This window comes from Chromobacterium sp. CCUG 76385, from assembly GCF_059916625.1.
In genome coordinates, this window is the sequence record NZ_JAUCGU010000001.1 from 339772 (window position 1) to 396883 (window position 57112).

The 57112-nt window shown below is 62.2% G+C and carries 52 protein-coding genes and 1 riboswitch (2 of these 53 running past the window's edge); of the genes, 34 read left to right on the top strand and 18 right to left on the bottom strand.

The genetic code is table 11. From position 1 onward, the window contains the following. The 5 genes from QUG01_RS01550 to QUG01_RS01570 form a co-directional block, all read right to left on the bottom strand. Positions 1-1000: the 5' portion of a ribonucleotide-diphosphate reductase subunit beta gene (locus QUG01_RS01550; RefSeq protein WP_500828581.1), read on the bottom strand. The gene continues 83 nt to the left of window position 1, outside the view; the window shows 1000 of its 1083 coding nt (coding positions 1-1000); its start codon is at positions 998-1000; the stop codon falls past the left edge of the window. A 50-nt stretch (positions 1001-1050) separates the two neighbouring features. Then, positions 1051-1263, bottom strand: coding sequence for a hypothetical protein (locus tag QUG01_RS01555; protein WP_103321666.1), 213 nt, complete (start codon positions 1261-1263; stop codon positions 1051-1053). A 13-nt stretch (positions 1264-1276) separates the two neighbouring features. Next, the gene (locus QUG01_RS01560; protein WP_500828582.1) at positions 1277-1669 is read right to left on the bottom strand and encodes a hypothetical protein; all 393 of its coding nucleotides are present in this window, start codon (positions 1667-1669) and stop codon (positions 1277-1279) included. Positions 1670-1729: 60 nt separating this feature from the next. Further along, positions 1730-2158 carry a DUF6841 family protein gene (locus QUG01_RS01565; RefSeq protein WP_500828583.1) on the bottom strand — a complete coding sequence of 143 codons (429 nt, stop codon included), beginning with the start codon at positions 2156-2158 and terminating at the stop codon, positions 1730-1732. 199 nt (positions 2159-2357) lie between these two features. Then, positions 2358-5195: a ribonucleoside-diphosphate reductase subunit alpha gene (locus tag QUG01_RS01570; protein ID WP_500828584.1), complete on the bottom strand. Its 2838-nt coding sequence runs from the start codon at positions 5193-5195 to the stop codon at positions 2358-2360. A gap of 478 nt (positions 5196-5673) precedes the next feature. Between QUG01_RS01570 and QUG01_RS01575 the strand changes: the two genes are divergently transcribed. Continuing rightward, positions 5674-6024, top strand: coding sequence for a hypothetical protein (locus tag QUG01_RS01575; RefSeq protein ID WP_199154747.1), 351 nt, complete (start codon positions 5674-5676; stop codon positions 6022-6024). Positions 6025-6180: 156 nt separating this feature from the next. Here QUG01_RS01575 and QUG01_RS01580 read toward each other — a convergent pair whose 3' ends face one another. Then, entirely contained in the window at positions 6181-8100 is a 1920-nt protein-coding gene (locus QUG01_RS01580) for an ATP-binding cassette domain-containing protein (protein ID WP_500828585.1), read from the bottom strand. Between the two features lie 133 nt (positions 8101-8233). On the opposite strand from QUG01_RS01580, the gene QUG01_RS01585 reads away from it, so the two are divergent. The 16 genes from QUG01_RS01585 (at position 8234) to QUG01_RS01660 (ending at position 23792) form a co-directional block, all read left to right on the top strand. After that, complete coding sequence (locus QUG01_RS01585) at positions 8234-8590, top strand: hypothetical protein (RefSeq protein WP_103321700.1); 357 nt, start codon at positions 8234-8236, stop codon at positions 8588-8590. Between the two features lie 26 nt (positions 8591-8616). Continuing rightward, a complete protein-coding gene (locus QUG01_RS01590) occupies positions 8617-9057 on the top strand; it encodes a protein YgfX (RefSeq protein WP_500828586.1) in 441 nt (146 codons plus the stop codon). Further along, complete coding sequence (gene folC, locus QUG01_RS01595) at positions 9054-10322, top strand: bifunctional tetrahydrofolate synthase/dihydrofolate synthase (RefSeq protein ID WP_500828587.1); 1269 nt, start codon at positions 9054-9056, stop codon at positions 10320-10322. Before QUG01_RS01590 ends, folC begins: the two co-directional genes overlap by 4 nt. Before the next feature lie 7 nt (positions 10323-10329). Then, the gene (locus tag QUG01_RS01600; protein ID WP_500828588.1) at positions 10330-11067 is read left to right on the top strand and encodes an SPOR domain-containing protein; all 738 of its coding nucleotides are present in this window, start codon (positions 10330-10332) and stop codon (positions 11065-11067) included. A gap of 5 nt (positions 11068-11072) precedes the next feature. After that, positions 11073-11588: a CvpA family protein gene (locus QUG01_RS01605; RefSeq protein ID WP_440029545.1), complete on the top strand. Its 516-nt coding sequence runs from the start codon at positions 11073-11075 to the stop codon at positions 11586-11588. Positions 11589-11685: 97 nt separating this feature from the next. Beyond that, positions 11686-13212, top strand: coding sequence for an amidophosphoribosyltransferase (gene purF / locus QUG01_RS01610; protein WP_500828589.1), 1527 nt, complete (start codon positions 11686-11688; stop codon positions 13210-13212). Positions 13213-13332: 120 nt separating this feature from the next. Then, positions 13333-14073: a substrate-binding periplasmic protein gene (locus QUG01_RS01615; RefSeq protein WP_500828590.1), complete on the top strand. Its 741-nt coding sequence runs from the start codon at positions 13333-13335 to the stop codon at positions 14071-14073. A 251-nt stretch (positions 14074-14324) separates the two neighbouring features. After that, complete coding sequence (locus QUG01_RS01620; protein WP_500828591.1) at positions 14325-15446, top strand: methyl-accepting chemotaxis protein; 1122 nt, start codon at positions 14325-14327, stop codon at positions 15444-15446. Positions 15447-15484: 38 nt separating this feature from the next. After that, positions 15485-15853, top strand: a complete 369-nt coding sequence (locus tag QUG01_RS01625; protein ID WP_500828592.1) for a response regulator — start codon at positions 15485-15487, stop codon at positions 15851-15853. Between the two features lie 10 nt (positions 15854-15863). Further along, complete coding sequence (locus QUG01_RS01630; RefSeq protein WP_500828593.1) at positions 15864-16190, top strand: STAS domain-containing protein; 327 nt, start codon at positions 15864-15866, stop codon at positions 16188-16190. Then, positions 16180-18381 carry a chemotaxis protein CheA gene (locus QUG01_RS01635; protein ID WP_500828594.1) on the top strand — a complete coding sequence of 734 codons (2202 nt, stop codon included), beginning with the start codon at positions 16180-16182 and terminating at the stop codon, positions 18379-18381. Before QUG01_RS01630 ends, QUG01_RS01635 begins: the two co-directional genes overlap by 11 nt. Positions 18382-18423: 42 nt before the next feature. Further along, positions 18424-20079: a methyl-accepting chemotaxis protein gene (locus tag QUG01_RS01640; RefSeq protein ID WP_500828595.1), complete on the top strand. Its 1656-nt coding sequence runs from the start codon at positions 18424-18426 to the stop codon at positions 20077-20079. A gap of 11 nt (positions 20080-20090) precedes the next feature. After that, positions 20091-20630: a chemotaxis protein CheW gene (locus QUG01_RS01645; RefSeq protein ID WP_043628763.1), complete on the top strand. Its 540-nt coding sequence runs from the start codon at positions 20091-20093 to the stop codon at positions 20628-20630. A 16-nt stretch (positions 20631-20646) separates the two neighbouring features. Then, on the top strand, positions 20647-21501 hold the full coding sequence (locus QUG01_RS01650) for a CheR family methyltransferase (RefSeq protein ID WP_500828596.1): 855 nt from the start codon (positions 20647-20649) through the stop codon (positions 21499-21501). After that, on the top strand, positions 21498-22583 hold the full coding sequence (locus QUG01_RS01655) for a protein-glutamate methylesterase/protein-glutamine glutaminase (RefSeq protein ID WP_500828597.1): 1086 nt from the start codon (positions 21498-21500) through the stop codon (positions 22581-22583). The genes QUG01_RS01650 and QUG01_RS01655 overlap by 4 nt, the downstream gene beginning before the upstream one ends. Positions 22584-22586: 3 nt before the next feature. Continuing rightward, a complete protein-coding gene (locus QUG01_RS01660) occupies positions 22587-23792 on the top strand; it encodes an EAL domain-containing response regulator (protein WP_500828598.1) in 1206 nt (401 codons plus the stop codon). A 59-nt stretch (positions 23793-23851) separates the two neighbouring features. On the opposite strand, the gene sodB is transcribed toward QUG01_RS01660, so the two are convergent. Beyond that, a complete protein-coding gene (sodB, locus tag QUG01_RS01665; protein WP_500828599.1) occupies positions 23852-24433 on the bottom strand; it encodes a superoxide dismutase [Fe] in 582 nt (193 codons plus the stop codon). A 110-nt stretch (positions 24434-24543) separates the two neighbouring features. Here sodB and QUG01_RS01670 point away from each other — a divergent pair, with 110 nt between their 5' ends. The 7 genes from QUG01_RS01670 (at position 24544) to QUG01_RS01700 (ending at position 33129) form a co-directional block, all read left to right on the top strand. After that, positions 24544-25719 carry a BaiN/RdsA family NAD(P)/FAD-dependent oxidoreductase gene (locus QUG01_RS01670; RefSeq protein WP_500828600.1) on the top strand — a complete coding sequence of 392 codons (1176 nt, stop codon included), beginning with the start codon at positions 24544-24546 and terminating at the stop codon, positions 25717-25719. Positions 25720-25803: 84 nt separating this feature from the next. After that, positions 25804-27210, top strand: coding sequence for a replicative DNA helicase (gene dnaB, locus QUG01_RS01675; RefSeq protein WP_103321681.1), 1407 nt, complete (start codon positions 25804-25806; stop codon positions 27208-27210). Between the two features lie 20 nt (positions 27211-27230). Next, entirely contained in the window at positions 27231-27539 is a 309-nt protein-coding gene (locus tag QUG01_RS01680; protein ID WP_500828601.1) for a (2Fe-2S) ferredoxin domain-containing protein, read from the top strand. Continuing rightward, entirely contained in the window at positions 27539-28147 is a 609-nt protein-coding gene (locus tag QUG01_RS01685; RefSeq protein ID WP_500828602.1) for an alpha/beta hydrolase, read from the top strand. The genes QUG01_RS01680 and QUG01_RS01685 overlap by 1 nt, the downstream gene beginning before the upstream one ends. A 54-nt stretch (positions 28148-28201) precedes the next feature. After that, entirely contained in the window at positions 28202-28777 is a 576-nt protein-coding gene (locus tag QUG01_RS01690) for an HD domain-containing protein (protein ID WP_500828603.1), read from the top strand. A gap of 168 nt (positions 28778-28945) precedes the next feature. Beyond that, positions 28946-32029, top strand: coding sequence for a response regulator (locus QUG01_RS01695; RefSeq protein ID WP_500828604.1), 3084 nt, complete (start codon positions 28946-28948; stop codon positions 32027-32029). Further along, complete coding sequence (locus QUG01_RS01700; RefSeq protein ID WP_500828605.1) at positions 32026-33129, top strand: HD-GYP domain-containing protein; 1104 nt, start codon at positions 32026-32028, stop codon at positions 33127-33129. The genes QUG01_RS01695 and QUG01_RS01700 overlap by 4 nt, the downstream gene beginning before the upstream one ends. A 10-nt stretch (positions 33130-33139) precedes the next feature. On the opposite strand, the gene rnk is transcribed toward QUG01_RS01700, so the two are convergent. The 3 genes from rnk to map all read right to left on the bottom strand — a co-directional run bounded on the left by rnk (position 33140) and on the right by map (position 35517). Next, positions 33140-33544 carry a nucleoside diphosphate kinase regulator gene (gene rnk / locus QUG01_RS01705; RefSeq protein WP_500828606.1) on the bottom strand — a complete coding sequence of 135 codons (405 nt, stop codon included), beginning with the start codon at positions 33542-33544 and terminating at the stop codon, positions 33140-33142. A 160-nt stretch (positions 33545-33704) separates the two neighbouring features. Continuing rightward, entirely contained in the window at positions 33705-34562 is an 858-nt protein-coding gene (locus QUG01_RS01710; protein ID WP_500828607.1) for a flagellin N-terminal helical domain-containing protein, read from the bottom strand. 157 nt (positions 34563-34719) lie between these two features. Then, on the bottom strand, positions 34720-35517 hold the full coding sequence (map, locus tag QUG01_RS01715; RefSeq protein ID WP_500828608.1) for a type I methionyl aminopeptidase: 798 nt from the start codon (positions 35515-35517) through the stop codon (positions 34720-34722). A gap of 134 nt (positions 35518-35651) precedes the next feature. Here map and QUG01_RS01720 point away from each other — a divergent pair, with 134 nt between their 5' ends. Further along, entirely contained in the window at positions 35652-36515 is an 864-nt protein-coding gene (locus QUG01_RS01720) for a transporter substrate-binding domain-containing protein (protein ID WP_500828609.1), read from the top strand. Positions 36516-36629: 114 nt separating this feature from the next. Here the strand turns inward: QUG01_RS01720 and QUG01_RS01725 are convergent, their stop codons facing one another. After that, positions 36630-37637 (bottom strand): class 1 fructose-bisphosphatase, encoded by a 1008-nt coding sequence (locus QUG01_RS01725; protein WP_103321691.1) that lies wholly within the window; start codon positions 37635-37637, stop codon positions 36630-36632. Positions 37638-37775: 138 nt separating this feature from the next. Between QUG01_RS01725 and QUG01_RS01730 the strand changes: the two genes are divergently transcribed. Then, complete coding sequence (locus tag QUG01_RS01730) at positions 37776-38555, top strand: substrate-binding periplasmic protein (RefSeq protein WP_500828610.1); 780 nt, start codon at positions 37776-37778, stop codon at positions 38553-38555. Here QUG01_RS01730 and QUG01_RS01735 read toward each other — a convergent pair. Both QUG01_RS01735 and gcvA read right to left on the bottom strand, forming a co-directional pair. Further along, positions 38552-39880 carry a voltage-gated chloride channel family protein gene (locus QUG01_RS01735; RefSeq protein ID WP_500828611.1) on the bottom strand — a complete coding sequence of 443 codons (1329 nt, stop codon included), beginning with the start codon at positions 39878-39880 and terminating at the stop codon, positions 38552-38554. The two genes, QUG01_RS01730 and QUG01_RS01735, sit on opposite strands and share 4 nt — an antisense overlap. 77 nt (positions 39881-39957) lie before the next feature. Beyond that, positions 39958-40023, bottom strand: a riboswitch (Fluoride riboswitch). Positions 40024-40068: 45 nt separating this feature from the next. Then, positions 40069-40956, bottom strand: a complete 888-nt coding sequence (gene gcvA, locus QUG01_RS01740) for a transcriptional regulator GcvA (protein ID WP_500828612.1) — start codon at positions 40954-40956, stop codon at positions 40069-40071. Positions 40957-41150: 194 nt separating this feature from the next. On the opposite strand from gcvA, the gene acnB reads away from it, so the two are divergent. Continuing rightward, complete coding sequence (gene acnB / locus QUG01_RS01745; RefSeq protein WP_500828613.1) at positions 41151-43739, top strand: bifunctional aconitate hydratase 2/2-methylisocitrate dehydratase; 2589 nt, start codon at positions 41151-41153, stop codon at positions 43737-43739. A 90-nt stretch (positions 43740-43829) separates the two neighbouring features. On the opposite strand, the gene QUG01_RS01750 is transcribed toward acnB, so the two are convergent. Further along, positions 43830-45779 carry a putative bifunctional diguanylate cyclase/phosphodiesterase gene (locus QUG01_RS01750; protein WP_500828614.1) on the bottom strand — a complete coding sequence of 650 codons (1950 nt, stop codon included), beginning with the start codon at positions 45777-45779 and terminating at the stop codon, positions 43830-43832. A gap of 781 nt (positions 45780-46560) precedes the next feature. Here QUG01_RS01750 and QUG01_RS01755 point away from each other — a divergent pair. Together QUG01_RS01755 and QUG01_RS01760 are read left to right on the top strand one after the other, a co-directional pair. Continuing rightward, positions 46561-46935 carry a hypothetical protein gene (locus QUG01_RS01755; protein WP_500828615.1) on the top strand — a complete coding sequence of 125 codons (375 nt, stop codon included), beginning with the start codon at positions 46561-46563 and terminating at the stop codon, positions 46933-46935. A 100-nt stretch (positions 46936-47035) separates the two neighbouring features. Beyond that, positions 47036-47251, top strand: coding sequence for a hypothetical protein (locus tag QUG01_RS01760; RefSeq protein ID WP_500828616.1), 216 nt, complete (start codon positions 47036-47038; stop codon positions 47249-47251). A 55-nt stretch (positions 47252-47306) separates the two neighbouring features. Here the strand turns inward: QUG01_RS01760 and QUG01_RS01765 are convergent, their stop codons facing one another. From QUG01_RS01765 to cysD, 3 genes are all read right to left on the bottom strand, one after another. Continuing rightward, on the bottom strand, positions 47307-48197 hold the full coding sequence (locus QUG01_RS01765) for a CHAD domain-containing protein (RefSeq protein ID WP_500828617.1): 891 nt from the start codon (positions 48195-48197) through the stop codon (positions 47307-47309). A 169-nt stretch (positions 48198-48366) separates the two neighbouring features. Beyond that, entirely contained in the window at positions 48367-49806 is a 1440-nt protein-coding gene (gene cysN, locus QUG01_RS01770; RefSeq protein WP_500828618.1) for a sulfate adenylyltransferase subunit CysN, read from the bottom strand. Next, entirely contained in the window at positions 49806-50732 is a 927-nt protein-coding gene (gene cysD / locus QUG01_RS01775; protein WP_500828619.1) for a sulfate adenylyltransferase subunit CysD, read from the bottom strand. Before cysD ends, cysN begins: the two co-directional genes overlap by 1 nt. Before the next feature lie 348 nt (positions 50733-51080). Between cysD and fliD the strand changes: the two genes are divergently transcribed. Continuing rightward, the gene (gene fliD, locus QUG01_RS01780; RefSeq protein ID WP_500828620.1) at positions 51081-52472 is read left to right on the top strand and encodes a flagellar filament capping protein FliD; all 1392 of its coding nucleotides are present in this window, start codon (positions 51081-51083) and stop codon (positions 52470-52472) included. Positions 52473-52558: 86 nt separating this feature from the next. Here fliD and QUG01_RS01785 read toward each other — a convergent pair whose 3' ends face one another. Beyond that, a complete protein-coding gene (locus QUG01_RS01785; RefSeq protein ID WP_500828621.1) occupies positions 52559-53395 on the bottom strand; it encodes an SDR family NAD(P)-dependent oxidoreductase in 837 nt (278 codons plus the stop codon). 151 nt (positions 53396-53546) lie between these two features. Between QUG01_RS01785 and QUG01_RS01790 the strand changes: the two genes are divergently transcribed. From QUG01_RS01790 to QUG01_RS01805, 4 genes are all read left to right on the top strand, one after another. Further along, on the top strand, positions 53547-53780 hold the full coding sequence (locus QUG01_RS01790) for an exodeoxyribonuclease VII small subunit (protein WP_043627642.1): 234 nt from the start codon (positions 53547-53549) through the stop codon (positions 53778-53780). Further along, positions 53770-54666, top strand: coding sequence for a polyprenyl synthetase family protein (locus QUG01_RS01795; protein ID WP_500828622.1), 897 nt, complete (start codon positions 53770-53772; stop codon positions 54664-54666). Before QUG01_RS01790 ends, QUG01_RS01795 begins: the two co-directional genes overlap by 11 nt. A 65-nt stretch (positions 54667-54731) precedes the next feature. After that, positions 54732-56582 carry a 1-deoxy-D-xylulose-5-phosphate synthase gene (dxs, locus tag QUG01_RS01800; protein ID WP_500828623.1) on the top strand — a complete coding sequence of 617 codons (1851 nt, stop codon included), beginning with the start codon at positions 54732-54734 and terminating at the stop codon, positions 56580-56582. 2 nt (positions 56583-56584) lie between these two features. Next, positions 56585-57112: the 5' portion of an ion channel gene (locus tag QUG01_RS01805; RefSeq protein WP_043627637.1), read on the top strand. 48 nt of this gene lie beyond the right edge of the window; the window shows 528 of its 576 coding nt (coding positions 1-528); the start codon lies at positions 56585-56587; its stop codon lies off the right edge, out of view.

The window sequence follows — 57112 nt, forward strand, 5'->3', positions numbered from 1 at the left end:
TCTCGCTCATCCACGGGAAGGGGTTGTTCACGCCCGGGAACAGCTGATCCAGGCCAATCTGCTGCATGCGGCGGTTGGCGATGAAGCGCAGGTATTCCTTGAACATGCTGGCGTTCAGGCCCAGCACGCCGCGCGGCATGGTGTCCTCGGCGTAGGCGTATTCCAGCTCCACCGCTTGCTTGAACAGCTCGGTCACTTCCGCCTTGAAGCTATCGGTCCACAGCAGCGGGTTTTCCAGCTTGATGGTGTTGATCAGGTCGATGCCGAAGTTGCAGTGCATGGACTCGTCGCGCAGGATGTACTGGTACTGCTCGGCGGCGCCGGTCATCTTGTTCTGGCGGCCCAGGGCCAGGATTTGCACGAAGCCGACGTAGAAGAACAGGCCTTCCATGATGCAGGCGAACACGATCAGAGACTTGAGCAGCTTCTGGTCGTTTTCCACGGTGCCGGTCTTGAATTCCGGATTGCACAGCACGTCGATGAACGGGATCAGGAATTCGTCCTTGTCGCGGATGGACTTGATCTCGTGATAGGCGTTGAACACTTCGCCTTCGTCCAGGCCCAGGCTTTCCACGATGTACTGGTAGGCGTGGGTGTGGATGGCTTCGTCAAAGGCCTGGCGCAGCAGGAACTGGCGGCATTCCGGGCTGGTGATCTGGCGGTAGGTGCCCAGCACGATGTTGTTGGCGGCCAGGGAGTCGGCGGTGACGAAGAAGCCAAGGTTGCGCTTGACGATGCGCATCTCGTCTTCGGTGAGCTGGCCGGTTTTCCACTGTTCGATGTCGCGCTGCATGTTCACTTCCTGCGGCATCCAGTGGTTGGCGCATTGCGCCAGGTACTTTTCCCAAGCCCATTTGTGCTTGAAAGGGACCAGCTGGTTGACGTCGGTGGTGCCGTTGATCACCTTCTTGTCCACCACATTGACGCGGCCGGTGCCATGGGCGTCCATGGAGGAGGCGGCGGCGGCCGGGGTGGGGAGGGTGTCTTCGAAATTCAACATGGGTGCTCCTGATTTCTGGTTTCTTGCCGCGCGGGGCGCGGCGCTTGGTTTTATGCGGTTTTCACTGCGTATTGGGGGCGTTGCGGCGCAGCCTGCGGCTGGCGCAGCTGGCTGACGGCGACGACGCTGGCTTGGCCCGGCTGCAGCGGGGTGTCCGGCGCGGGCTGGGCCTGGACGAAACAGGCGGCGGAGCCAACGTCTTGGACGGCGATGCGGCGGCCGCCGGCGCTTTGGCGCAGCAGGCAGTAGGCAGTGGCGCTCATGGGGTCTCCCGGTTTAGAAGCGCAGTTGTTCCGCCAGCTGGCGGATGAGGCGGCGCTCGCTGGCTTCTTCCTGCTCCATCTGTTCCTGCTGCCGGCGCAGCTCGCGCAGCTGTTGCAGCTGGCGGTATTGCCGGTTGGCGAAGGCGATGTCTTCCTTCAGCGTTTCGATTTCCTGCTGCAACTCTTCCGGCTGGCAGTACACCACCAGGCAATCGCCTTCCACCCATACCTTGCGCCAGACGGCGGCGCGCGGCAGGCGGCGGGATTCGGCGAAGTAGTCTTTCCATTCGTGCGGCGGCGTGTGGCTCAGCTGCAGGTACATGTTGAACAACAGGAACTGCTTGTCCGGGTTGTGCGATTTGTCTTCGCAAAGTCCGGTAATGCCGATGTTTTCAAATGTCTGCATCTGTCTCTCCTCAGGCGCTGCCTGTTGCTGTGCCGCTGCCACGGCTTGGGGCTGCCAGCGCTATCCGGCGCTGTGCGCGGGCGACGCTGCCTTCGTCGCTAAGGTTTGCTGCTCCGGCTCGGTGTCGTACTGCACCAGGCCGTAAATCTTCCAGACGCCGTTCACCTGCTTCAGGTGGTAGCCGGTGTGGTAGCGCCAGGGCTGGCGGCCCTGCGTGCGCTGCACGGTCCAGGCCACCAGCGCGGTGGCCACGCCGTGGCCCATGGCCATCACATTGACCAACCGGTGGCTGGCGCTTTCAAATCCCTGGCTGCGGTACCACGCCAGCAGGGCAGCGGTGGTGTCGAGCAAGGACGGCATGTCCTGCCAGCCGGTCAGCTCGCCCTGGTGGATGGCGGTGAACGGCACCGTGAAGTGGCTGGCCATGCCGGCCGCGTCCAGGCGGGAGTAGCTGTTGCGGTAGTGCTTGAAAAAGGCTTCCAGGCTCATAGGCGTTCTCGTCGCGGTTATGGGTCTGCTGCTTTTGCTGCTGCTTACCGTCTTGCTTTCACATCCAGAAACCGCCTGCTGGCAAGCGGCTTGAAGATGGGTCCGCCGGTTGGCGGAACGCCTCTTTTGGAGGCTTCAATCTGATGCTCCGACTAGGCGGAACGCCCCCCAAGGGGGCTTCCGCCCTACGAAAACAGCCTTATTGGCAGGATTCGCAATCGGGGTTGTCGATGCTGCAGAACTTGGCGTCGGTGGCCGGGGTGGTGTCCACCGGCGCGGCCGGCGCCTGGCTGGATACGGCGTTCAGCTCGCCGCCGCGGCCGGTGGATTTCTCGGCGCTGGTGGCGGCCAGGGTGCGCAGGTAGTAGGTGGTCTTCAGGCCGCGCAGCCAGGCGTGCTTGTACAGCTCGTCCAGCTTCTTGCCGGAAGCGCCGGCCAGGTACAGGTTCAGCGACTGGGCCTGGTCGATCCACTTCTGGCGGCGGGAGGCCGCTTCCACCAGCCAGCGCGGGTCCAGCTCGAAGGCGGTGGCGTAGATGGCTTTCAGCTCGGCCGGCACGCGGTCGATCTGGCCCAGGCTGCCGTCGAAGTACTTCAGGTCGGCCACCATCACTTCGTCCCACAGGCCGGCGGCCTTCAGGTCGCGCACCAGGTATTCGTTGGTGACGGTGAATTCGCCGGACAGGTTGGACTTGACGAACAGGTTCTGGTACGTCGGCTCGATGGAGGCGGACACGCCGATGATGTTGGCGATGGTCGCGGTCGGGGCGATGGCCAGGCAGTTGCTGTTGCGCATGCCGAACTGCTTGATGCGCTCGCGCAGCTTGTTCCAGTCCATGCGCTCGGTGCGGTCCACTTCCAGGTAGCCGCCGCGCTCCGCCGCCAGCAGGTTGATGCTGTCGTGCGGCAGCACGCCGCGGTCCCACAGGCTGCCGCTGTACGACGGGTAGCGGCCGCGTTCTTCCGCCAGCTCGGTGGAGGCCAAGTAGGCGTAGTAGGCCACCATTTCCATCGATTCGTCGGCAAATTCCACGGCGGCGTTGGAGCCGTACGGAATGCGCTTGATGTGCAGGCAGTCCTGGAAGCCCATCACGCCCATGCCTACCGGGCGGTGCTTCAGGTTGGAGTTGCGCGCCTTCTTCACCGGGTAGAAGTTGATGTCGATCACGTTGTCCAGCATGCGCAGGGCGATGCGGATGGTGCGCTGCAGCTTTTCGCTGTCCAGGCTGCCATCGGCTTGCAGGTGCGCGGCCAGGTTGACCGAACCCAGGTTGCAGACGGCGATTTCGTCTTCATTGGTGTTCAGCGTGATCTCGGTGCACAGGTTGGAGCTGTGCACCACGCCCAGGTGCTGCTGCGGGCTGCGGATGTTGCACGGGTCTTTGAAGGTGATCCACGGGTGGCCGGTTTCAAACAGCATGGTCAGCATCTTGCGCCACAGGCTCAGGGCCGGGATACGCTTGTAGACCTTGAGTTCGCCGCGCTCGCCCTTGGCTTCGTAGGCGGTGTAGGCTTTTTCAAAGGCTTGGCCGTACAGGTCGTGAAGGTCCGGGGTTTCCGACGGGGAGAACAGGCTCCACTCGCCGCCTTCCATCACGCGCTTCATGAACAGGTCCGGAATCCAGTTGGCGGTGTTCATGTCGTGGGTGCGGCGGCGGTCGTCGCCGGTGTTCTTGCGCAGCTCGAGGAATTCTTCGATGTCGGCGTGCCAGGTTTCCAGATAGGCGCACACCGCGCCCTTGCGCTTGCCCCCCTGGTTCACCGCCACGGCGGTGTCGTTGACCACTTTCAGGAACGGCACTACGCCTTGCGATTTGCCGTTGGTGCCCTTGATGTGGCTGCCCATGGCGCGCACCGGGGTCCAGTCGTTGCCCAGGCCGCCGGCGAACTTGGACAGCAGGGCGTTTTCCTTGATGCCTTCGTAGATGCCGTCCAGGTCATCGGCGATGGTGGTCAGGTAGCAGCTGGACAGCTGGCTGCGGCGGGTGCCGGCGTTGAACAGCGTGGGCGTGGACGACATGAAGTCGAAGCTGGACAGCACCTTGTAGAACTCGATGGCGCGGTCTTCGCGGTGCACTTCGTTCAGCGCCAGGCCCATGGCCACGCGCATGTAGAAGGCCTGCGGCATTTCGATGCGGGTGCCGTCCACGTGCAGGAAGTAGCGGTCGTACAGGGTTTGCAGGCCCAGGTAGCCGAATTGCAGGTCGCGTTCGGCGTCCAGCGCGGCGCCCAGTTTCTTCAGGTCGAACTCGGCCAGTTTTTCGTCCAGCAGTTCGGCGGCGATGCCCTTCTTGATGAAGTCGGCGAAGTAGGCCGGGTACTGCGCGCCCATTTCGTCCTGGCTGACGGCTTCGCCCAGGATTTCCAGGCGGATGTTGCCCATCAGCAGGCGGGCGGTGACGTAATCGTAGGCCGGGTCTTGCTCGATCATGGAGCGGGCGGCCAGGATGGCGGACTTGCCCACTTCTTCTTCCGGCACGCCGTCGTAGATGTTCTTCAGGGTTTCGGCCAGGATGGCGTCCACATCGATGCCGACCAGGTTCTTGCTGGCGGCTTCGATATTGGCGCGCAGGCGGGCCACGTCCAGCGGCAGCTTGCGGCCGTCCTTGCGCAGCACGTTGATCTGCACGCTGGTCAGCGCCTCGCCGCGGGCGGCGCGCTCTTGCGTGCGCTGTTCGCGGTACAGCACATAGGCGCGGGCCACGTCGTGCTCGCCAAAGCGCATCAGCGACAGTTCAACCTGGTCCTGGATGTCTTCGATATGGATGGCGCCGCCTTCCGGCTTGCGGCGCATCAGGGCGTTGACCACCTGTTCCGTCAATTGCGCCACTTTGTCGCGGATGCTGGCCGACGTGGCGCCCTGTTGGCCCATGACGGCCAGGAAGGCCTTGGTCATGGCGATGGAGATTTTGACGGGTTCGAACGGCACCACCGCGCCATTGCGACGGATGGTCTTGTACAGGCTGAAGTCGGCTTGCGGCGCGGCGGCGCGGCCGAGTTCTGCGGCGGTTTGCCCTTCAAAGGTGGTCAGTTGCATGTATCCCTCGATAAAGAGAAGTTTAAGTCCGGCCGCGCTGCTTCTTGGCGGGCAGGTCGGCTTGTGGACAAATCTGTTGAAAAGCTGTGTGCGAGCTGTGGGTAAACACAATATATACCGTCAGCAGCGCTAGGACTGCCCAAATTCTAGTGGTGGGACTGACGTAGTTCAAGTCTTGACTTTGTGCCGAAAGACGGAAAACCGCGCCGTTATTGGCTTTGCGGGCCATCGAAATTTTTCTGCAAAAAATCGGCGCTGGATGAGGGGGTCAGGAAATTGCAGAAAGATGGCGGTTAGCTAGTTGAGGGTGCCACGGATTGGGGCGGCACAAGATGTTGTGTACATGCACTGTTGCATAGCCGCTACGACTTTGGCGTAAAAATTACAGCGGATTGCGCGCCGGGCGGCGCGCCTGCGCAAACGCCGTCTTTATGGTATTCTTGCGCGCCTTGCTCAAGCCGTGACCCGTCACCCATCAATGAAAGACCCTTGCGATCATTACACTTTCGACCTGATAGGCGGCGTCCAGAAGAAACCTGGCCGCAAGCCGCTGGGCGAGCGCGCGATGACGGTTGCGGAACGCAAGCGGCGCAGCCGGGAGCTCAGGCGCAACCGGCTGCAGGAGCTGTCGGTGACGGTGGAGCTGAGCCGAGAGGCGCAGAAGTCCTTGGACAAGATGATAGAGTGGTGGGGCGTCAGCAAGAAGGAAGCGATCAACCGCGCGCTGCTGATCGCCTGCCAGTCGCAGATGGGCCGCACCGCCAGCCTGTTTGGCTTTGAGCTGCCGCCGGAAGGCAAGGCGGCCGCCCGCAAGAATAAAGACATCTGAGAACGTGTTCACGATTTTTTGGGCTTTGCATCCGCTTCGCGGATAACCGTTTTCCTTGCCGGGACTGCCCGGCGTAGGGCCGGAAAAATGACACGCCAAGCGAAACGCCCTGACGGCATGAGCCGGCAGGGCGTTTCTGTTTGGCGGCGGACCCGTTTAGCGGGCGCGTTGCTGGGCGGCCTCCAGTTCCTCCCAGCGCGCCAGTTTCTCCAGCAGCAGTTCGTCGATTTCCTCGATGCGTTGCTGCCAGGCCACCGCTTCCTTAGGCGCGTCGCGGTAGCAGTTGGGGTCCAGCAGCCGCTGGTTCAGATCGGCCTGCTCCGCTTCCAGCGCGCTGATCTGGTCCGGCAGGGCGGCCAGTTCGCGGGTTTCGTTGTACGACAGTTTGCTGCGCGCGGCCTTGGGCTTGTCCTGGCGCGCCGCCGCCGCCGGGGCCGGCTCCTTGGCTTTTTCGGCCGGCGCCAGTTCCGCCATGCGCCGTTTGGCGTCCAGCCAGTCCTGATAGCCGCCCGGATACTCTTCCAGCCGGCCGTCGCCTTCGAATGCGATGACCTGGGTGACGACATTGTCGAGGAAGGCCCGGTCGTGGCTGACCAGGAATACGGTGCCGGAATACTGGGCGATCACGTCCTCCAGCAATTCCAGCGTGTCGATGTCCAGATCGTTGGTCGGCTCGTCCAGCACCAGCACATTGGCCGGGCGGGTGAACAGGCGGGCCAGCAGCAGGCGGTTGCGCTCGCCGCCGGACAGGGACTTCACCGGGCTGCGCGCGCGTTGCGGCGAGAACAGGAAATCTTCCAGATAGCTCATCACGTGTTTCTTCACGCCGCCGATTTCGACGAAGTCGTTGCCCTGGCTGATGATGTCGGCCACGCTGGTTTCCTCGTCCAGTTGTTCGCGGAACTGGTCGAAGTAGGCGATTTCCAGCTTGGTGCCTTGCTTCACCGCGCCGGCGTCCGGCTGCAACTCGCCCAGGATCAGCTTCAGCAGGGTGGTTTTGCCGGCGCCGTTCGGCCCGATCAGGCCGATCTTGTCGCCGCGCAGGATGCGGGTGGTGAAGTCGCGGATCAGCGTGCGGCCTTCGAAACCTTTGCTGACGTGTTCCAGCTCCGCCACCAGCTTGCCGGAGCGTTCGCCGGCGTCCAGCTGGAAGTTGACCTGGCCGACGCGCTCGCGGCGGGAGTTGCGCTCGCGGCGGATGGCTTCCAGCCGGCGCACCCGGCCTTCGTTGCGGGTGCGGCGCGCCTCGATGCCCTTGCGTATCCACACTTCTTCCTGGGCGTGGAATTTGTCGAAAATGCGGTTTTGCTCTTCTTCTATGGCCAGCTCTTCCGTCTTGCGCGTCTGGTAGGCGGAGAAGCTGCCCGGATAGCTGCGCAGGATGCCGCGGTCCAGCTCCACGATGCGGCTGGCGACGTTGTCCAGGAAGCGGCGGTCGTGGGTGATCAGCAGCACGCTGCCGGGGAAGTTCTTGATCAGGCCTTCCAGCCATTCGATGGCGGAGACGTCCAGGTGGTTGGTCGGCTCGTCCAAGAGCAGCACGTCCGGCTTGGAGGCCAGGGCGCGGGCCAGCGCCACGCGCTTTTTCCAGCCGCCGGACAGCTCGCCGATACGGACGTCCGGGTTCAGCCCCAGGTGGCTCAGCGTGGACGAAATCAGCGCGTCGAACTGCCAGCCGCCGCGCGCCTCCAGTTGGTGCTGGATGGTTTCCATCCGCGCCAGCGCTTCTTCGTGGCCGGCATTGGCTTGCGTCAGGTGCTGGGTGACCTGGTGGTATTCGGTCAGCAGCGCCTTCAGATCGCCCAGGCCTTCGGCCACGGCTTCGAACACGCTGTGCTCGGGGTTGAATTCCGGCTCTTGCGGCACGTAGGCCACCTTGACGTCGCCCTTGATGTTGATGCGGCCATCGTCCAGCGCCACCGCGCCGGCAATGCCCTTGAGCAGGGAGGATTTGCCCGCGCCGTTGCGGCCGATCAGGCCGACCGCCTCGCCCGGCTCCAGAGCGAAGTCTACGTTGTCCAGCAGCGCGTGGTGTCCGAAAGCCAGGCAGGCTTTCTCGACGGTAATCAGGGCCATATTCTGTGTGTCTTGCGGAATGAGGAAAATACCGGGGAGTTTACCACGTAGCCCCTATTGGCGGATGGGTCGCCTAGCCGCGGCCGGACTGATACAATGCGCGCCGAATCATCATTGCCAGAAAGGCCGCATCATGTATTTCGTCGACCGCGCCGTTGCCGTCATCAAACCGAAGCAACCGTTTCTGGATTGGCTGAACCAGCTGCCGGACACCGATATGGTGGATCTGTCGCTGGACAGCCTGCGCAGCGACTGCACCGCCGTGCTGCTGCCGGAGTTCATTGAGCCGGAAGAAGGCGTCGCCCACATCGACGAGATCTGCGAGCAGCTGTTCAAGATGGAGCTGGCGTCCTGGGATGAGGATGAAAGCCACTGGCCGCAGGATCTGTCGCTGAAGGCATTCTGGGAATGGTTCGATGTCGAGATCCATTCCATGGTGCTGGACAGCGTCGACGCCGACATCACCAACAGCCCGGCCAGCGAGCTGTAATTTCGATGCGCCGGGACCGATCGCTGTTGCAGCCATTCGCTGTGGCGCTGCGGCCGTCCCGGTTGTGGCTGGGCCTGGTGCTTGGCGCCTTGGCCGGCTATGCCTTGCTGCTGGCTTGGTATCTGCCGGCGCGCTATTTCTTCAGTCTGCCGCTCGCGGCCTGGCTGGCCTGGCGCGCGGCGCGTGCCAATGGCTGGTGGCGGGGCGATGCGCCGCAGCGGCTGGAAATCGACCCGCGCGGCAGGCTGTTTCTGTGCCTGCCCGGCTTGCGGCAAGAGGCGGAGGTGCTGGACGACTGCTTCGTCACGCCGGTCCTGACGGTGCTGAACCTCAAGGTGGCGGGCAAGCGCCGCAGCGTGATGCTGTGGCCCGACTCGGCCGACGCGGAGGCCCGCCGCCTGCTCAGAGTGTACTTGCTGTGGTTCGAGCCGCCGCAGCCTAGCGATCAAACGGAATCCACGCCATGACCACAAAAAAGACCCTGGACGACTGGCTGCGCTGGCAGGAAAGCCTGCACCTCAGCGCGATAGACATGGGCCTGGAGCGCGTCGCGCGCGTCCGCGACGCGATGAACCTGAAGCCCGCTTGCCCGGTGATCATGGTGGCTGGCACCAATGGCAAGGGTTCCACCTGCGCCATGCTGTCCAGCATGTTCCATGCGGCAGGCTTCAAGGTGGGCGCCTACACCTCGCCGCATATCTTGCAATACAACGAACGCATCGCCATCGATCTCAAGCCGGCCAGCGACGCGCGCATCATCGCCAGCTTCGAGGCGATAGACGCCGCCCGCGGCGACACCACGCTGACGTATTTCGAATTCGGCACCCTGGCCGCGGTGCATAGCTTCGTCGCCGAAAAAGTCGATGTGATCATCCTGGAAGTGGGCCTGGGCGGCCGGCTGGACGCGGTCAATATCTTCGAGCCGGACGTGTCCATCGTGGTCAGCGTCGATCTGGACCACCAGGCCATCCTCGGCGACAACCGCGAGGACATCGGCTTCGAGAAGGCCGGCATCTACCGCGCCGGCAAGCCGGCCATCTGCGTCGATCCCGGGCCGCCGCGGCGCTTGCTCGACCACGCCGCCGCCATCGGCGCCGACTTGCGCTTGTATGGCCGCGATTTCGGCTTTACCCGCATGGACAATCAATGGTCGTTCCGCCATGGCGAGCACGCCCGCCACGCGTTGCCGATTCCGGCGCTGCGCGGCGGCTACCAGCTGGTCAACGCCTGCGGCGCGCTGGCCGTGCTGGAAGCGATCAAGGACAGGCTGCCGGTAGGCATAGGCGCGGTCAAGCAGGGCCTGGTCGAAGTGGAGTGGCCGGGGCGCTTCCAGGTGCTGCCGGGCCGCCCGGCCGTGGTGCTGGACGTGGGCCACAATCCGCACGCGGTCAAGGCGATGGCGGCGGCGCTGAAGCAGCTGCCGTATGCCGAGAACCGCTACGCCGTGTTCTCCATGCTGGCCGATAAAGACATGGCCGCCGTGATCGAGCTGGCGCGCGGCGAATTCGACCACTGGCTGGTGGCGGGGCTGGACATGCCGCGCGGCCAGAGCGGGGCAGCCATCGCCGCCGCGCTGGCGCAAGCCGGCATTGCCAACGTCAAAGCCTACGACACCGTGGCGGACGCATGGAAGGCCGCCTTATCGCAAGCCGGCGACAATGATAGAATCGTCGTTTTCGGGTCTTTCCACACCGTAGCCGAGGTGGAAGCGGCTCGGCGTCACCGGGTTTGAGGAATGCATGGCACTGTCCAGCCAAGATGAACTGATTCTATTGAGAAAGCGCGCCCGCCGGCGTCTGGTGGGCGCGGTTGTATTGGTTTCCATCGCCACCGCCGTACTGTGGAAGGTGGTGGGCCATCTGCCGGAACAGCAGATGAAGCCCGAATCGATCGAAATCATGGGCGCCGCCTCCGAGCCCGCGGCGTCCGCGCCGGCGGCAGCGGTCAAGCATGCCGCCTCGCAAGCGGCGGCGGAGGCCGCGCCGGCCGCGGCGGCAACCACCGAACTGCCGGCCAATCTGTCCACCATTACCGCGCCGACGCCGCCGGTTGAGAAGCCCGCGCCAGCCGCCGCGGCGCCAGCCCCCAAAGCCGAACCCAAGCCGCAGACGGCCAAACCGGAAGCCAAGCCCGAGCGCAAGCCGGAAGCGCCCAAAGCGGAAAGCAAACCGCGCCAGGCGGACCCAGCGGCGATTCTGGAAGGCCGTTTCGATCCCGACGTCCATGCCGCCAAGAGCGAGCCGGCGCGCGGAAAATCCGTGATCCAGCTGGCGGCCTTGTCCGACCAGGCCAAAGTCGACGCCTTGCGCGGCAAGTTGTCCGCCATCGGCGTGACCGCGCACTTTTCCAAGGTGCAGACCAGCAAGGGCGAAGTGACGCGGGTGCGCGTCGGCCCCTTCGCCAGCCAGGCCGAGGCGCAGCAGGCGCTGCAGAAGCTGGCGCACGCCGGCATCAACGGCATCATCATCAATAAGTAGCCGCCATGACCGCCTTCGACTATATCGCAATAGCCATCGTCGCCGGATCGGTGCTGATGGCGCTGATGCGCGGGCTGATCGCCGAAGTGCTGTCGCTGGGTTCCTGGCTGATCGCCTTCTGGTGCGCCAAGCAGTTCTCGCCGGTGGTGGAGGCGTTTCTGCCGGCCAGCCTGCCGGGCGAGGGCGTGCGCATGGTGGCTGGCTTTCTGCTGGTATTCTTCGTGGTATGGCTGGCCACGGCGCTGCTGCGCGTGACCCTGACCGGCCTGGTGGACAGCATAGGGCTGGGCGCGATCAACCGGCTGTTGGGCGGCATGTTCGGCCTGGCGCGCGGCGTGGCGCTGGTGACGGCGATGGTATTGCTGGGCGGGCTGAGCAGCCTGCCGCAGAAACCCATGTGGAGGAACGCCGTGCTCTCGGCGCCATTCGAATCTTTGGCCTTGTCATTAAGGCCATGGTTGCCGCCGACAATGGCGAACAACCTGCACTACGACTCACCCGGCCTGGCGCCGGACAGTTAGGTGGAAAAGGCGGAATATCTTGATATCTTCACTTCAAGAATCCGCCTTTTTCTTTGTCTTGTCTTGATTTCAGGTAGTTGGATAGAGGGCATTAAAGATGTGTGGAATTCTAGGCGTGGTCGGTCAGTCTCCGGTCAATCAGCTGCTGTACGACGGTCTGCAAGTGCTGCAACACCGCGGACAGGACGCGGCCGGTATCGTTACCGCCAATGGCAAGACCTTTCACATGCACAAGGGCAGCGGCATGGTGCGCGATGTATTCCGCACCCGCAATATGCGCTCGCTGCTGGGCAATGCCGGCATCGCCCATGTGCGTTATCCAACCGCCGGCTCGGCCTCCTGCCTGGCCGAGGCGCAGCCGTTCTACGTCAATTCGCCGTTTGGCCTGGTGCTGGCGCACAACGGCAACCTGACCAATACCGATGAGCTGAAGGCGGACATGTTCCGCCACGACCTGCGCCACATCAACACCAATTCGGACTCCGAGGTGCTGCTGAACGTGTTCGCGCATGAGTTGGCGCAACGCGTCAAGGGGCCGGAGCTGACGGTGGACGCGGTGTTCGGCGCGGTGGGGGCGGTGCATCGCCGCGTGCGCGGCGCTTACGCCGTGGTGGCGATGATCGCCGGCTATGGCTTGGTGGCGTTCCGCGACCCGAACGGCATCCGCCCGCTGGTGATGGGCAGCACCGAGGTCAACGGCCGGACCGAGTACATGTTCGCCTCGGAATCGGTGGCGCTGGATTGTTCCGGCTTTACCCTGCTGCGCGATGTGCAACCGGGCGAGTGCGTCTATGTTACCTTCGACGGCGACATGCACAGCCAGGTGTGCGCCGAGCATACCCGCCTGACGCCGTGTCTGTTCGAGTACGTGTACTTCGCCCGCCCGGATTCGGTGATCGATGGCGTGTCGGTTTACCAATCGCGGCTGAATATGGGCGAGATGCTGGCGGAGAAAATCCGCCGCGATCTGCCCGGCCTGGACATCGACGTGGTGATTCCGATTCCGGACTCCAGCCGCCAGAGCGCGCTGCAGCTGGCCAATGCCATGGGCCTGCCGTACCGCGAGGGCTTCATCAAGAACCGCTACATCGGCCGCACCTTCATCATGCCGGGGCAGGCGGTGCGCAAGAAATCCGTGCGGCAGAAACTGAACCCGGTGCCGCTGGAGTTCGCCGGCCGCAACGTGCTGCTGGTGGACGACTCCATCGTGCGCGGCACCACCTCCAAGGAAATCGTGCAGATGGCGCGCGATTCCGGCGCCAGGAATGTGTATTTCGCCTCCGCCGCGCCGGCGGTGCGCTTCCCCAATGTCTACGGCATCGACATGCCGACGCGCGCCGAACTGCTGGCCACCGGCCGCGACGAGCAGGACATCGCGCGCGAGATCGGCGCCGACGCGGTGATCTATCAGGACCTGGAGGCGCTGAAAGACGCGGTGCGCAGCGTCAACCCTGCGCTGAGCCTGTTTGAAAGCTCCTGCTTCGACGGCGAATACATCACCGGCGACATCACCGAGGCCTATTTGGACGCCATCGAGTGCGCACGCCTGGACCTGAAGCACAAGGACGGCAGCGAGCAGATGATAGACCTGAACCTGAATGTGGCTGAGCAAAACCTGATGTAGCCATGCCCGCGGCGCGGTCCGCTGGTCTATACCAGGGAATAGACGCCCGCGCGGCCTCGGATGACCGGGGCCCCTCCACAGGGAGCGGGCTCCGGTTTTGCTTTGGCTAGGGGCCGCCGCGTGCTCAGAATTGCAATTACCTTGCTGCTTCTTGCGGGGCTGCCGGCCTGGGCCGCCAGCCCTCTGGAGCTGGTCACGCTGCAATATCCGCCGTATCAGTACCAGGACGGCGCCGAAGTCAAAGGCTTCGTGGCGGATATCGTGCGCGAGGCGTTCCGCCGGATCGGCGAACCGGTCCATATTGTCATCTATCCTTGGGGCCGGGCGCTGGCCATGGCGGAGGACGGCCGGGCCGACGCCATCTTCACTCTGTACCGCACCCCGGAGCGCGAAGCCCGGCTCGACTACAGCCGCCAGGTGCTGGCGCAACAGACGGTTTCCTTGTTTGTGCGCAAGGGCGAGGCCATTCGTTTCGACGGCAAGCTGGACAGCCTGAGCGCCTACCGCTTCGGCGTGGTTCGTTCAGTCAATTACGGCGCCGCCTTCGAACAAGCCCTGAAGCAGGGCCGCATCCGCATTGCCGAAACCGCCGCCAGCGGCGAGCAGAATATCGACATGCTGCTGGCCAACCGGTTCGACATCCTCGTCAGCAACCGCCTGGGCGCCTGGGACATTCTGAAGCGCCGCCATGCCGAGCCGCAGGTCAGCGAGTTGCGGCCAGCGGTGGAAGATATTCCCAGCTACATCGCCTTTTCCCGCAAACCATCGTTATCGGGCCTGCGGGACCGCTTCGACGCCGCGTTGGCGGAAATGCGCCAGGACGGCAGCTATGCCCGCATGCTGAACGCGGCGGCGCCGTGAATGGCATTAACCGCGCGCGCCGTTCGCGCCTTGACAGCGCCTCGCGCGCCAACTTAAGTGAAACCAAGTATCTGACTATCCGACTGACAACTTTCACTTAGACAGGCCGTCAATGGCGGGTCTCGCGAATGGCTGATCGACGGATCGGCGAACTCCATAACAAGGCGGACATGTTCGGGAAGGCGGCGGGCATGGCCGACAGACTGTCGGGACAGGGACGCATGGACAACAGGGGAAAACCTCTTCTCATCATGGCGGCGTTGTGCGCGCTGGCGGCCCTGGCGACGGCGTTTGTCTCGCCATGGCTGGGATGGCTGTTGGCAAGCGCGGCGAGTTTGGCCTTGCTGGCTTTCTATCCCTTCGTGCCGGCAGACGCCGGCCTGCCCGCAGCGCAGGCTGTCCACCCTCAGGCCGCCGCGCCGCTGGACGACGACAGCCTGGCGCTGCTGGAGCAGGTTGTGCAGCGCTGGGCCGGCAATCTGCAATTGGTGATCGAGCAGTCGGCCAGCGGCGGCAATCAGCTGGCCGGCACGCTGACCGCCATCGCCAATGGCCTGCATGCCACCATAGAGGCGGCGCGCTCCTCGTCTGACGACATCGGCAGCGACAGCCTGGACCAGATGGTGCGCGACGCCAGCCTGCGCAGCCGGGAAATCTCCGCGGTGCTGTCGGAAATCATCGGCCACCGCCAGCAGCTGGTGGAAGAAGTCTCGCGGCTGGCGACGTTCTCCAGCGAACTGCTGGGCATGGCCGATCAGGTGGGCCGCATTTCCAATCAAACCAATCTGCTGGCGCTGAATGCCAGCATCGAGGCGGCCCGCGCCGGCGAGGCCGGGCGCGGCTTCGCCGTGGTGGCGGACGAAGTGCGCAAGCTGTCGCAGCAGTCGGAGCAAACCGGCAAGCAGATGGCGGAAAAAGTGGTGGAGATCAACAGCGCGCTGGAGCAAACGCGGCAGACCACCACCAGTTTGGGCTCGCAGGATTCGGATAAGGGCAATAACGCGCTGGGCCTGCTGGAGGCATCGGTGCGCGACTTCAGCGCCGCCGCGGAGCAGCTGGCGCAGATCAATCAGAGAATGCAAACGGAAGGCGCGCAGGTAGAGCGCGAGTTGCATGCCTCGCTGATCGCGCTGCAATTCCAGGATCGCGTCAGCCAGATCGTGCAACATGTGGCCAGCGATCTGGAACGGATGCAGGCGCATCTGCAGGCCGTCAGACAGGCGCGCAGCGCCGGCATGCCGCCGCCGACGATCAAGCCGCAGGAATGGCTGCGCCAGCTGGAATCGACCTACACCACGCTGGAGCAGGCGGCGCTGCATAAGGGCCAGGGCGGCAAGCCGGCCGCTTCCAGCGGAGACGTCGATTTCTTCTGAAACAGAATCCTGATATCGGACCCCTCCCGGAGAGAACCATGGGCAAATCCATCCTGATTGTCGACGATGCCGCCAGCATCCGCGCCACCGTGAGCATCGCGCTGAAGGGCGCGGGCTACGACGTGATCGAAGCCTGCGACGGCAACGACGCCTTGTCCAAGCTAGGCGGCACCCGCGTCAATCTGATCATTTCCGACGTCAATATGCCGGGGATGGATGGCATCACCTTGCTGAAAAAACTGAAGGAGGGCGCGGCCACCAGGTTTGTGCCGGTCATCATGCTGACCACAGAGGGCAGCGACGACAAGAAGGCGCAGGGCAAGGAGGCCGGCGCCAAGGCCTGGATTGTCAAACCGTTCGACCCGGTCAAGCTGCTCGATGCGGTTTCCAAGCTGATTCAACCTTAGGGAGTCAAACATGCCGTTGAATGTGACCCAGGAGGGCGAGCAAACGCGGGTAGCGCTGGATGGCGAGTGGACCATCTTCACTGCCGAAGAAGCGCAGGATGAGCTGTTCGGCCTGCTCAATCGCGCCCGCTTCGCCCTGGACTTGTCCGGCATCATCGAACTGGACGGTTTTGGCGCGCAGATGCTGGCCATTCTGCTGTCGGAGGCGCGGCGCATGGGCAAGCCGGCGACCATCGCGGCGAGCAATCCACTGGTGGACGAAGTGGGCGTCTGGCTCGGCTTTGCCGGGCTGGCCGATGGCGGCGTCGACGCGGAGGGCGACGAGCATGGATCTTAGCAAGGCCAAGGCGGTTTTCTTCGAGGAATCGCGCGAGCTGTGCGATGGGTTGGAGACCGCGCTGCTCGACCCGGCGTCCTTTCCGCCCGGTAACGAAACCTACAACCTGCTGTTCCGCACTGCCCACACCATCAAGGGCTCGGCTGGCATTTTCGGTCTGGATGCGCTGGTGCGATTTGCTCATGTCATGGAAAACGTGCTGGAGCGTTTGCGTTCCGGCCAAGTGTCGCTCAGCGACGATCTGGTCACGCTGCTGCTGTCCTGCAACGACCACCTGCGCCGCTTGCTCGATGCCAGCGCGGTCAGCGACGAAATGGCGCAGCAGGACCTGCCGGAAGGCGAGCCGCTGCTAGCCAGCCTGCGCCGTTACCAGCAAGGCGATCCGGCAAACGTTATGAATGCCGCGCCGGAACCGGCCGCGGCAGCGGAGATCGAAACGGCAGGTCATGGCGGCCCGGACATTCCCGCGCAAACCCCGCATTGGCAGCTGTCGTTGCGCTTCCATCCGGACACCTTTCGCCATGGTTTCGACCCCTTGTCCTTCCTGCGCTATCTGGGCGGGCTGGGCACGCTGCGCCATGTTTGCCCGGTCTGGCGCAGCTGGCCGCCGCCGCAGGCGCTGGATGTCACCGAATGCTTCATGGGCTTTGATCTGGCGCTGGAGTCCGAGGAAAGCCTGGACAAAATCGCCGGCACCTTCGAATTCATCGCCGAGGACAGCCTGATCGGCATCCTGGCCCCGCATGCGCCGCTGGCGGAGTTTCTGGCCCTGGCGCAACGCCTGGACGAGCCATTGGAAGAACAGCTGGAGCGTTGGCTGGACCGCGGCGCGCTGACCGAGGACGAGGCGGAGCGCGTGCGGTCCGGCTTAGTCAGCCGCGCGGCCGAAGAAACCGCCGTCCATGCTACGCCCGCGCCGCTGGAAACCGCCGGCCCGAGCGCGGCGGCACCAACCGCAGCCGCGACTACCGCCGCGCCGGCAGCCAAGGGCGCGCGCGGCGACAGCCAGTACATCCGCATCGAGGCCGGCAAGCTGGATCGGCTGATCAACCGGGTGGGCGAACTGGTGATCGCCTCATCGGGCACCAAACTGATCGCGCAAAGCCGCGGCGATGCCGAATTGCTGGAGTCGGTTGCCGTCATCAACACGTTGGTGGAAAGCATACGCGACGACGCGCTGACGCTGCGCATGGTGCCGGTGGACGAAATATTCAGCCGTTTCCCGCGCATGGTGCGCGAAGTGTCCAAGCAACTGGGCAAAGCCATCCATCTGGAGATCAAGGGCGGCGACACCGAGATCGACAAATCCATGGTGGAGAAGCTGAACGATCCGTTGATGCACATCGTCCGCAACGCGGTGGACCATGGGCTGGAGTCCGCCGAGAAGCGGTTGGCCGCCGGCAAGCCGGAACAGGGCACGGTCACGCTGAACGCCTATCACGACGCCGGCTCGGTGGTGGTGGAAGTGCGCGACGACGGCGGCGGCATCAACCGCGAGAAGGTGCTGGCCAAGGCGATAGAACGCGGCCTGGTGGCCGAGGGCCGGCTGCTCAGCGACCAGGAAACGCTGCAGCTGATTTTCCTGCCGGGCTTCTCCACTGCCGACGCCGTCAGCGATCTGTCCGGCCGCGGCGTGGGCATGGACGTGGTCAAGCGCAATATCGAGGCCTTGCGCGGCGAGATAGAAATCCAGTCGCAGCCCGGCGTCGGTTCGGTATTCCGCCTGCGCTTGCCGCTGACGCTGGCCATCATCGACGGCTTCCGCGTCGAGGTGAATGAATCGTCGCTGGTGATGCCGCTGGACATGATGATCGAGTGCGTGGACATGCCGGAAGGCGCCATGAGCCAGCATGCCCGCCAAGTCAATCTGCGCGGCGACTGGCTGCCGTTTGTGTCCTTGCGCGAGCTGTTTGGCCTGCCGCGGTCGGAGAAGCCGGAATACATCGTCATCGTGCATTACGGCGAGCTGCGCGCCGGCATTGTGGTGGACAGGCTGATGGGCGAGGTGCAGGCGGTGATCAAGCCCTTGGGCGAGATTTTCAAGTCGCTGCGCGGCATCAGCGGCTCCACCATCCTGGGCAACGGCAAGCCGGCGCTGGTGCTCGATATTCCGCAACTGATCCAGCATGCCTGCCGCCGCGAGCGCCGTTTGGTTCGCCAAAGCGTCGAAGCGCTGGTTATCGAAAAATAGTACCCCGCTGCAACATCGTCATGGGGTGATGAGGAGACCGATATGAACTGGTTCCACAATATGCAGGTGCATGTGAAGCTGGCGATAGGCTATGGAGTGATTCTGCTGCTGATGACGGGCATACTGCTGGTGGGGGTGCGGGGGATGGCCAATATGAGCGCCAATACCAGCGACATTCTGCACGACCGCTACGTCAAGGTGGCCTTGTCCCATGAGGTGATGCTGAATACCCTGAACAACGGTCGCTTCGTGCGGAATATGCTGCTGCAGACCGATCCGGCGGACATAGAGAAAAGCAAGCAGCAGGTGGAAAAGTTGAGGGCGGAGAACAAAGAGGTGCTGGATCGGCTGGATAAGCTGATCAATACCACGCGCGGCCGGGAATTGATGGATAAGGTGACGGCCGCGCGGGAAGCGCTGAACGGCAAATATGGCGAGTTTTACGCCATCCTCGGCAAGGATCACGCGCAAGCCGTGGCATTCTTGTTAAAGGAGTTCGCGCCGGCCAACAATGCCTATGTCGCCGCTTTGAACGATATGAGCAAGCTGCAAGCCGATGTGATGCAGGATGAGGGCCGCGCGGCGGAGGAGTCGGCGCAACAGGCACGCAACCTGATGCTGACGCTGGGGGCGATTGCGCTGGCGGTGACGGTGCTGCTGGCGCTGGCCATCATTCGCAGCATTCTGCGCCAGCTCGGCGGCGACCCGTCCTATGCGATGCAGGTGGTATCGCGGGTGGCGGACGGCGATCTGGCGGTGCCGATCCAGCTGCGCGCCAATGACACCAACAGCCTGCTGTATTCGATCAAGGGCATGGCGCACCGGCTGTCCGACACCCTGGCCGAAGTCAGCTCGATGTCGGAATCGATAGGCGCCGCGTCCGAGCAGGTGGCCTCCACCGCCAGCTCGCTGGCGCAAACCGCGTCCGAGCTGGCCTCCAGCGTGGAAGAAACCAGCGCCTCGGTCGAGGAGATGGCCTCCACCGTAACCCAGAACGCCGACAACGCCCGCGTGACCGAGGGCATCGCCTCCAAGTCGGCCGGCAGCGCCACGGAAAGCGGCAAGGCGGTGGGCGATATGGTGCATGCGATGAAGGAAATCGCTTCGCGCATCACGGTGATCAACGATATCGCCAATAAGACCGACCTGCTGGCGATCAATGCGGCGATCGAGGCGGCGCGGGCAGGCGAACACGGCAAGGGCTTCGCCACCGTGGCGGTGGAGGTGCGCAAGCTGGCCGAGCGCTCGCAGGTGGCGGCCAAGGAGATCGGCGATCTGGCCGGCCGCTCGGTCAGCGTGGCCGAGCGGGCAGGACAATTGCTGCAGGAAATGCTGCCCGGCATCGACCAGACGGCGACGCTGGTGCAGGAAATCTCCGCCGCTTCGCGCGAACAGCGCACCGGCATCGATCAGGTCAATACCGCGGTGTCGCAGATCAGCACCGGGATGCAGACTTCTGCCTCTTCGGCCGAGGAGCTGAGCTCCACCTCGGAAGAACTCAGTTCCGCGGCCATGCAGCTGCAAGACTTGATGCAGCAGTTCAAGCTGCGCACCAATCGGCATGCGCGCAAGAGCGTAGCCATCCATATGTCCGGCCATGGCGGCGCGCCGCGCAAGGCGTCGCAGGCGGCCGCATCCAATCATTTCGATGACGATTTCGACGGGGACGTCGACGACGACAAGTTTTCCAAATATTGAGGAGAGAGGCGATGAGCGAGCGTTCCGAATCCGCCGCAGGCGCGCCGGGCGGCAAGTTCCATTGCGTGACCTTTATCCTCGGAGAGGATTTGTTCGGCATTCAGATCAACTTTATTCGCGAGATCATCGAGCTGGACGGCATCACCCAGGTGCCGATGATGCCGAGCTTCGTGCGCGGCATCATCAATCTGCGCGGGTCGGTGGTTCCGGTGATAGACCTGTCCATCCGTTTTGGCCGAGGTCTGACCGAACTGAAGCCATCCTCTTGCGTGGCGATTCTTTCTCTGCCGGGCCTGGAAGGCGGCTATAACGATGTCGGCATTCTACTGGACGCGGTGTGCGAGGTGCTCGAGATCCCGGAGCGGGACATCGATCCGTCGCCGACCTTCGGCGTCAGCATTCGCGGCGATTTCATTCTGGGCATCGCCACCATCAACGAGCGCTTCGCCATTCTGTTGAACGTGCAGCAGGCGCTGTCGGTGACGGAGCTGAGCGCCATGGCCGAAACCGCTGCCCAGCAGCATTTCAATGACGACGCTGAGGTGGCCTGAGGCCGGGGCGAGAGGCATGCGGAACGGCGACCCGACGCTGAGCGAGGAAGAGTTTGCCTGCTTCCGTCAATTCATCCTGCGCGAGGCCGGCATAGACCTCCCACCGGGCAAGCGGCCGCTGGTGCAATCCCGGTTGTCCAAACGGCTGCGCGTTCTGGGGCTGGACAGCTATGCCGCCTACTGGCGCCTGCTGCGCGCGCCGGAAAACCATGCCGAGCGTCAGCGCGCGGTGAACCTGCTTTCCACCAACGAAACCTATTTCTTTCGCGAGCCGCAACATTTCCAGTGGCTGGAGCGTCAGGTTCTGGCGCTGCGCGAGCGCCAGACCGGCATGATCAAAGTGTGGTCCGCCGCCTGCTCCACTGGCGAAGAGCCTTACACCATCGCCATGGTGCTGGCCGAGACCTTGGGCATCAGCGGCAACTGGCGCATCTTCGCCACCGATATCAATACCAAGGTGCTGGCATCGGCCAAACGCGGGGTCTACCCCTTGGATCGGGTGCGCCGCACGCCGCCGCTGCTGTGGCAGCGATATTTGCTGCGCGGCCGTGATGAATACGAGGGCATGGTCAAGGTGGCGCCGGAGCTGGCGCGCAAGGTGGAGTTCTCCCAGCTCAATCTGCTGCAATGCAATCAATTCCATCACACTGAAATTGATATTGTCTTTTTGCGCAATGTTCTGATTTACTTTAATGAGGCCACCAAGCTGGATGTGCTCGCCCATCTGTGCACCCGAATGAAAAATGGCGGCCATCTGCTGATCGGCCACTCCGAATCCTTGCATAAGCTCGATTTGCCGCTGGTACAGGAGGAGCCGTCCCGCTATCGCTTCGAAGCCGCGCGACAGCTGAGCGGAGGAGGAAAGAAATGAGCATCGCCGTGCTGATCGTCGACGACTCCGCCGTGGTGCGCGAGATATTGACCCAGATGCTGTCCAGCGCGCCGGACATAGAAGTGATGGGCGCGGCGCCGGACCCTATCTTCGCCATGACGCGGATGAAGGCGCGCTGGCCGGATGTGATTGTGCTGGACATTGAAATGCCGCGCATGGATGGGCTGACCTTTCTGCGCAAAATCATGGACGAGCGGCCGACGCCGGTGATCATCTGCTCGTCGCTGACGGAGAAGGGCGCGCGCATCACGCTGGACGCGATGTCCGCCGGCGCGGTGGCGGTCATCACCAAGCCGACGATCAATCTGAAATCCTTCCTGCAGGAGGCCGCCAAGGACCTGATTCAGGAGGTGCGCAACGCCGCGAGGGCGCGGATGGGCGTGGTCAAGCGCATGGCGCGTCCTGCCGAGCGCGGACCGGGCGGCGAAATCGCGCCCAAGCTTACCGCCGACGTGGTGCTGGAAGCGCCGTCCGGGTTGGAAAAATACCGGACCACCGAGAAGATCATCGCCATCGGCACCTCCACCGGCGGCACCCAGGCGCTGGAATACTTGCTGCCGAGGCTGCCGGCGACCTGTCCGGGCGTGGCGGTGGTGCAGCACATGCCGGAAAAATTCACCGCCTCGTTTGCCAACCGGCTCAACGGCCTGTGCCAAGTCGAAGTCTGGGAAGCGAAAAACGGCGACCGTTTGAGCGCCGGGGTGGCCTTGATCGCTCCCGGCGGCAAACATCTGCTGATCAAGCGCAGCGGCGCCCAGTATGTGGCCGAGGTAAAGGACGGGCCGCTGGTGTCGCGGCACCGGCCTTCGGTGGATGTGCTGTTCCGCTCGGTCGCACTTTGCGCCGGCAGCAATGCCGTTGGCGTCATCATGACTGGCATGGGGGATGACGGCGCGCGCGGCATGCGGGAAATGCACGATACCGGCGCGCGGACCATCGCGCAGGATGAGGAGTCTTGCGTGGTATTCGGCATGCCGGCCGAGGCGATTGATCACGGCGGGGTGGATGAAGTCATGTCGCTGGAGAGAATTGCGCACACGCTGGCCGGGATCAGGGGCTGAATCATGGGATATCTCGATAAGTGGTTGCAGCGTTCGGTGATGGTGGTCGACGATTCCGCCACGCATCGCCTGCTTGCCGTGGGCATTATGCAAGACTTGGGGTTTCCCAAGGTGTGGGAAGCAGAGAATGGCGTGGATGCGCTGAACAAGCTTCAGGGGCTAGACAACGTCGATCTGGTGATTACAGACCTGAACATGCCGTGCATGGATGGCGTGAAACTGCTGGAGAACATCGCCGCTACGATGAAGGGCAAGGTGCAATTCGTCGCGGTGATGAGCGGCGTGCCGCGCGATGTGCTGGATGCCGTGCAGGGTGTAGTGGACGCGTCGGAGCTGGATCTGCTGGAAATCTTTCCCAAGCCCCTGCGCCGCGAGGAAGTGGAGCGGGTGCTGGACGCCTGCAACCCGGATTGGCATCTGCCAAGCCGAGGGGGCAACAAGTTCACCATCAGCCGCGACGAAGTCGCCCAGGCCTTGCAGATGAAACAGCTTGTGCCGTATTTCCAGCCCAAGATCTCGCTGCAGGACAATACCCTGTGCGGAGTGGAGGCGCTGGTGCGCTGGGAACATCCGCATTACGGCGTGCTGTCGCCGTCGTTGTTTGTCGAATACCTGGAAGACGGCGAGCTGGCCATCCGTTTTTTCTATCACTTCCTGCGCGATGTTTGCAGCGCGCTGCTGCACTTCCAGGCCGTGCGCCCAGAGCTGCATGCATCGATCAATTTGCCTGTGCCGCTGTTGAGCGACCCGAACCTAGTGGATGAGATGACCACCATTGTCCAGTCCAAGGGCTTGCCCAGCGAAAGCATCGTGCTGGAAGTGACCGAAACCTCGCTGATGTCGAATCTGGCGCCGTCCTTGGGCACGCTGGCCCGGCTCAGGCTGAATGGTTTTGGCTTGGCGATGGATGATTACGGCACTGGCTATTCGTCGATGAAGCAGCTGTCGCGCAGCCCGTTCACCGAGTTGAAAATAGACCGCGAGTTCGTGCACGACGCTTCCAGCAGCCCGAAGAAGCTGGCCATCCTGACCGCGGCCATCGCCATGTGCCAGAAGCTGCAGCTATCGTCGGTGGCGGAAGGCGTGGAGACGGAAATCGACAGGCAGCAGCTGGCCGCCTTGGGTTGCGACGTGGCTCAGGGCTATTACTATAGCCGGCCCTTGCCGAAAGAGATGTTCCTGCTGTGGATGCAGGAACGAGGCGGCTAGGCGCAGTCGATAGGCATGAAAAAAGGGGCCGGCGGCCCCTTTTTTGCGCAGAAACGGGATCAGGCGGCGAAATTCTTGGCCGCGAAGTCCCAGTTCACCAGCTTCCAGAAGCTTTCCATATAGTTCGGGCGGCTGTTGCGGTAATCGATATAATACGCGTGTTCCCAGACATCACAGGTCAAGAGCGGCTTCTTGTCGGTGGTCAGCGGGGTGGCGGCGTTGCTGGTGGAAACCAGATCCAGGCTGCCGTCGCTGTTCTTCACCAGCCAGGCCCAGCCGGAGCCGAAAGTGCCAACGGCGGTCTGGGAGAAGGCCTTCTTGAACTCTTCGAACGAACCCCACTTGGCCTTGATGGCGTCGGCCAGCGCGCCAGTCGGCTCGCCGCCGGCGTTCGGGGCCAGGCCGAACCAGTAGAAGGTGTGGTTCCATACCTGGGCGGCGTTGTTGAAGATGCCGCCGGAAGACTTCTTGACGATCTCTTCCAGGGAGGCGTTCTCGAACTCGGTGCCCTTGATCAGGTTGTTCAGATTGGTGATGTAGGTCTGGTGATGCTTACCGTAGTGGAATTCCAGGGTTTCCTTGGAAATATGCGGGGCCAGGGCGTCCAGCGCGTACGGCAGTTCAGGCAGTTTGTGTTCCATTATGCTCTCCTTGTTGAGAAAGTAAGCCGCATAAGCGGATGCTTTTTTCGGAGTTTACTGGAATATGGCTGGGATGGCCAATAGTTGACTAAAATGATAGGAATAAGCTTTTGCAATTTGATGTAATTGTCATCGGCGCCGGCGCGGCCGGCATGATGTGCGCCGCCACCGCCGGCCAGCGCGGCCGAACGGTGCTTTTGCTGGATCATGCCGCCAAATTGGCGGAGAAAATCCGCATCTCCGGCGGCGGCCGCTGCAACTTCACCAACGTCAATGCCCGTTTCGACTGCTACCTGTCGGCCAATCCCCATTTCAGCCGCTCCGCGCTGGCGCAGTACACGCCGCAGAATTTCATCGCCATGGTGGAGCGCCACGGCATCGGTTACCACGAGAAGAAGCTTGGCCAGTTGTTTTGCGACGACGGCAGCGAGCGCATCATCGCCATGCTGGATGAAGAGTGCCGGCTGGGCGGCGTGGACAGACGGATGGAAACGGCCGTCCTCAGCGTAGCGCGCGACGAAGACGGCGTGTTCGCCGTGGAAACCAGCGGCGGCCGCTTCCGCTCGTCCTCCCTGGTTGTCGCCACCGGCGGGCTATCCATTCCGCAAATCGGCGCCACGCCGCTGGGCTACCAGCTGGCCGAGCAGTTTGGTTTGCCGGTGACGCCCTTGTCGCCGGCGCTGGTGCCGCTGACCTTCCATGTGGAGGATGCCGAAATCTTCACGCCGCTGGCCGGCGTGTCGATAGATGTGGAAGCCAAGGCCGGCAAAGGGCGTTTCCGCGAGAATGTCCTGTTTACCCATAAGGGCGTGTCCGGCCCGGCCATTCTGCAGGTGTCGTCCTACTGGCAGCCTGGCATGGAGCTGTTGCTGGATCTGATGCCGGACGGGCACGCCGAACGCTGGCTGGAGGAAAAGGGCGATAGCGAGCAGCTGATCGCCAACGCCCTGAGCGAACTGGGCTGGTCGCGCCGCTTTGCCGATGCCTGGCTGGACCGAGTCGGCATGAACAAGCGGCTGAAGGATTTGGGGCCGAAGCAACGCCGCCAATTGGCCGAGCAGCTGCACCGCTGGTGTGTCAAACCCAACGGCACCCAGGGCTACAAAAAAGCCGAGGTCACGCTGGGCGGCGTATCCACCCAAGCCCTGTCATCCAAGACGCTGATGGCGGCCGATGTGCCCGGCCTGTTCTTCATCGGCGAAGTCGTGGACGTGACCGGCTGGCTGGGCGGCTATAACTTCCAATGGGCCTGGTCCTCCGGCTACGTCGCCGGGATGAACTGTTGAGCCGCGCCGCCAGATGGCGGCGTTTCGGGTTAGAATCACGCTTTGCCTTACGCGCATTTTTCCGCGCATGCACTCCGGGTCTACATGACACAACAGTACGATAATTTCGATAGCGAAATGGCGGCCATCCGCACGCCGCCTCATTCGGTGGAAGCCGAACAATCGGTGCTGGGCGGCCTGTTGCTGGACAACAGCGCCTGGGACAAGATCGCCGACGTGGTGACGGAGGCCGACTTCTATCGCCATGACCACCGGCTGATCTACCGCCACATCGCCAGGCTGGTGGAAATGGCGCGTCCGGCCGACGTGGTGACGGTGGCCGAGTCGCTGGACAAGAACGCCGAGCTGACCGAGGTGGGCGGCCTGGCTTATCTGGCCACGCTGGCGCAGAACACGCCGTCGGCGGCCAATATCCGCCGCTATGCGGAAATCGTCCGCGAGCGCTCCATCATGCGCCAGCTGGCGCAGGTGGGCACCGAGATTGCCGACGCCGCGTATTCGCCCATGGGCCGCGACGCAGCGCAATTGCTGGACGAGGCAGAAGGCCGCGTGTTCCAGATCGCCGAATCCACCGCCAAGTCCAAGCAGGGCTTCCTGGAAATGCCGGGCCTGCTGAAGGAAGTGGTGGAGCGGATCGACATGCTGTACAGCCGCGACAATCCGGATGAAGTCACCGGCGTGCCGACCGGCTTCATCGACCTGGACGCCAAGACCTCCGGCCTGCAGCCCGGCGACCTGATCATCGTTGCTGGCCGTCCGTCCATGGGCAAGACCGCCTTCTCCATGAACATCGCCGAGCACGTGGCGGTGGAAACCCATCTGCCGGTGGCGGTGTTCTCCATGGAAATGGGCGGCGCGCAGCTGGTGATGCGTATGCTGGGTTCGGTGGGCCGGCTGGATCAGCACGTGCTGCGCACCGGCAAGCTGGGCGACGACGACTGGCAGAAGCTGACCTACGCCATCGGCAAGTTGTCCGACGCGCCGATGTACATCGACGAAACGCCGGCGCTGACGGCGCTGGAACTGCGCGCCCGCGCGCGCCGGCTGGCCCGCCAGCACGGCGGCAAGCTTGGGCTCATAGTGATCGACTACCTGCAGCTGATGAGCGGCTCCGGCCGCGGCGACAACCGGACGGCCGAGCTGGGCGAAATCTCGCGCGGCCTGAAGGGTTTGGCCAAGGAACTGCAAGTGCCGGTGATCGCGCTGTCCCAGTTGTCGCGCGCGGTCGAGCAGCGGCCCAACAAGCGGCCGATGATGTCCGACCTGCGCGAATCGGGCGCCATCGAGCAGGATGCGGACTTGATCATCTTCATGTACCGCGATGAGTACTACAATCCGGATTCGCCGGACAAGGGCCTGGCCGAGGCCATCATCGGCAAGCACCGTAACGGCCCCACCGGCGCGGTGCGGCTGGCCTTCATCGGCCATTACGCCAAGTTCGACAATGCCGCCAGCGTCGGCGCCGCCGGCTGGGCCGACAACGACAGCTAACGCGATATCGAGACCACGACATGAGCTTTTTCGACAAGCACGTATTCATCTGCTGCAATCAGCGCGACGCCTGTCAGGATTGCTGCAATAACCACGGCTCCAGCGAATTGCTGGGCTATATGAAAAACAAGGTCAAGGCGCTGGGCCTGGCCGGCGAGGGCAAGATCCGCGTCAACAAGGCCGGCTGCCTGGGACGCTGCGACGATGGTCCGGTGATGGTGGTCTACCCGGAAGAGACCTGGTACACCTTCCTCGACAAGGAAGACATCGACGAAATCGTCCATGAGCATATGCTGAACGGCCGCGTGGTGGAAAGGCTGAAGATCTGATGTTGAAGGCCTTGAACAAGATCCAGATTGCCGGCCCGGCGGGCGCGCTCGACACCATCATCGTTCCGGCTCAGGGCGAAGCCAGCGGCGTCGCCGTGATCTGCCATCCCAACCCGCTGCAGGGCGGCACCCACACCAACAAGGTGGTGCAGACCGCCGCCAAGGCGCTGTCGCAGATGGGATACGCCTGTTATTGCCCAAATCTGCGCGGCGTGGGCGATAGCGAAGGCGAGCACGATTACGGCCAGGGCGAGGTCGACGACGTCATCGCCGTGGTCGAATACGCCCAATCTCAGTATCCGGGCCTGCCGCTGGCGCTGGCGGGTTTTTCCTTCGGCGGCTTCGTCGCCGCGCGCGCCCGCGCGCGCATCGAGGCCGACAAGCTGCTGCTGATGGGCGTGGCCGTCGGCAAATACCCGATTCCGACGCCGGACGTCCCGGCAGATGCGCTGGTGATCCATGGCGAAGAAGACGAAGTGATCCCGCTGTCCAATGTGCTGGACTGGGCGCGCCCGCAAAGCCTGCCGGTGCTGGTGTTGCCCGGCGCAGGCCATTTCTTCCATGGCCGGCTGGTGCAACTGGCGCAGATGATCCAGCGTTGCTGGTAAAGGCTACAAGCAGACCTCGGTCTGCTTTTTTTGCATCTACAGAAAGAGAACAATATGCAGGACATCATCGATTTTGTGCTGGAAATCGACAAGCTCAAGCAGGTGACGCGCAAGACCAAGGTGCTGAACAGCGAGCGCTATGAAAACTCGGCCGAGCACAGCTGGCAGATCGCCCTGCTGGCGGCCTCCTTGCAGCCCTACGCCAGCGAGCAGGTGGACATCAACCGCGTCATCGGCATGCTGTTGGTGCACGATATCGGCGAAATCGAAACCGGCGACACCATCGTCTATGCGGAAGGCGGCTGGGAGGAGCGCAAAGCGCAGGAGCTGGCCTGCGTCACCCGCATTTTCGGCATGCTGCCGGCAGAGCAGGGACAGCGCTTCCTAGCCCTGTGGCGCGAATTTGAAAGCGGCGAAACCGCCGAGGCGCGTTTCGCCCATGCCGCCGACCGCGCCATGCCGGTGCTGCTGAACCTGGCCAACCAGGGGCAAAGTTGGCTGGAAAACGGCATCCGCCACGAGCAGGTGGTCGCGCGCGTGGCTCCGCCGATACGCGAGGGCTGTCCCGCGCTGTGGGCGTATCTGGAGGGCCGCCTGCAGGAGGCCAAGGAGAAAGGCTGGCTGGGTTAAAGCCTGCCGGTCTGCGCATCCTGAAGACGCCTTTGGGCGTCTTTTTTTATTTGAAATCATGGCTTCTTGATATGCAGGATGATCAGGAATGCCCTATACATAAGCATCCCCCGGTTTGCCTGGTTTTAGACAGCCAGAAAACCTGTCGACACGCGGAGGATGGCGCTCATGCAGCAAGCGGATTCGGACTCCTCTCCCGAACTGGCGTTTCTTTCCACGCAGTCGCCGACGCGCGGACAGCGCAGGCTTGCCCTGGCGGTGGCCGCTTGGTCGCTATTGGTCTTCATCGCGGCCTTGCCTTATGCTCAAACCCCGCTGCCCAAAGTATGGGCCTTCATTCCTGCCTATCAATCCGCGCTGGCGGCCAACGATTTGGTGACTTCGGCATTGTTGTTCGGCCAATTCGCCATTCTGCGTCATCCCGGCTTGCGTCTGCTGGCGGTCGGCTATCTGTTCACCGCGCTGATGGCGATATGCCACGCGCTAAGTTTTCCCGGCTTGCTGACTGAGCGGGGCTGGCTCAGCGGCGGACCACAGACCACCGCCTGGCTGTACATGCTTTGGCATTTCGGCTTTCCTTTGATGGTGATCGCCTACGCGCGGCCAGCGCCTGACAGCTCATTTCCGGACGATGGGAGCGGTTTGAAGCTGATTTTGCGCGCCATCGCGCAAACCTTGCTGGCGGTGGCCGCGCTGGCGCTGTTGGCGATATGGGGGCATGACGCCTTGCCCGCCATCATGCATGGCAACCACTACACGCCGCTGATGTGGGTTGTGGTGTCAGCTGTCTGGGGCGTGAGCGCGCTGGCGCTGGGCATGGTGTTGCTGCGCCGTCCGCAATCGTTGCTGGATGTATGGCTGGCCGTGGTGATGCTCGCCTGGCTGTGCGATGTCGGCCTGTCCACCATGTTCAACGCCGCCCGCTTTGACCTGGGTTTTTACGTCGGCAGGAGTTTCGGCTTGATGGCGGCGAGCTTTGTGCTCTTGGTGCTGTTGCTGGAAAACGGGCGGCTGTACTCGCAACTGGCGGACAGCGCGGCGGCGCTTAGCCATGCCAAGCAGGTGGCCGAGCAAGCCACGCGCGCCAAATCGATTTTCCTGGCCAATATGAGCCATGAGATCCGCACGCCGATGAACGCCATCATCGGCATGTCCTACCTGGCCATGCGCACTGGCCTGAGCGAGCAGCAGCGCGACTATATCGGCAAGATACACAATGCCGGCACTTTGCTGCTGGGCATCATCAACGACATTCTGGATTTTTCCAAGGTGGAGGCGGGGCGTCTGGAGCTGGAGGCGCAACCGTTCTGGCTTGACGACATGCTGGACGGTGTATCGGCGCTGGTGGCGCAAAAGGCTGCTGACAAAGGGCTGGAACTTGTTTTTGAAACCAGCCGGGAAGTGCCGCAGGCCTTGGTGGGCGATGCGCTGCGCCTGGGGCAGGTGCTGACCAATCTGCTGAATAACGCCATCAAGTTTACCGATAAAGGACAGGTGGCCGTCATCATTGGCGTGTGCGGGCGCATGGGCGAAAAAGTGCAACTGAATTTTTGCGTGCACGATACCGGCATCGGCATGAGCGAAGAGCAATGCGCGCGCTTGTTTCAGGCTTTCAGCCAAGCAGACAGCTCCACTTCGCGGCGATTTGGCGGGACGGGCCTCGGGCTGGCCATCGTCAAGCGGCTGGTGGAAATGATGGGGGGCTCGGTGCGGGTGGAGTCGGCGCCGGGCTGGGGCAGCTCCTTCATTTTCCAATGCTGGCTGGGCGTGTCCAATGAACACTCGGCAGGCAAGCGTCCGCCGTTGCCCACGGAAATGCGCGGGCTGCGCGTGCTGGTGGTCGATGACAACCAGGCAGCGCTGAATGTGCTGTGCGAACAGCTGCGCATACTGGACTTTGCGGTCACCGATTGCGCCAGCGGGGCGGAAGCCGTCGCGTTGGTACGCCGGCATTGCCTGGATTGGCCATTCGACATCGCGCTGGTGGACTGGATGATGCCGGAAATGGACGGTCTGGAAACCATACGGCGCATGCGGCAGATCAGCCGCAAGCTGCGGGTCATCCTGGTTACCGCGTTCGGGCGAGACGAGGTGCGCAGCCAGGCCAGGGCGGCTGGCTGCGACGGTTTCCTGACCAAGCCTGTCAGCCAATCCTCTTTGTACGACGCCTTGCTGGAGGCATTCGGCTTCGGCCGCGGGGGCGATGCCTCTCCACTGATGGGGATGCCAGACCTGCATGGCATGCACTTGCTGTTGGCCGAGGACAACCGGATCAACCAGCAAATCGCGGTAGAGCTGCTGGAAGGCACCGGCGCCACGCTCACCGTGGTGGGCGATGGGCAGGCGGTTTTGGACAAGTTGGCCGCCTATGGCCCCAAAGGCTTCGATGCGATCCTGATGGATGTGCAAATGCCCGGCATGGACGGCATTGAGGCGACGCGCAGAATCCGCGCGCAAGACGGGTTTGCCGAGCTGCCCATCATTGCGATGACGGCCGATGCGATGGGCGATGACAGGGCGCGTTGCCTTGCCGCCGGCATGGTCGATCATGTGCCCAAGCCGATAGATCCACATGAGCTGTTTTCAACGCTGCTGCGCTGGTTGCCGGTGGCGCCGCTGCCGCCAAACCAGGAGGCGCAAGAGCAGCCGCTTCCCCTGCCGGAAGTGGCGGGCCTGGATCAGGCCGCAGGCCTGTCGCGCGTGGCCGGCAATCGCGAGCTGTATCTGCACGTGCTTTGGCAGTTCGTTGAGGAGGAGGTCGATGCGCCGGCGCGAATCTCCATGGCCTTGGCGGAGGGCGATCGCGCGGTAGCGCAACGGATCGCGCATACCTTGAAGGGCGCGGCCGGCAGCATAGGTTTGGAGGTGTTGCAGAACGGCGCGGCGCGCCTGGAGCGCGCATTGCGGGATGGGCAGGATGCGACGGCCGAGCTGGCGCAATTGGCGGGCGATCTGGCGCGAACCATCGCAGCCTTGCGCGCGGCCTTGCCAAGCGTAAAGCAAACGGCTCAGCCGCCCAGCGTAGCGGATGAGCCTTTGCTCAATCGGCTGGCGCTGCTGCTGCAGCAGGGAGATGGCGAGGCGCTGGGCTTCTTCCTGGAGCACGCGCCGGATATTCGCGCCAGCTTTCCCGATGACACCTACGATGCCTTTGAACGCAGTCTGAACAGCTTTGACTTTGTCGCCGCTTTGGAGCATTTGCGCGCGGCGGCCAAGGCGGCTGGCCTGACCTTATCGGAGCATACGATATGAGCGGAATGGCAGAGTCCGGCCTGCAGACGGTGCTGATCGTGGACGATGCGCCCGAGTGTCTGACCCAGATGTATGGCCTGCTCAAAGGGCACTATCGGGTGTTGGTGGCCAATAGCGGCGAGCGCGCGCTGCAGATTGTATCTGGCGAAGTGCTGCCGGATCTGGTGCTGCTCGATGTGATGCTGCCCGGCATCGGCGGCTATGAAGTTTGCCGGCGTCTGAAAGGCGATGATCGCACGGCGGCGATTCCGGTGATTTTCCTGACAGGGCAGGGCGAAAGCGAGGATGAGCAAGCCGGCTTCGATGCCGGCGCCGCCGATTACATCATCAAGCCGATATCGCCCCCCATTGTCTTGGCGCGCGTGCTGACGCATGTGCGGCTGAAAGCGGCGGCGGATTTCCTGCAGGACAAGGCGGCCTTTTTGGAGAGCGAGGTGGAACGTCGCACGCGCGAGGTGCAAGTGATACAGGACGTCACCATCATGATGATGGCGGCGCTGGCCGAAACGCGCGATCACGAAACCGGAAATCACTTGCTGCGGACGCAGAACTACGTGCGCGCGCTGGCGATTGAGCTGAGAAATCACCCGCGCTACCGTGCCGAGCTCGACGAGCAGACCATACAGCTGCTGTATAAATCCGCGCCGCTGCATGATATCGGCAAAGTGGGCATTCCCGACCGCATCTTGCTGAAACCAGGGCGGCTGACCCCGGATGAGTTTGAAATCATGAAAACGCACACCGTACTGGGTCGGGACGCCATCGCCACGGCGGAAAAACTGCTTGATGGTCCAAGCAATTTCCTGAGGCTGGCGCGCGAAATCGCGTATTCGCATCAGGAAAAGTGGGACGGCAGCGGCTATCCGGAAGGATTTGCCGGGGAGCAGATACCGCTGTCGGCGCGGCTGATGGCGGTGGCGGACGTCTATGACGCCCTGATTTCGCGGCGGGTGTACAAGCCGCCGTTTTCACATGAAACGGCGGTCGACATGATCAAGGAGGGGAGCGGCCGGCATTTCGACCCGGACGTGGTCAACGCTTTCCTGCAGATCGCAGAGCAGTTCTGCCAGATCGCGCAGCGCTACGCCGATGCCGAGTGAACGGATGCGCTTAGCGGTGGAGCGCGCCGGCCGATTCCGGCTGCTCGACAATTTCCAGCACGGTCAGCGCAACGCTGCCGGATGGCGTTGGCCAGTGCATGGTCTGCCCGACCGAGAGTCCTAGCAAGGCGGCCCCGATGGGGGCCAAGACGGAGATGCGGCCCAGCGTCCCGTCGGCGTCTTTAGGGTAAACCAGAGTCAGCTGTTTTTCCTCGCCGCTTTCCAGTTTGACGCGAGCAGTGCTGTTCATGGTGATGACATTGGACGGAATCGCAGATGGCTCCACCACGTCCGCCCGTTCCAGTTCCGCCTCCAGGCGGCTGGCGACCGGATGGCCGTACTCGCACGTTTCCAGCACGGCTGCCAGACGTTCGTAATCCAGCGTGGACACAATAATGGAGGGCGGGATAGACATATGAGCTCCTTGCAGATGGACAAAGGGCACCGCAAGGGTGCCCGTTGGACAAATCCGGAATGGATTCACATATCGATCATATAGGACTCATCGTTGCCAAAACAAGCCCAGGAGCCGAGTATATATTTTACCTCACCGGGAACTTCTGGCGAAAAATAGCTTATCCCAGCAGCGACAAGGCAGCCTGTGGCGCGATATTGGCTTGCCCCAACGCCGCGGCGCCGGTACGGCCCAGTATCTGCTGCGCCGTCAGGTTGGCGGTGGCGGCGGCAAAGTCCGTATCGCTGATACGGCTGTTGGCGGCCTGGTTGGCGATATTGGAAGTCTGCAGATTATTCACCACCGCCTCAAAGCTGCTGTTGACGGCGCCGAGGGTGGCGCGCTGCGAACCTATCGTTTGCAGATCGCTTTGCGCCGATTGTTGCGCATTCAGCGCATTGGCCTGGGTGGTGATGTCTATGGTGTTGGTCGCCCCCAGATTGGCGTTATAACTGTTTAGACCGCCGGAGCCGGGCGCGGCCGACAGATTGATGCTGGGAACGGTGATCTGGTTGCTGCTGGTGCCGTTGGGCCCCACCTGGAAGGTGGAGGCGTTGCCGCCAGTCAGCAGGGGCGTGCCATTGAACTGCGTGCTTTGCACAATTTGCGAGTTGGATTGGGTCAGCTGATCCACTTGCTGCTGCAGCGCCTGGCGGTTGCTGGCATTCAGCGCGCCATTGCCGGCCTGGATGGCCAGTTCCTGGATTTGCTGGGTATTGTTCTGTATCTGGCTGAGCGCGGATTCGGCGGTCTGCACCAGCGAAACGCCATCGTTGGTATTGTTGATGGCCTGGTTGCTGCCGTTGATTTGCGCCTGCAGCTGCTGGGAAATGGCGAGATTAGCCGCATTGTCAGCAGCGCTATTCAATTGCGAGCCGGAGGCAAGTTGAGCCAGAACCTGCTTGGTGGCTTGCTGCGTTTTGTTCAGCTGAGCCTGGCCAGCCAATGAGGCCAAATTACTGTTGATGGTCAGCGCCATGATGTTCTCCCGCTTGCTGCGTGCCTATAGGGCAATAATGCTCATTCAGTTTAGAAACAAGCACTTGTCCTGGCAAGAGTAATTTAAAGCAGGAAACAATTCGCAACGAATTAGGGGGATACGAAGCCCCGCGACAGCAGTCACGGGGCGATTGGCCTTATTTGAAGCTGGGTTTGTCCGGCGTGCCGGCGGACTGGGTCATGATCTCGTAGCCGGTGTCGGTCACCAGCACGGTGTGCTCCCATTGCGCGGACAGGCTGCGGTCCTTGGTCACCACGGTCCAGCCGTCCGCCAGGATGCGCAGATGGCGCTTGCCCTGGTTGATCATCGGCTCAATGGTGAAAATCATGCCGGGCTGGATTTCCAGGCCCGTGCCAGGGCGGCCGTAGTGCAGAATTTGCGGTTCTTCATGGAATTTCTTGCCGATGCCGTGGCCGCAGAACTCCTGCACCACGCTGTAACCGGCGCCTTCGGCGTAGCTCTGGATGGCATAGCCGATGTCGCCGAGCGTCGCGCCCGACTTCACTTTCTCGATGCCTTTCCACATGGCCTCATAGGTGATCTTGCACAGGCGCTTGGCGTGCGGGCTCACATCGCCGACATAGAACATGCGGCTGGTATCGCCGTGGTAGCCGTCCTTGATCACCGTGATGTCCAGATTGACGATATCGCCGTTCTTCAGCGGCTTGTCGTTGGGAATGCCATGGCAAATCACGTGATTGACCGAGGTGCAGATCGACTTGGGGTAGGGGTTGTGGCCGCCCGGCGCGTAGTTCAGCGGCGCCGGGATCGTGCCTTGCACATTGACCATATAGTCGTGGCACAGCTTGTCGATGGCCTCGGTGGTGACGCCGGGCTTGATGTGCGGGGTGATAAAGTCGAGGACTTCGGAGGCGAGACGCCCCGCGACACGCATTTTTTCGATGTCGGTCGCGTCTTTGATCTGGATAGACATGTGTGGCTTGTTTGTTTTCATCGGCTAATGAGACGTAATTCTAGCAAAATGCGGCTCCGCTGGACATGCCAAGCGTGCAGTGCGCCGCGCCGGGCTTTCTATACTGGACTTGGACGGCTTTGCGGGAGAAGGAGATGCGCGCATGGATGCTGGCGTTGTGGCTTGCGCTCTTGTCATGTCAGGCCCATGCCGAGAGCGCGATGGAGGTGCGTTACATCAGCGACGCGCCGCGCTATCAGGAATACATCGAGATACTGCGTACTGCGCTGGACAAAACCATTCCGGAATACGGCCCGTATGTGATGAGTCACCCGGAAGCCGAAATGAACGAGCCCCGCTATATGGCGGATGCGGTTTCGGGCAAATCGGTCAACCTGGTATGGGGCTCCACTTCGGTAGAGCGCGAGCGAACCTTGATTCCCATCCGCATCCCGTTGGGTAAGGGATTGCTCGGCTATCGCATCGGCCTGATTCGCGCGGGCGAACAGGCGCGTTTTTCCGGAGTGAAAACGCGGGACGACCTCAAGCGCTTTACTTTCGGCATGGGCCCGGGCTGGGGCGATATCGCCATCTGCCGCCACGCCGGGCTGACCGTGTGGATCGATCCTTACGAGAAGCTATTCAAGATGCTGACCGCGGGGCGGTTTGATTTCTATTCGCGCGGCATCAATGAGATATTCACGGAATTCCAGGCCTTCCACCTGTCCGAGCAGGGCATAGCCGTGGAAAAGAATTTGCTGTTGCACTCTATCTATCCGTTTTACTTTTTCGTCAGCCCGGCCGAGCCGCGGCTGGCCAGCCGGCTCAAGATGGGCCTGGAAAAAATGCTGAACGATGGCAGCTTCGACGCTATTTTCTGGAAGTACAATCAGGCCAATATCGAGCGGGCCGACCTGGCGCGCCGGCATGTTATCGAGCTGGCCAATCCGGCCTTGCCGCCCGATACGCCGCTGGATGACCATCGCTTGTGGTTCGCGCCATCGGCCCGGCGCCCCTGAGAGCGAGGCGTATCGCCACAGCGCGACGGGGCCGGACTTGGACCGGGCGCGGCGATGGGCTGGCCATGAAAAAGCCCGCCGGGAGGCGGGCTTGCTGGCTTTGTGAGAGCCGGATCAGGCTTGCTCTTGATGGTAGCGCGTGACGCGCTCCACTTCCTGTTTCGAACCCAGGAATACCGCCACGCGTTCATGCAGCTTCTGCGGCTGGATGTCCATGATGCGCTGGTAGCCGTTGGTGGCCGCGCCGCCAGCCTGCTCGACGACAAAGGCCATGGGGTTGCCTTCATACATCAGTCGCAGTTTGCCTGCCTTGGCGGGGTCGCGCGCGTCCTTGGGGTACATGAAGATGCCGCCGCGCGTCAGAATGCGGTGCACTTCTGCCACCATGGAGGCCACCCAGCGCATATTGAAGTCGCGGGCGCGCGGACCGGTCTTGCCGGCCAGCAGCTCCTCGACATAACGGCGCACCGGCGCTTCCCAGTGGCGCATATTGGACATATTGATGGCGAATTCGCTGGTCTGCTCCGGCACGCGCATGTCCGGATGGGTCAATACGAACGAGCCTTGTTCGCGATCCAGCGTGAAGCCATGCACGCCGCTGCCGAAAGTCAGCACCAATTGGGTTTGCGGGCCGTACACGGTATAGCCGGCCGCCACCTGATGGGTGCCGGGCTGCATGAAGTCCTGCTCGGTCGGCAGCGTCACGCCTTCCGGGCAACGCAGAATCGAGAAAATCGTGCCGACCGAGATGTTGACGTCGATGTTGGACGAGCCATCCAGCGGGTCGAACAGCAGCAGATATTCGCCCTTGGGGTATTCGCCCGGGATGTGATACGGCAGTTCCATTTCCTCGGACGCCATCGCGGCCAGGCTGCCGCCCCATTCATTGGCGTCAAGCAGGTAGTCGTTGGCGATCACGTCCAGCTTCTTTTGAGCCTCGCCCTGGATGTTGCCGGTGCCGGCTTCGCCCAGCACGCCGGCCAAAGCGCCCTTGTTGACCGAATAGCTGATGGCCTTGCAGGCGCGTCCGACCGTTTCGATCAACAGGCGCAGTTCGGGGGGAAGCGTGCCCGCCTTGCGCTGCTGTTCGATCAGGAATCGGGAGAGGGTGATGCGGCTCATGACTTTCCTTTGGAATGGATAGGTGCGCGAATGATAATGCCGGCGGGTTGTCGGCACAACGCCGAATTATAGCGAAGATACGGGCGGAGGCGGCGTGGAGCGGCTATCAAGATAGAAAGTTCCATCCAGGAGTGCATCATGCGAGCCAGTATTTTGGGGCTGCTGTTCAGCCTAGCCATCTGGTCGTCCACCGCATCGGCGCTTGTCATCTACACCGAGGACTGGCCACCGATCACCTTCCAACGCAATGGCGTAGCCGATGGCATGGCGGTGGAAGTGGTGCGGGAAATCCAGTCCCGCATCAAGGACAACAGCCCGATTGAGGTGGTGCCCTGGGCGCGCGGATACAAAGAGTTGCTGACCAATCCCAACGTGATGCTGTTCACTGTAGGCCGCAGCGAGGCGCGCGAGCGGCAGATGACGCTGCTGGGGCCGATAGCGGTATCGCAGACCGTGCTGTTGGCGCGCAAGGGCGAGGCTGCCAAACTGTTGGCGCTGGGGGCTGGCATCTACCAGCGTCCCGTAGGCGCCTATCGCGGCAGCATCTTCGCCGACGCCGCGTCCGCGGCTGGTTTTGTCGAAGTGGACCTTGCCCCTACGCCACAGATCACCGCGCAGAAAATGCTGCTGGGCCGTTACGATATGTGGGTGGAGGGCGGCTTCGTCGTGGCCTCGGTCCTGAAGGACATTCGCCAGCCGCCCGATGCGGTGGAGGTGGTGAGGGTGCTGGAATCGTTGGAGTTGTATCTGGCGTTTTCCCGCGGCACGCCGGGCGATGAGGTACGGCGCTGGCAGGATGGCTTCGCCGCCATCAAGAAGGACGGCACGTTCAAGCGCATCTACAACAAATGGCTGCCGCGCGACGCGGCGCCGTTGGAGATCAAGCTGATAGGCGTGCCGCCTTCCCCGGCGCATTAGCTTTGGGTATTTTTCGGGCCGGCATCTGCCTGAAGGCAGGATGGCCGCGGCGCTTTGCGCAACTCGGCCCACTCCGACAGCCGGATGTTTTCCGGCACGCCGCGCCGCTTGGCGATGCCGACGCGTTGCGCCCGGTAAATGCCGGAGTGGCCGGAGCATAAATAGGCCACCACGCAAGCCAGCCCGGCGTAAATGCCGATTTCCGGGCCGAACAGCTCCATGGCCATGACGGTGGAAGCCAGCGGCGTATTGGCCGCGCCGGCGAAGACCGCGACAAAGCCCATGCCTGCAAGCAGGGGGAAGGGCAGGTGCAGCAACGGCGACAGCGCATTGCCCAGCGTGGCGCCGATATAAAACAGCGGCGTCACCTCGCCGCCCTTGAAGCCGGCCCCCAGCGTGGCGATGGTAAACGCCAGCTTGCCGGCGAAATCATAGGATGGCAGCGGGTGCTGAAAGGCGGCCACGATATTGGGAATGCCCAAGCCCAAATAGGCGCTGGCATCGAACATTGACGCGGCGATGGCGACGCAGGCCCCGCCAATCAAAGGCCGCAGCGGCGCAAACGCGATAAACCGCTTGAACAGCGCGGCCAGCGCATGGACGGATTCTGCGAACAATTTCCCAGTCAGGCCGAACGCCACGCCAGCCGCCATGGCCGCGCCAAGGCCCAGCGCAGTTGGTTGCGGAATATACGGAATCGCATAATGGGTGTGCTGCACGCCCCACAGCAGGCCAACCTGGTCGCCCGCGACGGCGGCAAGCAGGCAGGGCAGGATTGCATCGTAGCGCATCCGCCCGATGGCCAGCACCTCCAGACCAAAGATGGCGCCAGCCAGCGGCGTGCCGAAAACCGAGGCGAAGCCCGCGCTGATGCCGGCCATCAGCAGCAGGCGCCGCTCCGACGTCGGCAGGCCGAACAGTTTGTGGACCTGATCGGCCAGGGCGCCGCCCATCTGCACCGCCGTGCCTTCGCGGCCGGCCGAGCCGCCAAACAAATGAGTGATGATGGTGCCGATCAGCACCAGCGGCGCCATCCGCAGCGGGATGGTCTTTTTGGGGTCGTGAATCTCGTCGATCAACAGATTGTTGCCGCCTTCAACCTCGCGCCCAAACCATAAATAGAGCAAGCCAACGGCAAAGCCGCCCAGCGGCAGCAGCCAGATCAGCCAAGCATGGGCAATGCGCGTATGCGTGGCCCAATCCAGCGAGAACAGAAAAAACGCGGAGGCGCTGCCGACCAGCGCGGCAAGCAATAGCGATAACAAGGTCCATTTGCCGATGAAAGGCAGGATGGAAAGCCGCTCGGGGATGAGTTTTGGAATCATTTTTTGTCCAGTGCAGTCAGATTGACACGCCTGGACCGTGGGTGCGGGATATGCGTACCTACAGCTTCCGGTCCAGGAATACTGTAGGCATCATCAGCCTTCGCAAAGGCGGTTACGGGAGGAATGCCATCTCCGTAGCAGATGGGACATTGTATGGCGTTGCGGCCGTCCGCGCAACGGCGGGCGATTCATGCGGTTTTGACCACCTCGCTCTCCAGCCATCCGCAAAAAGCCTCCACGGTGGCGTCTTCGGCGGACATCCGCGGCACGACCCAGCAGTAGTCGCGCACTGTCACCACCGGCTCCGGCAGCGGCGAAACCAGTTGCCCGGAGGCTATCAGCGCCTGAGCCATCGGCAACGGCCCCAATACCACGCCCAAACCATCTATGGCGGCTTGCAAGGCGAGCGAGAATTTGTCGAAGTGCAGACTGCAAGCCGGCTTCAGCTCCGGCGCGCCGGCCAGCGTCAGCCAGCGCGGCCAGGCGGTGGGGCGGGTGTCTGCGTGGAGCAGGGTATGGGAGACCAGATCGGCCGGACTGTTCAGCGGCAGGCGCGTCAGCAGGGCGGGGCTGGCCAGCGGCAGCTCCCATTCTTTCAGGAAAGGTTTGGCGATATGGCCGGGCCAGTCGCCGGGGCCGCGGCGGATGGCGATGTCGAACGGCGCATCCAGCCGCGACAGGTCACGGTCCGAGGTGACCAGATGCAGTTCCAGATCGGGATGCCTGGCGCGGAATCCAGCCAGCCGCGGCAGCAGCCAATAGGCGGCAAACGTGGGCGTGGAATTGATGCTGAGCCGGCGCTGCCGGTTGGGTTGCAGCAGCTGGGCGGTGGCGTTGGCGATCAGATCCAGGCCGTCCTGCACCTGCACCAGATAACGCCAGCCGGCGTCGGTGAGCTTGACGCGGCCGCCGCTGCGCTCAAACAGCAACACGCCCAGCCAATCTTCCAGCTGCTTTATCTGTTTGCTCACAGCGCCATGGGTGACGAATAATTCGCCCGCAGCGGCGGAGAAGCTTTCCAGGCGGGCGGCGGCTTCGAAAATCCGCAGGGAATTGAGAGGAGGGTAGGCGCTCATACTGTGATTTTAACTCACAATGCGTGTTGCGATTACTCGTTTGTATGCAAGCGCCGAAAAGCGTAATCTTCAGCCACTACAAAGCGCATATCCGCAGCGCCCGGCGCGCGTATGATGCAGAATTACCGAGTGGAGACTGTCGGCGTTTTCGCCGGCAGGCTTGCCGACAACCAAAGCCAAGAAGGTCCCGAGTCATGCTAGAAGCTTATCGTCAGCACGTTGCCGAGCGCGCCGCGCTGGGCATCCCGCCCCTGCCGCTGTCCGCCAAGCAGGTTGAAGAACTGGTCGAACTGCTGAAAACCCCGCCCAAGGGCGAGGAAAGCACGCTGGTTGACCTGATCACCCACCGCGTGCCGCCGGGCGTGGACGATGCCGCCAAGGTCAAGGCATCGTTCCTGGCCGCCGTGGCCGAGGGCAGCGTGAAGTCGCCGCTGGTTTCACGCGAACTGGCTACCGAGCTCTTGGGCACCATGCTCGGCGGCTACAACATCAAGCCGCTGATCGACCTGCTGGACGATCCGTCCGTCGCCAAGATCGCCGCCGCCGGCCTGAAGAAAACCCTGCTGATGTTCGATTCCTTCCATGACGTGAAGGAAAAAATGGACAAGGGCAATGCCGTGGCCAAGGAAGTGATCGAATCCTGGGCCAACGCCGAATGGTTCACCAGCCGCCCGGAAGTGGCCGAGAAAATCACCGTCACCGTATTCAAGGTGCCGGGCGAGACCAATACCGACGACCTGTCCCCGGCGCCTGACGCCTGGAGCCGCCCGGACATCCCGCTGCACTATCTGGCGATGCTGAAGAACACCCGCGCCGACGCGGCCTTCAAGCCGGAAGAAGACGGCAAGCGCGGCCCGATCCAGTTCATCGAAGACCTGAAGAAAAAGGGCCATCTGGTGGCTTATGTCGGCGACGTGGTCGGCACCGGCTCTTCGCGCAAATCCGCCACCAACTCGGTGGTGTGGGCCACTGGCCAGGATATTCCCTACGTGCCGAACAAGCGCTTCGGCGGCGTGACCCTGGGCGGCAAGATCGCGCCTATCTTCTTCAACACCCAGGAAGACTCCGGCTCGCTGCCGATCGAAGTGGACGTGTCCAAGCTGGAAATGGGCGACGTGATCGACGTCTACCCGTACAGCGGCAAGATCGAGAAGAACGGCGCCGTGGTGGCCGAATTCAAGCTGAAGTCCGAAGTGATCCTGGACGAAGTGCGCGCCGGCGGCCGCATCAACCTGATCATCGGCCGCGGCCTGACTGCCAAGGCGCGCGAAGCGCTGGGCCTGCCGGCTTCCACCACGTTCCGCCTGCCCAAGGCGCCGGTGGATTCCGGCAAAGGCTACAGCCTGGGCCAGAAGATGGTCGGCCGCGCCTGTGGCCTGCCGGAAGGCAAGGGCGTGCGTCCAGGCACCTACTGCGAACCGAAGATGACCACCGTCGGCTCGCAGGACACCACCGGGCCGATGACCCGCGACGAGCTGAAAGACCTGGCCTGCCTGGGCTTCTCCGCCGATCTGGTGATGCAGTCGTTCTGCCACACCGCAGCCTATCCCAAGCCGGTTGACGTCAAGATGCACAAGGAGCTGCCGTCCTTCATCTCCACCCGCGGCGGCGTGTCGCTGCGCCCGGGCGACGGCGTGATCCACAGCTGGTTGAACCGCCTGCTGCTGCCGGATACCGTGGGCACCGGCGGCGACAGCCACACCCGCTTCCCGATCGGCATTTCCTTCCCGGCCGGCTCCGGCCTGGTAGCCTTTGCCGCCGCCACCGGAGTGATGCCGCTGGACATGCCGGAATCGGTGCTGGTGCGCTTCAAGGGCAAGCTGCAGCCGGGCGTGACCCTGCGCGATCTGGTCAACGCCATCCCCTTGTACGCGATCAAGGCCGGCCTGCTGACCGTGGCCAAGGCTGGCAAGAAGAACATCTTCTCCGGCCGCATCCTGGAAATCGAAGGCCTGCCGGACCTGAAGGTTGAGCAAGCGTTCGAACTGACCGACGCCTCCGCAGAGCGCTCGGCCGCCGGCTGCACCGTGCACCTGAACAAAGAGCCCATCGTCGAATACATGCGCTCCAACATCACGCTGATGAAGTCCATGATCGCCGACGGCTATCAGGACGCGCGCACGCTGGAACGCCGCATCAAGGCCATGGAAGACTGGATTGCCAACGGCAAGCTGCTGGAAGCCGACGCCGACGCAGAATACGCCGCCGTGATCGAAATCGACATGAATGAGATCAAGGAGCCTATCGTCGCCTGCCCGAACGACCCGGACGACGTGAAATACATGTCGGAAGTGGCCGGCACCAAGATCGACGAAGTGTTCATCGGCTCGTGCATGACCAATATCGGCCACTTCCGCGCCGCCTCCAAACTGCTGGAAGGCAAGGCCGACATCCCGGTGCGCCTGTGGGTGGCGCCGCCGACCAAGATGGACGCCAAGCAACTGACCGAGGAAGGCCACTACGGCGTGCTCGGCCGCGCCGGCGCGCGTCTCGAAATGCCGGGCTGCTCGCTGTGCATGGGCAACCAGGCGCAAGTGCGCGAAGGCGCGACGGTGATGTCCACCTCCACGCGCAACTTCCCGAACCGTCTGGGCAAGAACTCCAACGTGTTCCTGGGCTCGGCCGAACTGGCGGCAATCTGCTCCAAGCTGGGCAAGATTCCGACCGTGGAGGAGTATCAAGCCAATATCGGCATCATCAACGAGAAGGGCGCCGAAGTTTACAAGTACCTGAACTTCGACCAGATCCAGGAATACCAGGAGCTGGCCGCCAGCAAGGCTTGATAGCGATATCGAGGGGCTAACCATAACGACGCCGTCCATCCCGCAGGAGGACGGCGTTTTTTCATGCCTGTCACGGGAGGCCGGCCACGCTCATGAAAGCGCCGCGTCGCGCCAGCGTGTGGAGAAATCCATTGCCGGCAATGGCCGTCCGTAGAAAAACCCCTGAATGGCCGAGCATCCCGCTTTGCGCAGGAAATCAGCCTGTTCGGCAGTCTCCACCCCCTCGGCAACGGTATCCAGAGCCAGATTGGCCGCCAGTGACAGTATGCTGCGCACAATGGCCTCTCCGTCCTGCCCGCCGCCAATGCCCTGGATGAAGCTGCGATCAATCTTGAGCGTCTGCACCGGCAACTGATGCAAATAAGCCAGCGAGGAATAGCCTGTGCCAAAGTCATCTATGGACAGGCGGATACCCAGTTTGCGCAAGGCCGTCAAGGCGGCAACGGCATCATCGGCCTCCATGATCACGCTTTCGGTGATTTCCATTTCCAGCAGGGAAGGGGGTAGAGCATAGTGCTCCAGCATTGACTCAACCCGCCGCGGAAAATCCATCCGCTCCAATTGTCTGACGGAAAGATTCACCGAAACGGATGGCACGACGAAGCCGTCCGCCAGCCACTGCGCCAATTGGCGGCAGCTTTTGTCCAGCACCAAATCGCCCAGGGCTTCGATCAGCCCGCTTTCCTCGGCAATCGGAATAAATCGGGCCGGACCTATCTCGCCCAAGACGGAACTGTGCCAACGCGCCAAGGCTTCCGCGCCATACAGCTCGCCGCTGTCGCAAGCGATCTTGGGCTGAAAATGCACGTCGATTTCGCCGCTCTCTATTGCTTGGCGCAAGTGGCGCTCAATCAACACGCGCTCCTCCAAGGCGGAAGATAGCTCAGGCGTGTAGCGCAGGCAGCGGTTTCGGCCTGCCGCCTTGGCCTGGTACATCGCCAGGTCGGCGTTGCGCAGCAAGGTGTCCCCATCGGCACCGTCCTGCCGGGAAAAACTGATGCCTATGCTGGCGGATAGATAAATATCCTGACTGCCGATGTCGAAAGGGCGTTCGAACAGAGACAACAAACGGCCGGCAGCGGCATCAGCCGCATCCTGCTTTTCCAGGCCCTCCATCACGCAGACAAACTCGTCTCCGCCCAAACGGGCCAGCAGATCGCCCGGGGGGACATGGGCAAGCAGCCTGTTGGCCACTGCGATCAATAGCAAGTCGCCTATGTGGTGGCCCTGTGTATCGTTGACATCCTTGAATCTATCCAGATCGATAAACAGCAGCGCCAAACCATGCTCGCCCATCGCGGAGCGGTCCAGCGCATGGCTCAGCCGTTGCTGAAACCGCAAGCGGTTGGGGAGGCCGGTCAGGGTGTCATGGTGAGCCAAGCGATCCAGGGTCGTCTCGGCTCGGCGGCGCTCGGCAATTTCATCATGCAAACGACGATTGGCCGCCTCCAGCTCGTGGGTGCGCTCCGAGACTCTGCGATCCAGGTCTCGATTGGCGTCGGCCAATGACTTGGCCTGCTGCTCAATGATCCGACCCGCATGGCCCACCACCAGCATCTGGGCAATAAATAGAATGCCCATCAAGGCGCAGATTGCCAGCGTTAGCCACCATAGCTGGTGCGCGGAATCCGTGACGAAAGGCGTTGCGTCCAGATACAGCTCCAGCACGCCTTCGACTCGACCATCCTGCCCGTGTACCGGTACGTAGGTAGACACAATGTCGCGCTCGGTCAAAGTATGCTCAAAGGCATCTATGCTGTGATTGTGCGCCAGTTCACTGGCCGGCACGCCTGCCGCGGCTGAGCGGAAGCCGTCGTTGTCCCATTCATTTTCGCCTATCTGCTTGGCGTCGGTGGAAAACAGTGTCAAGCCATTCAGTGCGTAAACCTTCAGCTTGATCACATCCGTGCCGCGCATCAGGCCGATCACTGCGTCACGCAGATGCACTTGGCGTGCAGCTTGCTGCAGCCGGTCCGGCTTGCCTGTCAGCGGCAGCAAAGACCGAAAGTCAGGCCATAAGGAGTTTTCGAAAATTTGCACCAGCGATGCCGCACGGTTTTTTTCAAGCTTCAGCAACTGCTCGGCTGAGTAATGCCGAAGGTAGCCCGCCATCAATGAAGTGGCGCACCCCATCAGCAGGAGCGATAGCAGAAAGAAATACGGAACCAAGCGGAAAGGACGAGTGGAGGGCGAAGCGTGTCTGGCCATGACAATCTCGCAGCGCAAATGAATATAAGTTTAGGCGATTGACTGCGAAATCACCTCCGCACCTTAGTTCGCATAATCTATATTATGTCAAATCATCAATGTCGTATCAGAGAAATACGACACCAAGACCACACTCAGGCCATCACATCAAACAAACTACGCACAATGAAACGCAGCAAACCCATTGCAGGATTTCCATGCAGCCCGGACGAACTCTACCGGGCTGTCTGTTTTGGTGAAATCAACCAAATAGCCAATGAGCTAGCAGTCACCACGGAGCAAATCGAACGATGGCGGACCGGACAAGAACCTGTTCCCAAGGCAGTTTTCCTATGGCTCAAACATCGTAACTGCACAACCCTAGGCGCTCAGTTTGGTCCGTTCAAAGGGTTCCTTCAGCAGCAGGATTTCAGAGAAGTTGACCCTCACGCCGCTGGCTGGGCATACCAGGGCGTCGCCGCGGTCGCATAGGCGGAATATCGACGCGCAAATAAATTGGCAGAAAGACAGGCTGAACTGATCGAAAAGCTAATGACAGATAGGAATTTCTGCAGGGACAATTGCCACCTGCAAGCCCGGTACGGGCTGATGTTCAACATTTTCAGGTGACGACATGAACAAGTGGATAGCCATCGCGAGCGCCCTATCATCAATCAGCGCCCACGCAGCCGTGATCGAATGCACGATCGACAACACGGAATCGACGATCTTCACCAGCGCACAATTCTGTCCGGCCGGCACCACGTACAGACGCATGATGCTGAACGTAGACGACCCCAGCATCGCCGCTATCAAGGCGCAAAGTGAAAACCGCCACCCCATACAGGCGGCGCCTCGCTACACATGCGCTCAACTACGCGCGCAGCGCGATTACCTCTATCAAGTGCTGGACCCTCACAGCATTTATCACGACAGAGAACCGCAGCCGCTAACTAAACTGCACAACGTCAAGGCTCAGATGAGCGAGCAGAACTGCAAGATGATGTGAACGCCTGATACCGCTCGCTGGGCGGCGTCGCTGGGTGGTGCTACTGATGAGATGCGTTCGCAACTTGCTAGAATGAACATATACAGGGCAAGGAGCGCATATGATCAACGATGACATGAAGCTGTCGTATACCTTCACCTGCCCCAAGTGCCACTCCAAAATCGTGTTGAACAGCACGGTGCATCAGTTGGAGCTGCATGTCAGAGCGCGTGATCTGATATTCCGTTGCATGCGCTGCAAGCGCGAGCATAACGCGCTCACGCAAGACTACGAACTCCTGACCATGCGCCTGCGCGAGAAAGGCTGTGATCTCTAGCCCATAAGTCCGCCATCTTGTCTCCGGCTGCACCAAATCAAAGTTATGGCGCGGGCTATGTCCAGAATGCCTCCGCCTGCCATAGCTGCCGCAAGGCCTTTTCGACTTCTGCCTCTGCTGGCGGATCCTGTTGCATCAGGGCGTTGCGCAGCTTGTTCGCCTGATCGCGCAGCGCTGGCGCGTCCTTGACACATTGCTGCAGCAGATCCAGCGCCGCCGCCCTGTCGTTGATGGCGCCCAGCAGTTGCTGCACCCGCTGCAAGGGTTTCAAGTATTGCTTGACCGACTTGCGCCGGTACAAGGCAGAGAAGAATTCGACTGAATAGCGCAGTTTCTTCGCCCGCTTGCGCAAATCGTGACGTTGCTCCATATCCAGCGTATGCCAGCGGCGGGCCAGACGGCATACCGTTTTCCAACTGCGTCGCAGAGATTTCCTGGCGAAACCCGATTGTTTCTCGTGCTCATCAGTCCCCGGAGGCTGATTCAACAAAGCAAGCAGCGCGCCGCACCATGCCATATGCTCGGGCGAGGACAAGCTGGCGCGCACGGCGGAACGGGCCTGCTCTCGATGCTGCCGCAATGCCCGGCGCAGGGCGCTCAATCTCAGACGGCGGGCGCTGGCCTGCTCCGCATCAGGCAGTATCTGCAGCAGCAATACGTCCAAGTCTCTAAGCCGCCCCAGCGCGGCGGCCAGCCGTTGCGCCTGGGCCATCACCGGTTCCCAGCCGGCGCCGCTCGTCAGCGGCTCGAAGGCCTTGCCGGCCGCGCGCAGCCGACGCAAGGCGACTCTTGCCTGATGCACGTATTCCGGATCGTCGCAGGACAGGATGCCTGGCACATTGGACGACAGGTGGCGCAGACTCTCCAGCATGACGCTGCGCAACGCCTGTCTGGGCGTCATGCTGGCGCGCAGCGCGGGTTGGCGGGCTATCGATGGCTTGTGCATCTGGGCCTCCTTTTCATGCGTGACGGCAGCAGGAGATATTCTAAAGACTAGAGAATGCCTTGTGGCTTGGCGCTTGCGCCAAATACTCAGCCCTTCCGCGGCATGCCATGAGCCTGCCGGCGCAAACCGGCAGGCTCATGGGGGCAGCCATCATCGCATAGCGGCCACGCTAGTCGTCAGCGGACCCCAACAGCTTGCGCGCCAGTTCCGGGCGGCTTAGCCCCGGCAGATGCTTTTGCAGCAGCACGTCCAGTTCCTGCTCAAACAATTGCCACTGGGACAGCTCGGCCAGCGCGGAATCATCATTGTGCGAACGGATCATGCCGGCGGCTACCGTGCCGTTGCTCAAGCGGTCGATCACGATCAGGCTGCCGCTGCCGCGGCATTCGCGGTAGGGATCGAATACGGCTGAGCTGTTCAGCGCGATGCGGCACAGGCCAATCTCGTTCAAGGCCAGCGTATCGGCCGGATTGTTCTGCAGGGTATTGACGTCGGTGCGATGCAGGACGGACTCGATGCGGCCCGTGACGTATTTTCCCGCCAGCTTGAAACCATACTCCTTGCCCGGCCGCAGCGGCGCGTCGCTCATCGCCACCAGATGAGCGTCGAAGCTGCGCGACACATGGGGCCTTGGCTCGTCGGCCCGCACCAGCATGTCGCCGCGCGAGACGTCGATTTCATCCTCCAGCGTCAGCGTCACCGCCTGGCCGGCCGAGGCGCGCGCCAACTTGCCGTCATAGGTGACGATATCCTTGACCCGGCTTTGCTTGCCGGAAGGCAGCGCCATGATCAGGTCGCCAGGATGGATGGCGCCACTGGCGATGGTGCCGCAGAAACCGCGAAAATCCAGATTGGGCCGGTTGACATACTGCACCGGCAGGCGGAAGGCGTCCAGGCCGGCGTCATGGTTGATCTGGATGTTTTCCAATAGATGCATCAGCGTGGCGCCTTGGTACCACGGCGCGGCCTCGGTGCGGCTGACCACGTTGTCTCCGCGCAAAGCGGAGATCGGCACGAAGTGGATGTCGGGAATGTCCAGATGCTCGGCAAAGGTCAGGTACTCGTCGCGGATGCGGTTGAATACTTCCTCGCTGTAGTCCACCAGGTCCATCTTGTTGACGGCGACGATGACATGGCGGATGCCCAGCAGGCTGACGATATAGCTATGGCGGCGGGTTTGCGTCTGCACGCCGCGCCGCGCGTCGATCAGGATGATGGCCAGATTGCTGGTGGACGCGCCGGTGGCCATATTGCGGGTGTACTGCTCGTGCCCGGGGCAATCGGCAATGATGAACTTGCGCTTGTCGGTGCTGAAATAGCGATAGGCGACATCGATGGTGATGCCCTGCTCCCGCTCAGCCTGCAAACCGTCTACCAGCAGCGCCAGATCGATTTCCTGGTCGGTGGTGTTGTACTTTTTCGAGTCGCGCTCGATCGCCGCCAGCTGGTCTTCGAAAATCAGCTTGGAGTCGTGCAGCAGGCGGCCGATCAGCGTGGACTTGCCGTCATCCACGCTGCCGCAGGTGATGAAGCGCAGCAAGTCCTTGTTCTCATGCTGCTTCAGGTATTCCAGGATATCCCCGGCGATCAGTTCGGATTGGTGAGACATCAGAAATACCCTTCCATTTTCTTCTTTTCCATCGAGCCCGCGCTGTCGTGGTCGATCAACCTGCCCTGCCGCTCTGAGGTCTTGGTCAGCAGCATTTCCTGAATGATTTCCGGCAGTGTGGCGGCGTCGGACTCCACGGCGCCGGTCAGCGGATAACAGCCCAGCGTGCGGAAGCGCACCTTGCGCGTTTCGATGCGCGCTTTCTCCTCCGGCGTCAGGTACTGCAGGATGCGCTCATCGTCGATCATGATCAGCATGCCGTCGCGCTCCACCACCGGACGCTCGGCGGCGAAATACAGCGGCACGATCTCGATGTTTTCCAGATAGATGTATTGCCAGATGTCCAGCTCGGTCCAGTTGGACAGCGGGAACACGCGTATGCTCTCGCCCTTGTCTATTTTGCCGTTGTAGAGGTTCCACAGCTCCGGCCGCTGGTTTTTCGGGTCCCAACGGTGGTTCTTGTCGCGGAAGGAATAGACGCGCTCCTTGGCGCGGCTCTTTTCCTCGTCGCGGCGCGCGCCGCCGAATGCGGCATCAAACTTGTATTTGTTCAACGCCTGCTTCAGTCCCTCGGTCTTCATCACATCGGTATGCTTGGCGCTGCCTGCGGTGAACGGGTTGATGCCGGCGTCGACGCCGTCCTGATTGATATGGACCATCAAGTCCCAGCCGTTCTCCTTGGCTTGCTTGTCGCGCAAGGCGATCATGTCGCGGAACTTCCAGGTGGTGTCGACATGCATCAGCGGAAACGGCGGCGTGCCCGGATAGAACGCCTTCTTCGCCAGGTGCAGCATCACCGCGGAGTCTTTGCCGATGGAGTACAGCATCACCGGGTTTTCGAACTCCGCCGCCACCTCGCGGATGATGTGGATGGACTCCGCCTCCAATTGTTGCAGGTGAGTTATTCTTGCTTGATCGATATCCATGCTTGCAGCCCGTTCTATGGTTGCAGCCAATCTACCGGAAAGGTTCCAGCGCGTTCAAAACCAATTGGATATATCAATATAAACTTAGTAAATCTTAAAAATTGAAATGTAGGAATAAGGGGATCTACGGTGCAACCCGTGCCCATAACCGTTAACATTTGCGTTAAGCCAAAAATTTAAAGTTGCTCTGAATGCGGACGATAATGGCTTGAAGAGATTGTGTGTCATCCTCCGCATGAGCCGACAAGAACAACGCCGTTCGTGATGACAACTTGGCGAGATTAGCCACCCCAATTCGCAATATTTCCGCCGGATGGCAGTGCCGGTCGGACAGTGGGAGAAGATACCATGTCATCTGCATCCATCAGCGCCAGCGCCGGACCGCTGGATGTCCAAAGCATCGTCAGTCAGCTGATCCGGGCGGATTCTCAACCCCTGACCCAAAGCCAGCAAAGGCAATCCAACTACCAGTCCGAGATCAGCACGCTGGGCCAGGTCAGTTCCGCGCTATCCGCCTTGCAAAGCGCCGCTTCCACCCTGGCTTCCGGAAGCTTCCTGCAGCAGTTCAGCGCCACTTCGTCGGATTCCACGGTGGCAGCGGCCTCCGGCACATCCGGCGGCGCAGCCGGCACCTATGTGCTGAATGTGACGCAAATGGCGCAAGCGCGGCAGCTGGTTTTTGACAAGAACCCGGATGGCAGCGCCATCACCGACCAAAACGCCGCGATCGCGGGCGCGCCGTCTTCGCTGACCTTCAATGTCGGCGGCAAAAGCAGCACGGTGAATCTGAGCAGCGGCGGCAGCGCGGTCTCGCTGTCGTCCATCGCCAGCAGCATCAACGGCGCCGGCATCGGCGTGTCCGCCTCCATCGTGCAATACAACAATAATTATTCGCTGGTGCTGAACTCCACGCAGGCCGGCACCAGCAACGCTTTCTCCATCACGGCAGGCGGGAGCGACAGCAACAGCACATCCGGCAACACCCTGGCCGGTCTGCAGCAAAGCGCCACCGCGGCCGGCGAGTCTGCCAATGCCGCCAACGCCTTGATGACAGTCAATGGCGTCAATGTTTCCTCCGGCAGCAACACGGTGAGCAATGTGATCAACGGCGTCAATCTCACGCTGGAAAAAGTGGGGCAAACCACGATCAACATGAGCCAGAACACGGCAAACATCACTTCAACGCTGCAAAGTTTCGTCAGCGCATACAATCAAGTGGTGGGGGCGATCAACTCCGCCACCAGCAGCTCAAAAACCGTAGGCAGCACGCCGCAGAATACCGACATCAGCAGCGATCTGACCAATTTGCAACAACAATTGGCCGGGATCTTGGGCACGCCGTTGAAGGGCGTCGATCCTGTCAGCTCCTATGCCTATCTGGCGCAAGTGGGCATCACCCAGAATGTCGACGGCACGCTGGCATTGAACTCCACAACGTTCAATGCCGCGCTGACCGCCAACCCCTCTGCCGTAAGCAATCTGTTCGGCAACGCGCAAAACACCGGGGTCGGCAATGTATTCAACAGCACCATCAACAACTTGCTGGGTCCGACTGGCACGATCACCATCAGCCAGAACAATCTGAACAGCCAGGTGTCGACTGAGCAGCAATTGCAACAGCGCCTGCAGGACCAGCTCAACTCCGAGCAAAGCAGCTTGTTGACCGAGTATTCCAACCTCAACAGCGAGCTGGCATCGATGGAGCAGTCCTCCACCAGCATGGCCAACCTGATTGCCTGATTGCGCAGCCAAAACATTCGACCCGCAGTCGAAGCCAAAAAGGCGCCGCGAGGCGCCTTTTCTTTATCCAACTGAACACTTCTCGTTCAAGCACTCGCGCGCGACAGCACGTCCAGCCAGCGCGTCGGCAGCAGCCGTTTCAGATACCAGAACAACTGGGTGGGGAACGTCACCCGGTAGCGCGCACGCGGCCGCTTGCTGGTTACAGCCAGCCAAACTGCCTCGGCCACGGCGCTGGCCGGCAAGGTGAACGGCGCGGCATGGCCTTCTTTCTTCAAGCGCTCCAGTTGCTTGCGGTAGTTGTCGCGGTGCACGCTGGCATCGGTATCGACATGCTTGAGGAATTTTTCCAAGGCATTGGGCCGGAAGCGGCTCTCGATCGGCCCCGGTTCCACCAGCGCAACATGGATATCCGTGCCATGCAGCTCTTGCCGCAGGGTGTCGCACAGCCCTTCCATCGCATACTTGCTGGCATTGTAAGCGCCGCGCCAGCGCATGGCGGCAAAGCCGAGTATCGAGCTGTTGAACACGATGCGGCCATGGCCTTGCGCGCGCATGACTTTCAACACCGCGCTAGTCAAGTCCCATGGTCCGAACAGATTGGTTTCAAACTGCTCGCGCATCACCCGCCGCGAAATGTCCTCCACCGCGCCGGGCTGGCCGAAGCCGGCGTTGTTGAACAAGACGTCCAACCGCCCTCCGCTTCTGGCCAGCACCTCATTCAAAGCGGTCTGGATCGACGTCATATCGTCGACATCGAGCGACAGACTTTCGAAACCCTCCTCTCGCAAACGCGCCACGTCCTCCTGCTTGCGGCAAGTGGCGAACACGCGCCAGCCCTTGTCGCGGAACCATTTTGCGGTATGGTAGCCGATACCGCTGGAGCAGCCGGTTATCAGAATGGAATGCGCCTGGGCCGTCATGACAAACCTCTTGTCGGTGGAGAGGCCCCCACCCTACACCATTCGCCGCCGCGCCGGAATCCGCCATGTTGCCCGCAAGCGGCGACGACACTGTCGTTTTGAGGCGGAATTGGACTAGAATGTCGGCCTGACACGTACGAGGAAGACCGCCATGGCAAAAGCCGCCAAAGCACCGGCCAGTTTCGAGAGCGCGCTGGCCCAGCTGGAGGACATCATCCAGGCGATGGATAGCGGCGACATGCCGCTGGAGACCGCCCTCGCCTCCTACAAGCAAGGCACCGAATTGATCAAGTTCTGCCAGGGCAAGCTGGCCGACGCTGAACAGCAGTTGAAAATACTGGAAAACAACGAACTGAAGACGCTGGACCTGCCCAATGGCCAATGAAACCTTCATCGGCTGGATGACCTCCATCCAGCAATACATGGAAAGCGCCCTGGAGCGCTTGCTCCCTTCCGCCGACTGCGCGCCGCATAAATTGCATGAAGCCATGCGCTACGCCACGCTGGAAGGCGGCAAGCGCGTGCGGCCGCTGCTGGTTTTCGCCGCCGGCGAACTGGTGGGCGCGGAGCAGGACAACCTGGCGCGCATCGGCGCGGCGCTGGAAATGATCCACGCCTACTCGCTGGTGCATGACGACATGCCGTGCATGGACGACGATGTGCTGCGCCGGGGCAAGCCGACCTGCCACGTCGCCTATGACGAGGCTACCGCGCTCTTGGTCGGCGACGCGCTGCAAACCCGCGCTTTCGAGCTGATTGCCCAAGCCATGCCTGGCATCGCCGCGGCCAGCCAGCTGGAAATGGTGCGCGCGCTGGCCCACGCGTCCGGCCATGCCGGCATGGCGGGCGGCCAGGCGATTGATCTGGCCAGCGTCGGCCAGCCGCTGACGCTGCCGGAGCTGGAATTCATGCACATGCTGAAAACCGGCGCGCTGATCCGCGCGGCGGTGATGATGGGCGCCATGGCCGGCCGCGAACTGAACGCGCAGGAAAAAGAAGCGCTGGACGCCTTCGCCAAGCGCATCGGCCTGGCCTTCCAAGTGGTGGACGACATCCTGGACTGCGAGGCCGATACCGCCACCTTGGGCAAGACCGCCGGCAAGGACGCCGCCCACGACAAACCCACTTACGTCAGCCTGCTGGGCCTCGCCGAGGCCAAGCGGATGGCGAAGGATTTGCATGACCAGGCGTTCGCCGCGCTGGAGGGCTTCGGCCCGCAGGCCGATCGCCTGAAACAACTGGCCGACTATATCGTCGCCCGCTCGTTTTGAACCGCTCGTAGAGAAACCATCAGGGCGGCCCACCGCCCGGCGAGCCCATCCGCAGAATCACAACAATGTATCCTCTGCTTGAAAACATAAACAGCCCTGCCGACCTGCGGCTGTTGCCGCGCACGCAGTTGCCGCAGCTGGCGCGCGAACTGCGCGAATTTCTGGTGGAGTCGGTCAGCAAGACCGGCGGCCACTTCGCGTCCAATCTGGGCAGCATCGAGCTGACCATCGCGCTGCATTACGTGTTCGATACCCCGCATGACCGCCTGGTGTGGGACGTCGGCCACCAGACCTATCCGCACAAGATCCTGACCGGCCGCCGCGAGCGCATGGGCACCATGCGCCAGTTTGGCGGGCTGGCCGGCTTTCCCAAACGCGAGGAGTCCGAGTACGACACCTTCGGCGTCGGCCACTCGTCCACCTCCATCGGCGCGGCCCTGGGCATGGCGGTGGCGGCCAAAACGCTGGGCATCGAGCGCAAGAGCGTGGCCATCATCGGCGACGGCGCCATGACCGCGGGCCAGGCCTTCGAGGCGCTGAACAATGCCGGCGCGATGGATACCGACCTGCTGGTGATCCTGAACGACAACGATATGTCCATCTCGCCCAATGTCGGCGCGCTGAACAACTACCTGGCCAAGCTGATGTCCGGCCGCTTCTACGCCGCGATGCGCCAAGGCTCCAGCAAGGTGCTGGGCATTGCCCCGCCCTTGAAGGAAATCGCCAGCAAGATGGAGGAGCACGTCAAAGGCTTCTTCACCCCGGGCACGCTGTTCGAGGAATTCGGCTTCAACTACATCGGCCCCATAGACGGCCACGATCTGGACGCCCTGGTCGATACGCTGAAGAACATCCGCAGCCTGAAAGGGCCGCAGTTCCTGCACATCGTCACCAAGAAGGGTCAGGGCTACAAGCTGGCAGAGAACGATCCGGTTAAATACCACGGCGTGACCAAGTTCGATCCGGCAAACGGCCTGGCCGGCGGCAAAGGCGGCTCCGGCAAGCCGCAATACACCCAGGTGTTCGGCGACTGGCTGTGCGACATGGCCAAGCAGGACCCGCGCTTGGTGGGCATCACGCCGGCCATGCGCGAAGGCTCCGGCATGGTGCGCTTCGAAAAAGAGCATCCGGACCGTTACTACGACGTGGCCATCGCCGAACAGCACGCGGTCACCTTCGCAGGCGGCATGGCCTGCGACGGCCTGAAGCCGGTGGTAGCGATCTATTCCACCTTCCTGCAACGCGGCTATGACCAACTGATCCACGACGTGGCTTTGCAGAATCTGCCGGTGATGTTCGCGCTGGACCGCGCCGGCCTGGTGGGAGCGGATGGCCCGACTCATGCCGGCGCCTTCGACCTCAGCTACCTGCGTTGCATCCCCAATATGCTGGTAGCGGCGCCGTCGGATGAGAACGAATGCCGCCAGCTGCTGTACACCGCCTTCCAGCACAATGGCCCCAGCGCTGTGCGCTATCCGCGCGGCACCGGCCCCGGCGCGGAGATTCAGCAACAGATGACTGCCCTGCCCATCGGCAAGGGCGTGCTGCGCCGCCAGGGCCGGAAGATCGCCATCCTGGCCTTCGGCAGCATGGTGCACCCGGCGCTGGCCGCCGCCGAGCCGCTGGACGCGTCGGTCGCCGACATGCGCTTCGTCAAACCTCTGGACGCAGAGCTGGTGCGCCAGCTCGCCGAGAGCCATGAGCTGATCGTCACCGTGGAGGAAAACGTGGTGATGGGCGGCGCCGGCTCGGCCTGTATCGAGACGCTGCAAGCGCTGCGCCTGACCGTGCCGGTGCTGCAGCTGGGGCTGCCGGACGACTACGTGGAACACGGCGACCCGGCGCTGCTGTTGAAGAACTGCGGCCTGGACGCGACCGGCATCGAAGCCAGCATCCGCCAACGGCTGGCCGACTGAGCATGCAGGCCTCGCTGCCGCTTCCCACGCTGGAAACGCGGCTGCAGCTGCATGCCAGCACCGCCTTGTCGCTGATCAGCGCGGTGCTGCTGACCTGGCTGTGGCATGGGGCGAATCTGCATGCCTTGCTGCCGCGCCAGGGCGAACAGTGGCTGGCCTGGACACTGTTCTTTCTGCCTATCTACCGCACCATACGCCATATCCTGCGCCGGCCGCGCCAGCGCCAGCTGGGCGACCTGATCGGCCTGTACATCGGCCTGGTGCTGCAGTTCGCTGTAGTCTACTACTTGTTCGCGCTCTTGCTGGTCAACGGCCATGCCTTTCATGGCATGACCGCGCTGTATGACGGCCATGGCGGTTTTCTGCCGGACTTTTACGGCAATGCCGCGCTGCTGTTCCTGGATTGCTTCCACCTGTCCATCGCCACCGCCGCCACCGTGGGTTATGGCGACATGTATCCCACCTACTGGCCGATCCGGCTGCTGGCGGATTTGCAGATCATTTTTACCAGCGCGCTGGTCATCATTGGC

Bases quoted from the DNA above. Each gene is read 5' to 3' on its own strand.
- QUG01_RS01555 (WP_103321666.1), bottom strand. From the start codon at position 1,263: ATGAGCGCCACTGCCTACTGCCTGCTGCGCCAAAGCGCCGGCGGCCGC.
- QUG01_RS01560 (WP_500828582.1), bottom strand. From the start codon at position 1,669: ATGCAGACATTTGAAAACATCGGCATTACCGGACTTTGCGAAGACAAA.
- QUG01_RS01565 (WP_500828583.1), bottom strand. From the start codon at position 2,158: ATGAGCCTGGAAGCCTTTTTCAAGCACTACCGCAACAGCTACTCCCGC.
- QUG01_RS01570 (WP_500828584.1), bottom strand. From the start codon at position 5,195: ATGCAACTGACCACCTTTGAAGGGCAAACCGCCGCAGAACTCGGCCGC.
- QUG01_RS01575 (WP_199154747.1), top strand. From the start codon at position 5,674: ATGAAAGACCCTTGCGATCATTACACTTTCGACCTGATAGGCGGCGTC.
- QUG01_RS01580 (WP_500828585.1), bottom strand. From the start codon at position 8,100: ATGGCCCTGATTACCGTCGAGAAAGCCTGCCTGGCTTTCGGACACCAC.
- QUG01_RS01585 (WP_103321700.1), top strand. From the start codon at position 8,234: ATGTATTTCGTCGACCGCGCCGTTGCCGTCATCAAACCGAAGCAACCG.
- folC (WP_500828587.1), top strand. From the start codon at position 9,054: ATGACCACAAAAAAGACCCTGGACGACTGGCTGCGCTGGCAGGAAAGC.
- QUG01_RS01600 (WP_500828588.1), top strand. From the start codon at position 10,330: ATGGCACTGTCCAGCCAAGATGAACTGATTCTATTGAGAAAGCGCGCC.
- QUG01_RS01605 (WP_440029545.1), top strand. From the start codon at position 11,073: ATGACCGCCTTCGACTATATCGCAATAGCCATCGTCGCCGGATCGGTG.
- purF (WP_500828589.1), top strand. From the start codon at position 11,686: ATGTGTGGAATTCTAGGCGTGGTCGGTCAGTCTCCGGTCAATCAGCTG.
- QUG01_RS01620 (WP_500828591.1), top strand. From the start codon at position 14,325: ATGGCGGCGTTGTGCGCGCTGGCGGCCCTGGCGACGGCGTTTGTCTCG.
- QUG01_RS01625 (WP_500828592.1), top strand. From the start codon at position 15,485: ATGGGCAAATCCATCCTGATTGTCGACGATGCCGCCAGCATCCGCGCC.
- QUG01_RS01630 (WP_500828593.1), top strand. From the start codon at position 15,864: ATGCCGTTGAATGTGACCCAGGAGGGCGAGCAAACGCGGGTAGCGCTG.
- QUG01_RS01635 (WP_500828594.1), top strand. From the start codon at position 16,180: ATGGATCTTAGCAAGGCCAAGGCGGTTTTCTTCGAGGAATCGCGCGAG.
- QUG01_RS01640 (WP_500828595.1), top strand. From the start codon at position 18,424: ATGAACTGGTTCCACAATATGCAGGTGCATGTGAAGCTGGCGATAGGC.
- QUG01_RS01645 (WP_043628763.1), top strand. From the start codon at position 20,091: ATGAGCGAGCGTTCCGAATCCGCCGCAGGCGCGCCGGGCGGCAAGTTC.
- QUG01_RS01650 (WP_500828596.1), top strand. From the start codon at position 20,647: ATGCGGAACGGCGACCCGACGCTGAGCGAGGAAGAGTTTGCCTGCTTC.
- QUG01_RS01655 (WP_500828597.1), top strand. From the start codon at position 21,498: ATGAGCATCGCCGTGCTGATCGTCGACGACTCCGCCGTGGTGCGCGAG.
- QUG01_RS01660 (WP_500828598.1), top strand. From the start codon at position 22,587: ATGGGATATCTCGATAAGTGGTTGCAGCGTTCGGTGATGGTGGTCGAC.
- sodB (WP_500828599.1), bottom strand. From the start codon at position 24,433: ATGGAACACAAACTGCCTGAACTGCCGTACGCGCTGGACGCCCTGGCC.
- dnaB (WP_103321681.1), top strand. From the start codon at position 25,804: ATGACACAACAGTACGATAATTTCGATAGCGAAATGGCGGCCATCCGC.
- QUG01_RS01680 (WP_500828601.1), top strand. From the start codon at position 27,231: ATGAGCTTTTTCGACAAGCACGTATTCATCTGCTGCAATCAGCGCGAC.
- QUG01_RS01685 (WP_500828602.1), top strand. From the start codon at position 27,539: ATGTTGAAGGCCTTGAACAAGATCCAGATTGCCGGCCCGGCGGGCGCG.
- QUG01_RS01690 (WP_500828603.1), top strand. From the start codon at position 28,202: ATGCAGGACATCATCGATTTTGTGCTGGAAATCGACAAGCTCAAGCAG.
- QUG01_RS01695 (WP_500828604.1), top strand. From the start codon at position 28,946: ATGCAGCAAGCGGATTCGGACTCCTCTCCCGAACTGGCGTTTCTTTCC.
- QUG01_RS01700 (WP_500828605.1), top strand. From the start codon at position 32,026: ATGAGCGGAATGGCAGAGTCCGGCCTGCAGACGGTGCTGATCGTGGAC.
- rnk (WP_500828606.1), bottom strand. From the start codon at position 33,544: ATGTCTATCCCGCCCTCCATTATTGTGTCCACGCTGGATTACGAACGT.
- QUG01_RS01710 (WP_500828607.1), bottom strand. From the start codon at position 34,562: ATGGCGCTGACCATCAACAGTAATTTGGCCTCATTGGCTGGCCAGGCT.
- map (WP_500828608.1), bottom strand. From the start codon at position 35,517: ATGTCTATCCAGATCAAAGACGCGACCGACATCGAAAAAATGCGTGTC.
- QUG01_RS01720 (WP_500828609.1), top strand. From the start codon at position 35,652: ATGCGCGCATGGATGCTGGCGTTGTGGCTTGCGCTCTTGTCATGTCAG.
- QUG01_RS01725 (WP_103321691.1), bottom strand. From the start codon at position 37,637: ATGAGCCGCATCACCCTCTCCCGATTCCTGATCGAACAGCAGCGCAAG.
- QUG01_RS01730 (WP_500828610.1), top strand. From the start codon at position 37,776: ATGCGAGCCAGTATTTTGGGGCTGCTGTTCAGCCTAGCCATCTGGTCG.
- QUG01_RS01735 (WP_500828611.1), bottom strand. From the start codon at position 39,880: ATGATTCCAAAACTCATCCCCGAGCGGCTTTCCATCCTGCCTTTCATC.
- gcvA (WP_500828612.1), bottom strand. From the start codon at position 40,956: ATGAGCGCCTACCCTCCTCTCAATTCCCTGCGGATTTTCGAAGCCGCC.
- acnB (WP_500828613.1), top strand. From the start codon at position 41,151: ATGCTAGAAGCTTATCGTCAGCACGTTGCCGAGCGCGCCGCGCTGGGC.
- QUG01_RS01755 (WP_500828615.1), top strand. From the start codon at position 46,561: ATGAACAAGTGGATAGCCATCGCGAGCGCCCTATCATCAATCAGCGCC.
- QUG01_RS01760 (WP_500828616.1), top strand. From the start codon at position 47,036: ATGATCAACGATGACATGAAGCTGTCGTATACCTTCACCTGCCCCAAG.
- QUG01_RS01765 (WP_500828617.1), bottom strand. From the start codon at position 48,197: ATGCACAAGCCATCGATAGCCCGCCAACCCGCGCTGCGCGCCAGCATG.
- cysN (WP_500828618.1), bottom strand. From the start codon at position 49,806: ATGTCTCACCAATCCGAACTGATCGCCGGGGATATCCTGGAATACCTG.
- cysD (WP_500828619.1), bottom strand. From the start codon at position 50,732: ATGGATATCGATCAAGCAAGAATAACTCACCTGCAACAATTGGAGGCG.
- fliD (WP_500828620.1), top strand. From the start codon at position 51,081: ATGTCATCTGCATCCATCAGCGCCAGCGCCGGACCGCTGGATGTCCAA.
- QUG01_RS01785 (WP_500828621.1), bottom strand. From the start codon at position 53,395: ATGACGGCCCAGGCGCATTCCATTCTGATAACCGGCTGCTCCAGCGGT.
- QUG01_RS01790 (WP_043627642.1), top strand. From the start codon at position 53,547: ATGGCAAAAGCCGCCAAAGCACCGGCCAGTTTCGAGAGCGCGCTGGCC.
- QUG01_RS01795 (WP_500828622.1), top strand. From the start codon at position 53,770: ATGGCCAATGAAACCTTCATCGGCTGGATGACCTCCATCCAGCAATAC.
- dxs (WP_500828623.1), top strand. From the start codon at position 54,732: ATGTATCCTCTGCTTGAAAACATAAACAGCCCTGCCGACCTGCGGCTG.